General features: G+C 74.7%; 54 protein-coding genes. 25 read left to right on the top strand and 29 right to left on the bottom strand.

Annotation, left to right across the window (positions count from 1 at the left end):
• Positions 1 to 1,296: M28 family metallopeptidase (locus KSNIM_RS09825; RefSeq protein WP_263102843.1), on the top strand; the 1,296-nt coding region annotated here is incomplete at its 5' end.
• 49 nt (positions 1,297 to 1,345) lie between these two features.
• Here the strand turns inward: KSNIM_RS09825 and KSNIM_RS09820 are convergent.
• A complete protein-coding gene (locus KSNIM_RS09820; RefSeq protein WP_263102842.1) occupies positions 1,346 to 3,052 on the bottom strand; it encodes an acyl-CoA dehydrogenase family protein in 1,707 nt (568 codons plus the stop codon).
• The gene (locus tag KSNIM_RS09815; protein ID WP_263102841.1) at positions 3,052 to 3,618 is read right to left on the bottom strand and encodes a PadR family transcriptional regulator; all 567 of its coding nucleotides are present in this window, start codon (positions 3,616 to 3,618) and stop codon (positions 3,052 to 3,054) included. Before KSNIM_RS09815 ends, KSNIM_RS09820 begins: the two co-directional genes overlap by 1 nt.
• 95 nt (positions 3,619 to 3,713) lie before the next feature.
• Here KSNIM_RS09815 and KSNIM_RS09810 point away from each other — a divergent pair, with 95 nt between their 5' ends.
• Together KSNIM_RS09810 and KSNIM_RS09805 are read left to right on the top strand one after the other, a co-directional pair.
• On the top strand, positions 3,714 to 4,760 hold the full coding sequence (locus KSNIM_RS09810) for a winged helix DNA-binding domain-containing protein (RefSeq protein ID WP_263102840.1): 1,047 nt from the start codon (positions 3,714 to 3,716) through the stop codon (positions 4,758 to 4,760).
• 143 nt (positions 4,761 to 4,903) lie between these two features.
• Positions 4,904 to 5,323: an SPW repeat protein gene (locus KSNIM_RS09805; RefSeq protein ID WP_263102839.1), complete on the top strand. Its 420-nt coding sequence runs from the start codon at positions 4,904 to 4,906 to the stop codon at positions 5,321 to 5,323.
• 91 nt (positions 5,324 to 5,414) lie between these two features.
• Here KSNIM_RS09805 and KSNIM_RS09800 read toward each other — a convergent pair whose 3' ends face one another.
• Both KSNIM_RS09800 and KSNIM_RS09795 read right to left on the bottom strand, forming a co-directional pair.
• Positions 5,415 to 6,809 (bottom strand): class II fumarate hydratase, encoded by a 1,395-nt coding sequence (locus tag KSNIM_RS09800; RefSeq protein WP_263102838.1) that lies wholly within the window; start codon positions 6,807 to 6,809, stop codon positions 5,415 to 5,417.
• A 160-nt stretch (positions 6,810 to 6,969) separates the two neighbouring features.
• Positions 6,970 to 7,872: a carbon-nitrogen hydrolase family protein gene (locus KSNIM_RS09795; protein ID WP_263102837.1), complete on the bottom strand. Its 903-nt coding sequence runs from the start codon at positions 7,870 to 7,872 to the stop codon at positions 6,970 to 6,972.
• A gap of 121 nt (positions 7,873 to 7,993) precedes the next feature.
• Between KSNIM_RS09795 and KSNIM_RS09790 the strand changes: the two genes are divergently transcribed.
• Positions 7,994 to 8,317, top strand: coding sequence for a hypothetical protein (locus KSNIM_RS09790; protein WP_263102836.1), 324 nt, complete (start codon positions 7,994 to 7,996; stop codon positions 8,315 to 8,317).
• A gap of 28 nt (positions 8,318 to 8,345) precedes the next feature.
• Here the strand turns inward: KSNIM_RS09790 and KSNIM_RS09785 are convergent, their stop codons facing one another.
• The gene (locus KSNIM_RS09785; RefSeq protein WP_263102835.1) at positions 8,346 to 9,362 is read right to left on the bottom strand and encodes a chitinase; all 1,017 of its coding nucleotides are present in this window, start codon (positions 9,360 to 9,362) and stop codon (positions 8,346 to 8,348) included.
• A gap of 168 nt (positions 9,363 to 9,530) precedes the next feature.
• Here KSNIM_RS09785 and KSNIM_RS09780 point away from each other — a divergent pair, with 168 nt between their 5' ends.
• Positions 9,531 to 9,902: an ADP-ribosylation/crystallin J1 gene (locus tag KSNIM_RS09780; RefSeq protein WP_263102834.1), complete on the top strand. Its 372-nt coding sequence runs from the start codon at positions 9,531 to 9,533 to the stop codon at positions 9,900 to 9,902.
• A gap of 100 nt (positions 9,903 to 10,002) precedes the next feature.
• Positions 10,003 to 11,271: a multidrug effflux MFS transporter gene (locus KSNIM_RS09775; RefSeq protein WP_263102833.1), complete on the top strand. Its 1,269-nt coding sequence runs from the start codon at positions 10,003 to 10,005 to the stop codon at positions 11,269 to 11,271.
• Between the two features lie 119 nt (positions 11,272 to 11,390).
• Here the strand turns inward: KSNIM_RS09775 and KSNIM_RS09770 are convergent, their stop codons facing one another.
• From KSNIM_RS09770 to KSNIM_RS09715, 12 genes are all read right to left on the bottom strand, one after another.
• Positions 11,391 to 12,278: a hypothetical protein gene (locus tag KSNIM_RS09770; protein WP_263102832.1), complete on the bottom strand. Its 888-nt coding sequence runs from the start codon at positions 12,276 to 12,278 to the stop codon at positions 11,391 to 11,393.
• A gap of 42 nt (positions 12,279 to 12,320) precedes the next feature.
• Entirely contained in the window at positions 12,321 to 13,133 is an 813-nt protein-coding gene (locus tag KSNIM_RS09765; protein WP_263102831.1) for a class I SAM-dependent methyltransferase, read from the bottom strand.
• 59 nt (positions 13,134 to 13,192) lie between these two features.
• Entirely contained in the window at positions 13,193 to 14,101 is a 909-nt protein-coding gene (locus KSNIM_RS09760; RefSeq protein WP_263102830.1) for an ABC transporter substrate-binding protein, read from the bottom strand.
• Positions 14,098 to 14,799, bottom strand: a complete 702-nt coding sequence (locus tag KSNIM_RS09755) for an ABC transporter permease (RefSeq protein ID WP_263102829.1) — start codon at positions 14,797 to 14,799, stop codon at positions 14,098 to 14,100. The genes KSNIM_RS09760 and KSNIM_RS09755 overlap by 4 nt, the downstream gene beginning before the upstream one ends.
• Complete coding sequence (locus KSNIM_RS09750) at positions 14,796 to 15,455, bottom strand: ABC transporter permease (RefSeq protein WP_263102828.1); 660 nt, start codon at positions 15,453 to 15,455, stop codon at positions 14,796 to 14,798. The genes KSNIM_RS09755 and KSNIM_RS09750 overlap by 4 nt, the downstream gene beginning before the upstream one ends.
• Complete coding sequence (locus tag KSNIM_RS09745; protein WP_263102827.1) at positions 15,445 to 16,527, bottom strand: ABC transporter ATP-binding protein; 1,083 nt, start codon at positions 16,525 to 16,527, stop codon at positions 15,445 to 15,447. The genes KSNIM_RS09750 and KSNIM_RS09745 overlap by 11 nt, the downstream gene beginning before the upstream one ends.
• Before the next feature lie 100 nt (positions 16,528 to 16,627).
• Entirely contained in the window at positions 16,628 to 17,029 is a 402-nt protein-coding gene (locus KSNIM_RS09740) for a rhodanese-like domain-containing protein (RefSeq protein WP_263102826.1), read from the bottom strand.
• Positions 17,023 to 17,589 (bottom strand): cysteine dioxygenase, encoded by a 567-nt coding sequence (locus KSNIM_RS09735; protein WP_263102825.1) that lies wholly within the window; start codon positions 17,587 to 17,589, stop codon positions 17,023 to 17,025. The genes KSNIM_RS09740 and KSNIM_RS09735 overlap by 7 nt, the downstream gene beginning before the upstream one ends.
• Before the next feature lie 373 nt (positions 17,590 to 17,962).
• Entirely contained in the window at positions 17,963 to 18,169 is a 207-nt protein-coding gene (locus KSNIM_RS09730) for a hypothetical protein (protein WP_263102824.1), read from the bottom strand.
• Entirely contained in the window at positions 18,166 to 18,555 is a 390-nt protein-coding gene (locus KSNIM_RS09725) for a hypothetical protein (RefSeq protein ID WP_263102823.1), read from the bottom strand. The genes KSNIM_RS09730 and KSNIM_RS09725 overlap by 4 nt, the downstream gene beginning before the upstream one ends.
• A 113-nt stretch (positions 18,556 to 18,668) precedes the next feature.
• Positions 18,669 to 20,108 (bottom strand): sensor histidine kinase, encoded by a 1,440-nt coding sequence (locus KSNIM_RS09720; RefSeq protein ID WP_263102822.1) that lies wholly within the window; start codon positions 20,106 to 20,108, stop codon positions 18,669 to 18,671.
• A complete protein-coding gene (locus tag KSNIM_RS09715) occupies positions 20,105 to 20,815 on the bottom strand; it encodes a response regulator transcription factor (protein WP_263102821.1) in 711 nt (236 codons plus the stop codon). Before KSNIM_RS09715 ends, KSNIM_RS09720 begins: the two co-directional genes overlap by 4 nt.
• A 210-nt stretch (positions 20,816 to 21,025) precedes the next feature.
• Between KSNIM_RS09715 and KSNIM_RS09710 the strand changes: the two genes are divergently transcribed.
• Both KSNIM_RS09710 and KSNIM_RS39065 read left to right on the top strand, forming a co-directional pair.
• The gene (locus KSNIM_RS09710) at positions 21,026 to 21,292 is read left to right on the top strand and encodes a GlsB/YeaQ/YmgE family stress response membrane protein (protein ID WP_263102820.1); all 267 of its coding nucleotides are present in this window, start codon (positions 21,026 to 21,028) and stop codon (positions 21,290 to 21,292) included.
• A 249-nt stretch (positions 21,293 to 21,541) separates the two neighbouring features.
• Positions 21,542 to 22,996, top strand: a complete 1,455-nt coding sequence (locus KSNIM_RS39065) for a glycoside hydrolase family 6 protein (RefSeq protein ID WP_317634006.1) — start codon at positions 21,542 to 21,544, stop codon at positions 22,994 to 22,996.
• Positions 22,997 to 23,073: 77 nt separating this feature from the next.
• Here the strand turns inward: KSNIM_RS39065 and KSNIM_RS09695 are convergent, their stop codons facing one another.
• The 4 genes from KSNIM_RS09695 to KSNIM_RS09680 all read right to left on the bottom strand — a co-directional run bounded on the left by KSNIM_RS09695 (position 23,074) and on the right by KSNIM_RS09680 (position 26,543).
• Positions 23,074 to 23,592 (bottom strand): SMI1/KNR4 family protein, encoded by a 519-nt coding sequence (locus KSNIM_RS09695; protein WP_263102819.1) that lies wholly within the window; start codon positions 23,590 to 23,592, stop codon positions 23,074 to 23,076.
• 310 nt (positions 23,593 to 23,902) lie between these two features.
• Positions 23,903 to 24,811, bottom strand: coding sequence for an ADP-ribosylglycohydrolase family protein (locus KSNIM_RS09690; protein ID WP_263102818.1), 909 nt, complete (start codon positions 24,809 to 24,811; stop codon positions 23,903 to 23,905).
• Between the two features lie 87 nt (positions 24,812 to 24,898).
• Complete coding sequence (locus tag KSNIM_RS09685; RefSeq protein ID WP_263102817.1) at positions 24,899 to 25,486, bottom strand: TetR family transcriptional regulator; 588 nt, start codon at positions 25,484 to 25,486, stop codon at positions 24,899 to 24,901.
• 40 nt (positions 25,487 to 25,526) lie between these two features.
• The gene (locus tag KSNIM_RS09680; protein ID WP_263102816.1) at positions 25,527 to 26,543 is read right to left on the bottom strand and encodes an aldo/keto reductase; all 1,017 of its coding nucleotides are present in this window, start codon (positions 26,541 to 26,543) and stop codon (positions 25,527 to 25,529) included.
• 557 nt (positions 26,544 to 27,100) lie between these two features.
• On the opposite strand from KSNIM_RS09680, the gene KSNIM_RS09675 reads away from it, so the two are divergent.
• The 6 genes from KSNIM_RS09675 to paaE all read left to right on the top strand — a co-directional run bounded on the left by KSNIM_RS09675 (position 27,101) and on the right by paaE (position 32,382).
• Positions 27,101 to 28,435, top strand: a complete 1,335-nt coding sequence (locus KSNIM_RS09675) for a M20 family metallopeptidase (protein WP_263102815.1) — start codon at positions 27,101 to 27,103, stop codon at positions 28,433 to 28,435.
• Between the two features lie 228 nt (positions 28,436 to 28,663).
• Positions 28,664 to 29,620, top strand: a complete 957-nt coding sequence (gene paaA, locus KSNIM_RS09670) for a 1,2-phenylacetyl-CoA epoxidase subunit PaaA (RefSeq protein ID WP_411543686.1) — start codon at positions 28,664 to 28,666, stop codon at positions 29,618 to 29,620.
• On the top strand, positions 29,617 to 29,910 hold the full coding sequence (gene paaB / locus KSNIM_RS09665) for a 1,2-phenylacetyl-CoA epoxidase subunit PaaB (RefSeq protein ID WP_030265759.1): 294 nt from the start codon (positions 29,617 to 29,619) through the stop codon (positions 29,908 to 29,910). The genes paaA and paaB overlap by 4 nt, the downstream gene beginning before the upstream one ends.
• A 46-nt stretch (positions 29,911 to 29,956) precedes the next feature.
• Complete coding sequence (paaC, locus tag KSNIM_RS09660; protein ID WP_263102813.1) at positions 29,957 to 30,838, top strand: 1,2-phenylacetyl-CoA epoxidase subunit PaaC; 882 nt, start codon at positions 29,957 to 29,959, stop codon at positions 30,836 to 30,838.
• Complete coding sequence (paaD, locus tag KSNIM_RS09655; RefSeq protein WP_263102812.1) at positions 30,832 to 31,314, top strand: 1,2-phenylacetyl-CoA epoxidase subunit PaaD; 483 nt, start codon at positions 30,832 to 30,834, stop codon at positions 31,312 to 31,314. Before paaC ends, paaD begins: the two co-directional genes overlap by 7 nt.
• Positions 31,315 to 32,382: a 1,2-phenylacetyl-CoA epoxidase subunit PaaE gene (gene paaE / locus KSNIM_RS09650; protein ID WP_263102811.1), complete on the top strand. Its 1,068-nt coding sequence runs from the start codon at positions 31,315 to 31,317 to the stop codon at positions 32,380 to 32,382.
• Here the strand turns inward: paaE and KSNIM_RS09645 are convergent.
• Together KSNIM_RS09645 and KSNIM_RS09640 are read right to left on the bottom strand one after the other, a co-directional pair.
• Positions 32,360 to 33,499, bottom strand: coding sequence for an NAD(P)/FAD-dependent oxidoreductase (locus tag KSNIM_RS09645; protein ID WP_263102810.1), 1,140 nt, complete (start codon positions 33,497 to 33,499; stop codon positions 32,360 to 32,362). The two genes, paaE and KSNIM_RS09645, sit on opposite strands and share 23 nt — an antisense overlap.
• Positions 33,500 to 33,592: 93 nt before the next feature.
• Complete coding sequence (locus tag KSNIM_RS09640) at positions 33,593 to 33,964, bottom strand: YbjQ family protein (RefSeq protein WP_263102809.1); 372 nt, start codon at positions 33,962 to 33,964, stop codon at positions 33,593 to 33,595.
• Positions 33,965 to 34,062: 98 nt separating this feature from the next.
• On the opposite strand from KSNIM_RS09640, the gene KSNIM_RS09635 reads away from it, so the two are divergent.
• The 4 genes from KSNIM_RS09635 to KSNIM_RS39410 all read left to right on the top strand — a co-directional run bounded on the left by KSNIM_RS09635 (position 34,063) and on the right by KSNIM_RS39410 (position 37,088).
• Entirely contained in the window at positions 34,063 to 34,536 is a 474-nt protein-coding gene (locus KSNIM_RS09635) for a hypothetical protein (RefSeq protein WP_263102808.1), read from the top strand.
• A gap of 102 nt (positions 34,537 to 34,638) precedes the next feature.
• On the top strand, positions 34,639 to 35,559 hold the full coding sequence (locus KSNIM_RS09630; RefSeq protein WP_263102807.1) for a hypothetical protein: 921 nt from the start codon (positions 34,639 to 34,641) through the stop codon (positions 35,557 to 35,559).
• 30 nt (positions 35,560 to 35,589) lie between these two features.
• The gene (locus tag KSNIM_RS09625; protein ID WP_263102806.1) at positions 35,590 to 36,300 is read left to right on the top strand and encodes an aminoacyl-tRNA hydrolase; all 711 of its coding nucleotides are present in this window, start codon (positions 35,590 to 35,592) and stop codon (positions 36,298 to 36,300) included.
• A 323-nt stretch (positions 36,301 to 36,623) separates the two neighbouring features.
• Positions 36,624 to 37,088, top strand: coding sequence for a methyltransferase domain-containing protein (locus KSNIM_RS39410; RefSeq protein ID WP_411543852.1), 465 nt, complete (start codon positions 36,624 to 36,626; stop codon positions 37,086 to 37,088).
• On the opposite strand, the gene KSNIM_RS09615 is transcribed toward KSNIM_RS39410, so the two are convergent.
• From KSNIM_RS09615 to KSNIM_RS09605, 3 genes are all read right to left on the bottom strand, one after another.
• Entirely contained in the window at positions 36,988 to 37,992 is a 1,005-nt protein-coding gene (locus KSNIM_RS09615) for a DMT family transporter (RefSeq protein ID WP_263102805.1), read from the bottom strand. The genes KSNIM_RS39410 and KSNIM_RS09615 overlap by 101 nt on opposite strands.
• Before the next feature lie 197 nt (positions 37,993 to 38,189).
• Positions 38,190 to 38,927 carry a hypothetical protein gene (locus tag KSNIM_RS09610; protein WP_263102804.1) on the bottom strand — a complete coding sequence of 246 codons (738 nt, stop codon included), beginning with the start codon at positions 38,925 to 38,927 and terminating at the stop codon, positions 38,190 to 38,192.
• Positions 38,924 to 39,832: an ABC transporter ATP-binding protein gene (locus KSNIM_RS09605; protein WP_263102803.1), complete on the bottom strand. Its 909-nt coding sequence runs from the start codon at positions 39,830 to 39,832 to the stop codon at positions 38,924 to 38,926. The genes KSNIM_RS09610 and KSNIM_RS09605 overlap by 4 nt, the downstream gene beginning before the upstream one ends.
• 130 nt (positions 39,833 to 39,962) lie before the next feature.
• On the opposite strand from KSNIM_RS09605, the gene KSNIM_RS09600 reads away from it, so the two are divergent.
• The 3 genes from KSNIM_RS09600 (at position 39,963) to KSNIM_RS09590 (ending at position 42,727) form a co-directional block, all read left to right on the top strand.
• Complete coding sequence (locus KSNIM_RS09600; RefSeq protein ID WP_263102802.1) at positions 39,963 to 41,129, top strand: sensor histidine kinase; 1,167 nt, start codon at positions 39,963 to 39,965, stop codon at positions 41,127 to 41,129.
• Positions 41,126 to 41,773: a response regulator transcription factor gene (locus KSNIM_RS09595; protein ID WP_263102801.1), complete on the top strand. Its 648-nt coding sequence runs from the start codon at positions 41,126 to 41,128 to the stop codon at positions 41,771 to 41,773. Before KSNIM_RS09600 ends, KSNIM_RS09595 begins: the two co-directional genes overlap by 4 nt.
• A gap of 132 nt (positions 41,774 to 41,905) precedes the next feature.
• Positions 41,906 to 42,727 carry a hypothetical protein gene (locus KSNIM_RS09590; protein WP_263102800.1) on the top strand — a complete coding sequence of 274 codons (822 nt, stop codon included), beginning with the start codon at positions 41,906 to 41,908 and terminating at the stop codon, positions 42,725 to 42,727.
• Positions 42,728 to 42,729: 2 nt separating this feature from the next.
• Here the strand turns inward: KSNIM_RS09590 and KSNIM_RS09585 are convergent, their stop codons facing one another.
• Genes KSNIM_RS09585 through modA form a run of 3 tightly spaced genes read right to left on the bottom strand, consistent with a single transcriptional unit; the run spans position 42,730 to position 45,459 of the window.
• On the bottom strand, positions 42,730 to 43,791 hold the full coding sequence (locus KSNIM_RS09585; protein ID WP_263102799.1) for an ABC transporter ATP-binding protein: 1,062 nt from the start codon (positions 43,789 to 43,791) through the stop codon (positions 42,730 to 42,732).
• A gap of 19 nt (positions 43,792 to 43,810) precedes the next feature.
• Positions 43,811 to 44,635: a molybdate ABC transporter permease subunit gene (gene modB / locus KSNIM_RS09580; protein ID WP_411543685.1), complete on the bottom strand. Its 825-nt coding sequence runs from the start codon at positions 44,633 to 44,635 to the stop codon at positions 43,811 to 43,813.
• Positions 44,632 to 45,459 (bottom strand): molybdate ABC transporter substrate-binding protein, encoded by an 828-nt coding sequence (gene modA, locus KSNIM_RS09575; RefSeq protein WP_263102798.1) that lies wholly within the window; start codon positions 45,457 to 45,459, stop codon positions 44,632 to 44,634. The genes modB and modA overlap by 4 nt, the downstream gene beginning before the upstream one ends.
• Positions 45,460 to 45,682: 223 nt before the next feature.
• Here modA and KSNIM_RS09570 point away from each other — a divergent pair, with 223 nt between their 5' ends.
• The 4 genes from KSNIM_RS09570 to KSNIM_RS09555 form a co-directional block, all read left to right on the top strand.
• The gene (locus KSNIM_RS09570; protein ID WP_263102797.1) at positions 45,683 to 46,750 is read left to right on the top strand and encodes an RNA ligase (ATP); all 1,068 of its coding nucleotides are present in this window, start codon (positions 45,683 to 45,685) and stop codon (positions 46,748 to 46,750) included.
• Positions 46,751 to 46,865: 115 nt separating this feature from the next.
• Positions 46,866 to 48,212: a cytochrome P450 gene (locus tag KSNIM_RS09565; protein WP_263102796.1), complete on the top strand. Its 1,347-nt coding sequence runs from the start codon at positions 46,866 to 46,868 to the stop codon at positions 48,210 to 48,212.
• Between the two features lie 600 nt (positions 48,213 to 48,812).
• The gene (locus KSNIM_RS09560; RefSeq protein WP_263102795.1) at positions 48,813 to 49,610 is read left to right on the top strand and encodes an MHYT domain-containing protein; all 798 of its coding nucleotides are present in this window, start codon (positions 48,813 to 48,815) and stop codon (positions 49,608 to 49,610) included.
• Positions 49,611 to 49,671: 61 nt separating this feature from the next.
• Positions 49,672 to 51,987, top strand: a 2,316-nt coding sequence (locus tag KSNIM_RS09555) for an ATP-binding protein (RefSeq protein ID WP_263102794.1), incomplete at its 3' end; no start/stop codon positions are given.

Below are 51,987 nucleotides of genomic sequence, written 5' to 3'. Positions count from 1 at the left end.
CCCGCCGCCCTGGCCGTCGTCGCCGCCGCCACGCTCGCCGCGACGCTGCTCGCCCCCTCCGCGTCCGCCGGGCCCGCCCCCGCTGCCGCGCTCGCGGCGGCCCCCGACATCCCGGTCGCCAACGTCAAGGCGCACCTCGCCCAGCTGCAGTCCATAGCCACCGCGAACGGTGGCAACCGGGCGCACGGCCGGGCCGGGTACAAGGCCTCGGTCGACTACGTGAAGGCCAAGCTCGACGCGGCCGGCTACACCACCGCGCTGAAGACCTTCACGTACAACGGCGCCACCGGCTACAACCTGATCGCCGACTGGCCGGGCGGCGACGCCTCGCACACGGTGATGGCCGGCTCCCACCTGGACTCCGTCACCGGCGGGCCCGGGATCAACGACAACGGTTCCGGCTCGGCCGGCATCCTGGAGGTCGCGCTCGCCGTGTCGCGGGCCGGCCTGCAGCCCACCAAGCACCTGCGGTTCGGCTGGTGGGGCGCCGAGGAGTACGGCATGGTCGGCTCCAAGAACTACGTCAACAGCCTCTCCGGCAGCGATCGTTCGAGCATCGAGGCGTACCTCAACTTCGACATGATCGGCTCGCCGAACCCCGGCTACTTCGTCTACGACGACGACACCAAGCTGGACAACCTGTTCAAGACGTACTTCTCCGGGATCGGGGTCGCGACCGAGCCGGAGACCGAGGGCGACGGCCGCTCCGACCACGCGCCGTTCAAGAACGCCGGCATCCCGGTCGGCGGCCTGTTCAGCGGCGCCGACTACACCAAGACCAGCGCCCAGGCAGGCAAGTGGGGCGGCACCGCGGGCCAGGCCTTCGACCGCTGCTACCACTCGTCCTGCGACACCAGCGGCAACATCGACGACACCGCGCTGGACCGGATGAGCGACGCGATCGCGTACGCGATCTGGACGCTCGGCACCGAGAGCGCGCCGCCACCCGGCAAGGTCTTCGAGAACGCCGCCGACGTGGCGATCCCGGACGCGGGCGCCGCGGTGACCTCCTCGATCACCGTCTCCGGGGTGGCCGGCAACGCGCCCGCCGCGCTGCAGGTCGGCGTGGACATCAAGCACACCTGGCGCGGCGACCTGGTGATCGACCTGGTCGCACCGGACGGCAGCAGCTACCGGCTGAAGAACTCCAGCTCCAACGACTCGGCCGACAACGTGATCACCACCTACACCGTCAACGCCTCCAGCGAAGTGGCGAACGGCACCTGGAAGTTGAAGGTGCAGGACGTGGCCGCGCAGGACACCGGCACGATCGACAGCTGGAAACTGACCTTCTGACGGGAGGGCGGAGGGGGGTGCCGGAGAGGCGGCACCCCCCTCCTACGTACTACGGCTGCATCTCGTAGGCGCCGGACAGTGCCTCGACCTTCGCCCAGACGCGGTCGGCGCGCCCGGCGTCGGCCACCGGGCGGCGGACGTGCGCCACCGCCCAGGCGGCCTGCTCCTCGGTGGTGGAGGACTTGCCGTGAAGCTCGGTGGCGTGCGCGGAGAAGTCCCGCACCAGGGCGTCGAAGATCTGGTCCAGGACATCCGCGTCCAGGCCGGTCAGCTCGGCCTGCTCCAGCACCAGCTGGCCGTAGACGACCAGCGCGAAGAGCTGGCCGATCTCCAGCAGGAAGTCCAGGTCCTGCTGCTGCTCGGCGCTCGGCGCGTGGGACAGCAGCAGCGCGCACAGGCCGTCCGCCTGCTCGCGGAAGCGGGCCACGTTCGGCACGGCGGCGTGCTTGTCGTAGGCGGTGCGCCAGTCGTGGAAGCGGATCGCGCCGAGGCCGCGGGCCGGGCCCTGGCGGAACAGGAACGCGTCGTCCGCGGCGTCCACCCGGCTCGGCACCGGCGCGAACTCCGCCGGGTTGAACAGGTAGTTGCCCATGAACTTGAGGATCAGCGCCAGGTTGACGTGGACGGTGCCCTCCAGCTTCGGCAGGCCGCGGATGTCCTTGGCGGCCTTGTCGAAGTAGGTGTCCGCCTCGAAGCCCTTGGCCGCGATGACGTCCCACATCAGGTCGATGACCTTCTCGCCCTCGGTGGTGACCTTCATCTTGGTCATCGGGTTGAAGAGCAGGTAGCGGCGGTCCTCCGGCGAGGCGGTGCGGAAGTAGTCCACCGAGCGGGAGCTGAAGAGCTTCATCGCGACCAGGCGGGCGTACGCGTCCGTCAGCTCCCGCTTCACATGGGCGAACTCGGTGACCCGCTTGCCGTACAGCACCCGGTTGTGGGCGTGCGTCACGGCCTCGTACATCGCGTGCTCGCAGATGCCGACCGAGGCGGTGCACAGGTTGAACTTGCCGACGTTGACGGTGTTCAGCGCGGCGTCGAAGGCGGCCTTGCCGGTGTGCAGCACGTCCTCGGCGCGCACCGGGTACTCCTCCAGGCGGAACTCGCTGACGTACATCTGCGCGTTCACCACGTTCTTGACCAGGTGGTACGCCTCGTGCCGGCTGTCGGCGGCGAAGAAGACGTAGCCCTCCGGGCCGTCCACGTCGGAGCGGCGGCCGAAGACCGACACCAGGCCGGCCACGTTGCCGTTGCCGATGTAGTACTTGGAGCCGGTGGCGGTGAAGCCGCCCTCGCCGTCCGGGGTGAGCACCATGTCGGTGGAGTAGATGTCCGCGCCGTGGCTGCGCTCGGACAGGCCGAAGGCCATCACGTGGCCCTCGGAGAGCAGCTGCGCCGCGCGGGCGCGGACGGCCTCGTTCTCGCTCTGCCAGACCGGGCCGAGGCCGAGGATGGTGACCTGCCAGGTGTACCAGTAGCCGAGGCCGTAGAAGCCGAGGATCTCGTTGAGCTCGGCGATCCGGGCGGTGTCCCAGCGCTTCGCCGGGTCGGCCGAGGACGGCGTCAGGAACTCCGCGAACAGGCCCTCCTTGGCGGCGAACTCCAGGAAGTCCGCGTACCAGCTGCGGTCGATGTAGGTGTCGATCAGCGCCTTCTTGCCACGCGACTCGAACCAGTCGACGGTCGCGCGCAGCAGCCGGCGGGTGGTGTCGTCGAACTGCGCGGGGTCGTAGGTGCGCGGGTTGAACAGCTGCATCATCAGGTCCCAGGGGTCGAGGGTGGCGTGGCTTGCAGGCGGTGCAGGGTGGCGAGCACGTCGTCCAGCCAGGCGAGGATCATCCGCTCGTACTCGATGCCGCCGCGCAGCACCACGTGCTGGAGGCGCTGCTGGGCGTCGAGGGCGTCCGGGTCGGGGAAGTCCCGCTGCTCGCCGGACAGGTAGCGGGCGAGCAGCGCGGCGTGCTCGGTGCGGTGCCGCTCGACCTCGGGGACGAGCGCGGCCGGGTCGTCGAAGGCGGCGGCGCGGATCTTCACGGCGAGCTCGTGCCGGACGGTCTCCGGCTCGACCGGCTCGCGCAGCCAGCCGACCAGGACACCGCGGCCCGCCGCCGTCGCCGAGTACACCTTCTTGTCCGGACGCCCGTCCTGGGCGACCTCCTCCGCGGCGACCCAGCCGTCCGCCTCCATCCGCCGCAGCACCCGGTAGATCTGCTGGTGGGTGGCCGTCCAGAACCGTCCGATCGAGCGGTCGAAGCGCCGGGCCAGCTCGTAGCCCGACCCGGGCTGCTCCAGGAGGGAGACGAGGATCGCGTGCTCCAGTGCCATGCCCGCATCCTGCTATGCAACGAGTTGCATAGGCAATGCGGGCGCGCGGGGGTGAGACGCACCTCACGCGGGACGGCCCGCGGAAGAATGGCCGGATGGACGAGGCGGAGCTGCTGCGGCGGCGGATGCAGGCGCAGTTCGGGCGGGCGCGGGTGCGGGCGGCGGCGGCCGCCGGGGCGTCGGGGGGCGTGCAGGCGCAGGACGCCGGGGCGGCCCGGTTGGCGCTGCGGGCCCGCGGGGTGGCGGACCCGGGGGAGCCGGGGCGGGCGCTCGCCGCGGGGGAGACGGTGGTGCTCGCGCTGATGCGCGGCACGCTGCACCTGGTGCCGGCCGAGGACGCGCGCTGGATGCTCGGCCTGTTCGCCGACCGCAACCTGGCCGCCGGGGCCCGGCGCCGCCGCGAACTCGGCCTGACCGAGGCGGTCTGCGCCCGCGCCCGGGAGTTGCTGCCCGCGCTGCTGGAGGTGCCGCGCGGCCGGGCCGAACTCGTCCGGCTGCTGAACGAGGAGGGTCTCGGGATCGACCCGAAGGGCCAGGCCCCGGCCCACCTCATGGGCTGGGCCACGGCGCACGGGCTGCTCTGCCGGGGCGCCGACGTGGCCCCGCGCGAGCCCGGCTACGTGCCGCTGCCGCAGGGCCGCCCGGTGCCCGAGGACCCGGCCGCCGAGCTGGCCGGCCGCTACCTGGCGGCCTTCGGCCCGGCGGAGGCCGCCGACTTCGCCTCCTGGTCCGGCCTGCCGGTGCGCGAGGCCCGGCGGGCGGTGGCCGCGGCCGCACCGGAGGAGGTCGCGCCGGGGCTGTTCGCCGCGCCGGGCGGGGAGTCGCCGTCGGCCGGGCCGCCGGTGGTGCGGCTGCTCGGCGCCTTCGACAATTACCTGCTGGGCTACCGGAACAGGGACGCCGTACTGGCGCCGGAGTTCGCGAAGCGGATCAACGCGGGCGGCGGGATCGTCAAGCCGGCCCTGGTGGCGGACGGCCGGGTGGTCGGCGGCTGGCGGCGGGAGAAGGGCGCCCTGGTGGTCGAGCCCTTCCGGGTGCTGCCGGCGGCGGTGCGGCTGGCGCTGGCCGAGGAGGCCGCGGCGGTGGCGGCGTTCCTGCAGGTCGACGCCGGGCTGAGGGTCGAGCCGTCTGGCGAATGCTGACAATCAGGTGATAATCGGGTGTAAAGGTTAGATAAGGGACACAATGGGTACGGGGCAGTCGCCTGCCTTGTCACGGACCTTGGAGGTGGTTCCCGGTGTCGACCCAGCTTCCGGGTATGGAGCGCCATCCGGACATCCTTGCAATGCGTGAACACTACGAGCGCGTCACCTCGACGATGCTCGCGCAGGGCGTCGAAGCGCTCTGCATCGTCGCCGGACTCTTCCTGGCGATCTCCCCGTGGGTGGTCGGGTTCGCCCTCTTCCCCGCCGCGGGTGGCATCCAGGGCGTGACCCTGAGCAACCTGATCTGCGGTCTGGCCTTCGCCTTCCTGATGGGCGGCTACGCCACCGCTTTCGAGCGCACCCACGCACGCGCTTACGCCGGACTGGCGATCGGCGTCTGGACGATCATCGCCCCCTGGGCGACCGTCGGCGACCAGGCGTTCTACCGGACGATCTGGACCAACTGCGTGACCGGTGCCGTGATGGCCTGCCTGGCGGGCGCGGCCATCGCCATGACGCTGACCGGCATGTCCTCGAAGATGGGTAGGAGCCGCGGATGACGGAGACCGACACGGACAACCCCCCGACGGGTGCGGACCGCACGGTCCGCACCCGTCGACCGTCCTGCCGGTCGGAACCCGGGACGGGCCGTCAGGGCCGGGTCATCCGCAGCACGTCCAGCGCCTCGTCCAGCTGCGCCTCCGTCAGCAGGCCGCGCTCGACGTAGCCGCGCTCCAGCACCACCTGGCGGATCGTCTTGCGTTCGGCCAGCGACTGCTTGGCCACCTTCGCAGCCTCCTCGTAGCCGATGAAGCGATTCAACGGGGTGACCACGGAGGGCGAGGACTCGGCGTACTCCCGGGCCCGCTCGGCGTTCGCGGTCAGCCCGTCCACCGTGCGGTCGGCCAGCAGCCGGGCCGCGGACGCCAGCAGCCGCACCGACTCCAGCACGTTGCGGGCGATCACCGGCAGCATCACGTTCAGCTCGAAGTTCCCGCTCGCGCCGGCCACCGCGACGGTCGCGTCGTTCCCGATCACCTGGGCGGCCACCATCAGCACCACCTCGGGGATCACCGGGTTCACCTTGCCCGGCATGATCGACGAACCCGGCTGCAGGTCCGGCAGGTTGAGCTCGCCCAGGCCGGTGCGGGGGCCCGATCCCATCCACCGCAGATCGTTAGCGATCTTCGTGAAGCCGACCGCCACCGTGCGCAGCTGACCGCTCAGTTCGACCAGCCCGTCCCGGGCGCCCTGGGCCTCGAAGTGGTCGCGGGCCTCGGTCAGCGGCAGCCCGGTGGCCCGGGCGACCTCCGCGATCACCGCGGCGGAGAACCCCGGCGGGGTGTTGATGCCGGTGCCCACCGCCGTACCTCCCAGCGGCAGTTCGGCGACCCGGGGGAGCGCGGCGCGCAGCCGCTCCACGCCGTACCGCACCTGCGCCGCGTACCCGCCGAACTCCTGGCCGAGGGTGACGGGCGTGGCGTCCATCAGGTGCGTCCGGCCGGACTTGACCACCTCGGCGAACTCGCCGGCCTTCCGCTCCAGGGCGGCCGCCAGGTGCTCCAGCGCGGGCACCAGCGCGCCGGTGACGGCCCCGGTCGCCGCGATGTGGATCGACGAGGGGAACACGTCGTTGGACGACTGGCTCGCGTTCACCTGGTCGTTGGGGTGCACCGGCCGACCGAGCCGCTCCCCGGCCAGGGTGGCGATCACCTCGTTGGTGTTCATGTTGGACGAGGTGCCGGAGCCGGTCTGGAAGACGTCCACCGGGAACTGGTCGTCCCAGCGGCCCTCCGCCACCTCCTCGGCGGCGCTCACGATCGCCTCCGCCGTTTGCGCGTCCAGCACGCCCAGCTCCGCGTTGACCTTCGCCGCGGCGGCCTTGATCCGGGCCAGCGCCGCGATGTGCGCCCGCTCCAGCCGCTGGCCGGAGATCGGGAAGTTCTGCACCGCGCGCTGCGTCTGCGCCTGCCACTTGGCGGCCGCCGGCACCCGGACCTCGCCCATCGAGTCGTGCTCGATGCGGAACTGCTCCTCGTCACCCATGGTGGGACACCTCCTGCACAGCACAACGCGCGGCGTGCCGGGGTATTTCCTTCAGGGCATGCCACAGGGGCGCGTGGGGGCACCTCCCGGCCGGAGGCCGGGGGAGAACCGCGCAATTCGGATGCGGGCCGCCGTACAGTTCCCGGCACGGCCCGAACCGTTAGGACGGCCGCCCTCGGACTGCGCAGTTCTCCGCGCCCCCGGCGGTGCCGAGGAACGCAGTGGTCCGGGGCGGGGTGGTGGTGAGGCCGGGCTGGACGAGGACGGGGTCGTCCGTGCGGGCGCGGGCCAGGGCGGCCGGGTCGAGGACGACGGTCAGCAGCTCCGGTGCGTCCTCGGCGGCCTCGGCCAGCAGGTGCCCGTCCGGTCCCCAGGCGGCGCTGCGGCCGCAGCCGGTGTACGGGCCGGAGCGGCCGACGTGGTTGGCGAGCAGCACGTACAGGGTGTTGTCGAGGGCCCGTGCGGGGAACACCGTGCGGCGCTGGTGGGCGCCGGGTCCGGTGCCGAACAGGGCGCCCACCAGGTAGGCGTGGGCGCCGTCGAGGGCGGCCGCGCGGGCGTGCTCGGGGAAGCCGGAGTCCCAGCAGACACCGAGGCCGAGCCGCCAGCCGTCCAGCTCCAGGGTGCAGCCGCCGGTGCCGGGCGAGAAGCCGGCGGCGCGTTCGTTGGGGGTGGCGAACTGCTTGCGGTAGACGGCGGCCGTCCGGCCGGCCCCGTCCAGGGTGAGGGCCGCGATGTGCAGGGTGCCGGTCTCCGGGTCGCGGACGGGGGCGCCGACCACCACGGCGGTGCCGGTCCCGGCGCAGGCGGCCGCCAGCGGTGCGAGCCGGGGGTCGTCCGGGGCGACGGTCAGGCTGTCCGGGTCGGCGGCGATGCCGGTGGTCTCGTAGCCGGTCAGGAAGAGCTCGGAGAGCAGGAGCAGTCGGGCGCCCTGCGCGGCGGCCCGGCGGACCAGCCCGGCCGCGGTGGCGGTGTTCGCGGCGATGTCCAGGGGGACGAGCGGGGCCTGCGCCACGGCGACGCAGAGCGGGGAGGTGGGAAGCGTGTGTACAGGGATGCTCACGGGCCTCAATCCTTACATGCCGGGCCGTCCGCGCTCAAGGCCCTCGACGGGCCCCGACCGCCCCGGGCCGGTCCGCGTGGCGTGCGCCGCGCGGCCCCGGGCCCGGTGCCACCATGGCGCCATGACGGACCGATCGGACCCGGCCGCGCGGTACGCGGAGATCGCCGAGGAGCTCGCCCCGCGTGGCGCGACACAGTCGAAGATGTTCGGCATGCCCTGTCTGAAGGACACCACGGGCAAGGCCTTCGCCGGCCTGCACGAGGGCGAGTTGGTGTGCCGGCTGGGCCGGGACACGCCGGCCCTCGCCGAGGCGCTGCGACTGCCGGGCGCCCATCTGTTCGACCCGGTGGGCGGCCGGCCGATGAAGGACTGGGCCTGCATCCCGCTCGGCGCGGCCGCCCACTGGGACAACTTCGCCGAGGCCGCGCTGATCGCCCCGCGCTGACCGTCGACGCGTCCCGGCGTCGCCCGGCTCAGCCGTGGTAGCCGGCGACGATCTTCGTGAAGGCGTATGCCGACTGGGAGATCCCGCTGCAGGAGTCGCCCGCCTGGGTGCCGGAGGGGCAGGCCCGGTCCCGGTTGACCGCCCAGAAGGTGAACCGGGCCAGGTGGTGCGCCTTGGCGTAGTCCAGCATGGTGGTGAAGTCGCCGGTGGAGACGGTCTCGTCGGCCTCGTCGGTCTTCCCGTTCATCGAGGAGATGCCGATGTGCCGGTACGCGGTGGCGCTGTCGTAGCCGTACGCGCCGGCCACCGCCTTCTGCAGGCCGTCCGCGGCCTTGGTGGTGACGCTGCCCATCGAGCCGCTGTGGCTGCCGAAGTCGAACGGCATGATCGTCCAGCCGTCCAGGGCGAGTCCGGCGGCGGCGCCCTTCTTGACCAGGTCCAGGCCGTTGGCGTCGGGGCCGGTGGGCGTGGTGCCGAAGGTGAGGTAGGTCCGGATGCCCGGGTTCTTGCTCTCGACCGTCTTCAGGGCGGAGATCACCCGCTGCCGGGCGGCCGCGCTCGCCACCTCGGTGTTCTCGATGTCCACGTCGATCGCCTTCAGCTTGTAGGCGTCGATCACCTTCTGGTAGGCCGCGGCCAGTGCGCTCGCCGAGGTGCACTTCTCGCCGAGTTTGCTGCCGCTCCAGCCGCCGAAGGAGACCACCACGTCGCCGCCGGCCGCCCTGATCGCGTTGATCGCGCTCTGGTCACTGCCGCCGGTGAGCGGCCGGCTGCCGTCCCACTTGGGGTTGCAGCCGCCGTCGCTGAGCATGAAGGCGAGGGTGAACTGCTTGACCCCGGTCGCCGCCATCACGTCGGTCGGCTTCTGGGGGCTGCCCCAGCCGAGGTACTCGTAGGGGGCGTTGAGGCCCACCGGGTCGGCGGCCGCGGCGGTGGCGGCCTGCCCGGCCGGCGCCAGGGCGAAGGTGCCGGCGGCGAGTGCGGCCGCGCCGGCCAGGGCGAGCAGCGGGCGGACGCGCCGGTGCCGCAGGGCGTGCGAGGGCATGGTTCTCCGTTCGTCTGGGGTGTCGCGGGAACCGTCAGGAAAGTTTCCTAACTTCGTCTGCACAGCAAAGCAGCACCTTGTGTGCACATCAAGAGTGGGCGCCTTAAGGGAAGTTGAAGGCCGAAAATGCGTCGCCGGGCGGGTGTGGCGGCAGATACGGTCGAGTGTATGCAGACCACTACGCTCTGGCGACCGACCGGCCCGAAGGAGCTCGCGCTCGTCGAGGCCTCCGGCTGGCGTGCCTGGCCGCCCCGCCTGCCGGAGCAGCCGATCTTCTATCCGGTGCTCAACGAGGACTACGCGGTCCGGATCGCCCGGGACTGGAACGTCCCCGCGTCCGGCGCCGGCTACGTCACCCGGTTCGAGGTCGAGAGCGCCTACCTGGAGCGGTTCCCCGTCCGGCAGGCCGGCGGCGAGACCATCCTCGAACTCTGGGTGCCCGCCGAGGAGCTGGCGGAGTTCAACCGGCACATCGTCGGCGCCATCGAGGTCGTCCGCAGCTTCGGCGCGGCCGAACGGCCGGACGCTGCCCGAGCCTGAGCCCGGCACACCGGGTTACGGTACGAATTCCGGCACCCGCGGCCGGCCGCGCCGAGCAGGCCCGAGCTGGCCCGCCTCCGATCCGATCCCGAGGAGCTCCATGGCAGGCCCGACCGTCGACGCCGGCGGCGAGCGGACCACCCCCGCCGCCGGCGCCGCCACCGCCGCGCCGCCCGGCCGGGCCACCGTCGTCGCCCTCGGCGGCCTGGTCGCGCTCGGCCCGTTCACCACCGACCTCTACCTGCCGGCCCTGCCCTCGCTCGCCGCGGACCTGCACGCCACCGCACCGGCCGTCCAACTGACCTTCACCGCCCAGCTGTTCGGCATGGCCGCGGGCCAGCTGGTGTTCGGCCCGCTGAGCGACCGGCACGGCCGCCGCCGCCCGCTGCTCGCCGGCATCACGGCCTACTCCCTCGCCACCCTGGTGTGCGCGATCGCTCCCGGCCTCGGCGTGCTGGTCGTCGCCCGCTTCGTGCAGGGCGTCGCGGGCGCGGCCGGGCTGGTGATCGCCCGCGCGGTGGCCCGGGACTGCTACGAGGGCGTGGCGATGATCCGCTTCATGGCCTCACTGGCGATGATCTCCGGCCTCGCCCCGATCGTCGCCCCCGTGCTCGGCGCCCAACTGCTGCACGTGACCGACTGGCGCGGCACCTTCGCCGTCCTCGCCGCGCTCGGTGCCGTCCTCGCCCTGCTCGCCGCGGGCGCCCTGCACGAGTCGCTGCCGCCCGAACGCCGCCACCGCGGCGGCCTGACCACCACCCTGCAGGCCGTCGGCGGACTGATCCGCGAACGGCGCTTCCTCGGCTACGTCCTCACCAGCACCTTCGCCTTCGGCGCGCTCTTCGCGTACGTCAGCGGGTCCTCCACCGTCCTGCAGGAGGTCTACCGGGTCTCGCCGCAGACCTACAGCCTGCTCTTCGCGGTCAATTCGGTGGCCCTGATGGCCTCCACCCAGTTGAACGGGCGGGTGCTCGTCACCCGGGTGCGCCCCGCCTCGCTGATGCTGCTCGGCCTGGTGGCCGCCGGGGCGGCCGGGCTGGCGATCACCCTCTTCACCGGGGTGTGGGACCTCGGGCTGGCCGCGGTCTGCCCGGCGATGTGTCTGCTGATGGCGGCCATGGGCGTGGTCGGCCCGAACTCGGCGGCCCAGGCGCTCACCATGGCCCCGCACGCGGCGGGCTCCGCCTCGGCGCTGCTCGGCCTCGGCACCTTCCTCTGCGGCGCCGTGGTGGCTCCGCTCAGCAGCGCGGGAGGGCAGCCGTCCGCCGTCCTGCTGGGCGTGGTGGTGCTCGGCAGTGCGGTGCTGTCGCTGGTGGCCTTCCTGACGCTGTGCCGGCCGTGGCAGTCGGCTGGGGAGCACGGAACCTAGAGGTCCTCGAAGGTGCGCGGTGACCGATCCAGGGGCGCCCACGCGGCCCTACGCGGCAGCCGTGCGCCGTTGAGGACACGCCCCGGCCGGGTCCCGCCGGCCGGGTCCCGCGCCGCCGGTCAGCGGTGGCCGCGGGCGAGCAGGGCGGCGCGGGCGCGGGCTGCGAAGTCGGCCTGGGCGGCGGTGGCCACCGGGTCCTGGGCGGTGCCGCCGGGCTTCACCGTGCCGGCCACCGTGTAGTAGCCGTAGCGGCCCACCGCCGCGTGGGTGTTGGCGCAGCCGGGGCCGGTGCAGTACGAGGTGCTGCCGGCCGGCACCAGGCCCTGGACCTGGCCCTTGTGGCCGGCTGCGACGGCGTCCGCCTGGGTCTTGGAGTCCAGGACGGCGATGCCGACGGTCACCGCGCCGGAGCCGTCGGTGTAGGTGGCCCGGAGGATGCTGCGGCAGCCGTGGGCGGCGAGGACGTCGCCGAGGCCGCCCGTGGTGGCCTTCCAGCAGGGGTCGGTGGTGGCGGTGGTGAGCCGGGTCCAGGTGCGGCCGCCGGCGGTGGCGGAGGCCGGGAACAGTGCGGCCGGGTCGAGCGGCGCGGTGTCGGTCGCGGCGGAGGAGATGACCGTCAGCGGGTCCGCGGGCGCGGCGGAGGGGCGGGCGCCGCTCGGCGAGGTGCTCGGGCGCGCCGAGGGGCCGCCCGGGGCGCTGGGGGAGGACGACGCGGGGGCGGAGGTGCTCGGTGCGGCGCTCGCCACGACCCCGGTCGGCTCGGTGGCGGTGGGGCCGCCGCCGGCCGCCGCGGGGGCGCCGCCCGTGCGGTCGGAGCCGGACAGCCCGACCGCGGTGGCGGTGATCCCGCCGACGACCAGGGTGGCGGCGACCACGCCGCCGACGATCTGCAGCTGCCTGCGGCGTCTGACCTCGTGCTCGTGCCGGTCGGCCATCGCCGCCCAGTCCGGCTCGCCCGTTCCCGCCGGCCCGCCCCGGCCCTGCGCCGTGCCCCGCCCGTCAGTCATGCGCGCGATCCTACGATCTGACGGTCCTGTCGATGCAACCCGTCAGCTCGGGACGGCCGCCGCGGTCAGCAGGTGGCCGCTGACGCCGAGCAGCGAGGGCTCCGACTCGGTGGTGCGCAGCGCCGCCAGCACGGTGTCGCGCCGCTCCGGGTCGTCCAGCCACTCGTTGACCTCGCCCATCAGCCAGGCCGCACCCTCCAGCCCGTACTGCCGGGCCTCCGGCAGTCCGGCGGCGGCGAACTCGTCGAGGACGTCCGCCGGGTGGTGGAACCAGGCCGTGGTGAAGAGCGGGTTGTCGGCGGTGCCGCCGAGCAGACCGGTGGCCGCGCAGGCGTCGGTGGCCGCGCGCGGGCCGGGCTCGAAGTAGCGTCCGACCCGCAGCTGGTCGTGCAGTCCCGCGTACCGGTTGATGGTGGCCGCGACCACCGCACCGCCCGGCCGGCAGACCCGGCGGGCCTCGGCGAGAGCCCGCAGCCGGTCGGCGCGCTCGGTCAGGTGGTAGAGCGGCCCGAGCAGCAGCACCGCGTCGTAGGAGCCGTCGGCCGCCGCCAGGGCGCGGGCGTCGCCCAGTGCGGCCCGGACACCGGGCAGTGCGGCGGCCTGTTCGACGTGCAGCGGCACCGGGTCGACCAGGTCGACCTCGTGTCCGTCGGCGGCCAGCCATGCGGCGTGCGCGCCGGCGCCGCCGCCGACGTCCAGCACCCGCAGCGGGGCGGGGCCGAGCAGCCGGCGCAGCACGTCCTGGGTACGCCAGAACTCCAGCCGGTTGTGCTCGCGTTGCAGGCGGCCCTGTTCGGCCCCGCGGTTGTAGTAGTCGAGGATCTCCGGGCGGACGGTCACGGTGTCGTCGGTCATGCCAGCCATCATGATCGTCCGCCCGGAGCCCGGTCACCGGGTTTTCCGGCGGTCGTCGGTCAGCCCAGGCCGTTGGCCTTCAGCCAGTCGGCGGCGACGGCCGACGGGTCCTCCTTGTCGACGGCGACCCGCTTCATCAGGGCGGTGAGGCCGGCGGTGTCGAGCTTGGCGGAGACGGCGTTGAGCGCGGCCGTGGCGGTGGCGTCCACACCGGCCTTGTTCACCAGCGGGACGACGTTCTGCACGCTGAAGAGGTTCTTCGGGTCGGCCAGCGTGACCAGGCCGAGCTGGACGATCCGCGGGTCGGTGGTGAAGACGTTGCCGACCTGGACGGTGCCGTCCTTGAGCGCGTTGGCGGTGGTGTCGGCCGTGGGCTTCCACTCCTTGAAGGTCAGCCCGTACACGTCCTTGAACTGCTGCTCGCGGCGGGACTTGAACTCCGGCGGCCCGCCGATCACCAGCTCGCCGGCCTTGCCCGCGAGGTCCGCCACGGACGTGAGCTTCAGCCGGTCGGCGGTCTCCTTGCTGACCGTCAGGGAGTCCTTGTCCTCGGCGGAGGCCGGGTCCAGGACACCGAGCTCGGCCGGCAGCCTGCGCTGCAGCTCGGCGTCGACGGCCTCGGTGCCGGCCGCGGTGGTCTTGGGGTCGAGGTAGGCGAGCAGCGCGCCGTTGTACTCGGGCAGCACGGTCAGGCTGCCGCTCTTCAGCTGCCCGTACAGCACTTCGCGGCTGCCGATGTTGAACTTCTCCTCGACCTTGACGCCCTTGGCCTTCAGTGCCCGGGAGTAGATCGAGGCGAGCAGCACGTTCTCCGGGAAGTTCGCGGAGCCGACGACGACGGTCTTCCCGTCGGCGGGCTTCGCGGATCCGCCGTCGGCGGCCAGCGGGTCGCCGGACGAGGAGGAGCAGGCCGCCGCGCCCAGCGCGAGTGCGGCGGCGGTGAGCGTTCGGACGAATCGGGCGGTCATCGGGGTTCCTTCGTTCGGCGAGTACGGGTACGGCGGGTGAGCCGGGCCTGCGGCGGCGAGGCGCGGCGGATCAGCGGGGCGAAGAGCAGTTGCGCGGCGACGGCCAGCAGGACGACCAGCAGGGCGCCGCCGACGGTGGCCGGGTAGTCCTTGGTGGCGAGGCCGTCGACGACGTAGCGGCCGAGGCCGCCGAGGCCGACGTAGGCCGCGACCGTGGCGGTCGCGATCGTCTGCACGGTGGCGGTGCGCAGCCCGGCGAGCAGCACCGGCGCGGCAGCGGGCAGGCAGACCCGCGCGAGCACCTGGCGGTGGGTCAGCCCGATGCCGAGCGCGGCGTCCCGGACGACCGGGTCCGTTCCGCGGACGCCCTCGGCGGCGGCGACCAGCAGCGGCGGCGCGGCCAGCGCCACCAGCGGGACGAGGACGGCGGTGTCGCCGACCCCGGCCAGCAGCACGGCGAGGGTGACCAGGCCGAGCGTGGGCAGGGCCCGCGCGGCACCGGTCAGCGCGGTCACGACGAAGGCGCCGCGGCCGGTGTAGCCGATCAGCACGCCGAGCGGGACGGCGAGCACCACGGCCCACAGCAGGGCCTCGCCGCAGAACACCAGGTGTTCGGCGATCCGGTGGGCGATCGCGTCGGGCCCGCTCTGCCGGGCCGGGGCGGTGAAGAAGGTGGTCAGCCAGCCGAGCCAGTTCACCGGGCACCTCCGGACGCCCAGGGGGCGAGCAGCCGGCGGGCGAGCACCAGCAGCAGGTCGGTGGCGAGGGCGAGCAGCACGACCAGTGCGATCCCGGCGACGATCGGGGTCGGGAAGGTCCGCTGGAAGCCGTCGACGAAGAGGTATCCGAGGCCGCCGCGGCCGACCAGGGCGCCCACCGCGGCGAGCGAGATCGAGGAGACCGCGGCCACCCGCACCCCGGCGACCAGGTACGGCACGGAGGCCGGGAGTTCGACCGCGGCGAGGCGGTGCCAGGGCCCGTAGCCGAGTGCGGTGGCCGCCTGCCGGACGTCCTCCGGTACGGCACGCAGCCCGTCCACGGTCGCCGGCAGCAGCACGGCGAGCGCGTAACAGGTGAGCGGCACCATCACGGTGGCCCGGGTGGCCAGGCCGGTGTACGGGATGAGCACCACGAAGACGGCGATGGCGGGCAGCGCGTACACCACGTTGAAGACCGCGGCGAGCGGCTGGTAGAGCCTGGGCAGCCGGGCGCAGAGGAGGCCGAGCGGGACGGCGGCGAGCAGTGCGATCAGCACCGGGACGAGCGAGATCACCGCGTGGTCCAGCGCGAGGTCGCGCAGGTAGCCGAGGTGGTCGCCGATCCAGTGCCAGCGGACGAGCGGTTCACCGTCCACCGGCGGGCTCCCCGGCGGTGGGTTCCGTGGCGGGCCGCTCGGCGGCGGGCTCCTCGACGGAGGGGCCGAGTGCGGCGAGGACGGCGGCCCGGGTGGCCAGGCCGGTCGCCCGGCCGGTCCCGTCCACGGCGACCGCGGCGCCGGCGGGGGAGAGCACCGCGGCGTCCAGTGCCGACCGCAGGCTGTCGGCGGCGGGGGCGAAGACGGGGGCGGGCCGGCGTTCGCCGCCCCGCTCCCAGCCCTCGGGGCGGCCGTTCGCGTCCACGGCGAGCCGCCAGCCGTGCAGTTCGGTGCCGGTGGGCAGCAGCCCGACCGTGCTGGCCGGGCGCAGGCCGAGCCCGCGCAGGCCCCGGTCGCGGCCGAGGAAGGCGGCCACGTCGTTGTTCGCGGGCGCGGTGAGCAGGGTGTGCGGGTCGGCGCACTGGGCGATCCGGCCGTGCTCGCGGAGCACCACCACCTGGTCGCCGAGCCGTACGGCCTCCTCGATGTCGTGCGTCACGAACAGCACGGTCTTGTTCAACTCGGACTGCAGCCGCAGCAGTTCCTCCTGCAGGCCGGCCCGGACGACCGGGTCGACCGCACTGAACGGCTCGTCCATCAGCAGCACCGGCGGATCGGCGGCCAGCGCGCGGGCCACGCCGACCCGCTGCTGCTGCCCGCCGGAGAGCTGGAAGGGGTAGCGGCGGGCGGTCTCCGGCGGCAGGCCCACCAACTCCAGCAGTTCGGCGGCGCGGGCCCGGGCCGTCCGGCGGTCCTGGCCGAGCAGCCGCGGCACGGTCGCCACGTTGTCCAGCACTCGCCGGTGCGGGAACAGCCCGGCCTGCTGGATGACGTAGCCGATGCCCCGGCGCAGCCGGGCGGCGGGCAGGGAGGCGACGTCCTCGCCGTTCAGCAGGACCCGGCCGGAGGTCGGTTCGACCATGCGGTTGACCATCCGCAGCAGGGTGGTCTTGCCGCAGCCGGACGGGCCCACGAGCACGGTTATTCGGCCGGCCGGGCCGTCGAGGTCCAGGCCCTCGACGGCCACGGTGCCGTCCGGGTGGCGCTTGGCGGCGCCCTCGAAAGTGATCACGTGTGGTTCCAGAGTGCTCTGCTGTTCTGATGCGACATGAGATGGGTACGCATGAGGCGGATGTGACAAACAAACACCTGATCGAATCCCCGGGGGTCCGTCAGGCCAAACCCCCGTCGGCCGAAAGGGTGGGCAGGCCGGCCGCCGCCCAGGCGACGTGGCCGCCGTCCGGATCGGCCGCCCGGTGCGGTCCGAGCTCCCGCAGGCTCGCCGCGGCCAGGCCGGACGCGTGGCCCTCGGAGCAGACCGCGATCCAGTGCACCCCGTGATCCGGCGCCTCCGGGATCCGGTGGCTGCCCGCCGGGTCGAGCCGCCGCTCCAGAACGTTCCGCTCGATCACCGGCGCGCCCGGGATGCCGCGCTCGCGGGCCCGCTGCGCCACCGGCCGGATGTCCACCAGCAGCGCCGCCCCCTCGGCCACCGCCGCGAACGCCTCCCCCGGGCCCGGCCGGTGCACCCCGGCCCGGGCCCCCGCCACCGGCTCGTCCACCGTCGTCACCACTGCTCCGGTCCTTCCTCCGCGGTGCGGACCAGGCCCCCGGCCCGCAGGTCGTAGCGCGTCATCCCGCTCAGCGGCGGCGAGTACGCGTGGATCGTCACGGCCGGCCCCGCCGAGGTGTTGCGCACGTCGTGCAGGTACGCGGCGCCGAACGCCCGCACCGCCCCCGGCGCCACCCGCCGCACCAGCAGCCCGTCCTCCGGCCCGCCCAGTGACAGCTCCTCCAGCTCGCCCAGCGCCACCGCGAAGGCGCCGCGCGAACCACCGTGGTCGTGGAAACCGGTGGACTGCCCCGGCAGCCAGCTGATCAGCCACACCTCGTGGTCCTCGGCGCTCACCAGCCGTTCGTACCAGCGCTCCTCGGTGGCCAGCCGGACCCGGTGGATCCAGCGGTCGGGCTGCTCGGCGAGGTCGCGGACGATCGCCCGCAGGGCGTTCGGCGACAGCGGGCGGGCGGTGCCGCCGGTGTCCGCGACGGCGCCGGGGTCGGCGGTGTCGGCACGGCCGGGACCTTGGCCGGCGGTGTCGGGCTGGGAAACGGGTAGGGCGAAGTCCAGGCTCATGGCGTGTCCTCGGATGGCCGGAGGGGCGGCGGGCGCACACGGGCACAGCGGTGCGCCGACCGGGGAAGGGGGGAGCTTCAGGAGCGGACGGTCCCGGACGGAGCCCGACGGGTCAGGCGCCGGCCCCGGAGAACGGCACGGGGCGAGGAGGAACCGTCAGCGGGCACACATGTCGCTCGCCTGGCGTCGCAGATCGACGTGCAGGCGGCAGACCAGAGCGGTGCCGGGCTTCATGCGCCGATCGTTCACGACGAGGGAGGGCCGCGTCAAGCCGCGTCCACCGGGCGGAAGACACACCCGTCCGCCCGGGGCACCGGAACGGCGCAGCGGCCCGCCCCGGATCGTCCGGGACGGGCCGCTCGTGGGCGGTGCGTCAGTTGTTCTGTGTGGCGTCGCCGTCCGCCTGCGCGGCGGCGCTCTCCGCCGCGTCCAGCTTCTGCTGCATCTGCTGGGTCTGGCCGTCGTCCTGCTGCGACTGGGCGGCCTTGTCGCCACCGCCCTGGTGCGGACCGCAGCCCGTCAGCAGCAGCGCGGCGGCCGCGGCGAGGGCCGCCACCGCGGCACCGGCCCGGCGGCTCACTTGGACCCCGCCGAGGGCGAGCCCTGCTTGCCGCACCAGTCGGCGACGGCCTTCACGTCCTTCTGCCGGAGCACCAGCGTCGGCACCAGGCTCTTGCGGAAGTCCAGCCGGTCGTTCAGGTAGGTGTACACCTCGGTGTGCCCGGCGGACTTCGCCTCGGCCACCCGCTTCTCCAGGCGGGCCACCGAACCGACCACCGTGGCATCGCCGTTCAGCCGCGTCAGGGCCTTGTCGAGGCGCGCCTGGGTGGCCGGCACGCGCTTGCAGATCGCCTTGGCGCCGTCGCCCTTCGGGGTCTCGGCGGCCTGGGCCGGGGCCGCACCGGCGAGCACGGACCCCGCCAGGGCGAGTGCGCCGATCGCGGCGGCCTTGCGGTTCATGGGCATGGCGGTCTCTCCTCCGGATACCTGTTTGATCGGACGCCGGGGAGCGTAGGGCGGCTTCTTGTGGAAATCCTGTGACCGCCCGAGGGCGTGACCGGCGGGCAGGCCGGGCGGGCTCAGCGGGTGATCCAGTCCCGACGGGCCGGCAGCACCAAAGTCGGCTCCTCGGGACGCAGCAGCGGCAGCCGTACCTCGAACCGGCAGCCCGTGCCGTCCGGCCCCTCCGTGACCGCCACCGTGCCGCGGTGCAGCGCCGCCTGCTGCGCCACCAGGGTGAGCCCCAGGCCCGACCCCGGGCTGTCCCGCCGCCGGTGGAAGCGGGCGAAGACCGCCGCCCGCTCCTGCGGCGGCACCCCCGGCCCGCGGTCGTCCACCGTCAGCACCGCCGAGCCGCTGCGCCCCGCCCGCAGCCGGACGGAGATCCGGGCCGGGCCGCCGTCGAGGCGGCCGTGCACCGCGGCGTTCCCGATCAGGTTGGCCAGCAGGATGCGCAGCCCCGCCTCCCAGCCGAACACCCGCACCCCGGCTGCCGCCTCGACCTCCAGGCGGGCCTTCGGGTGCCGCCGACCGGCCTCCGCCGCGGCCGCCTCCACCAGCTCGCCCAGGTCCAGCGCGGCGAACGCCGACAGGTCCACCAGGTCGCCGCCGGCCAGCGTCCGCAGCGCGTTCAGCAGCTCCTCCAACCGGCCGTGGTCCTCGGCGAGTTCGCCGACGATCTCGGCCCGCTCGGCGGCCGGCAGGTCCGGATGGGCGCCCAGGACGTCCAGGTTGGTCCGCATCGCCGTCAGCGGGGTGCGCAGCTCGTGCGCCGCCGCGGACGAGAACGATCGAGCGGTCTCCAGCGCCTGCGCCGTTCGGCCCGCCTGCTCGTCGTAGCGGGCCAGCAGCAGCGAGAGCGCGGCGGCGAGTTCGTCGACCTCGGTGACACCGCTGCGCCGGTGGTCGAGCGCGCCCGCGCCGGTGCGCGGGTCGAGTGCGGCCGCCCGGCCGCTCAGCGTCCGCAGCGAGGCGGTCGCCCGGCCCGCCAGGCCGAAGGCCAGGAGACCGGCCACCGGGGCGGCCAGCACCGCCACCAGGAACACCCGTCGGCGGACGGTCTTCACCTGCGGATCGACCGCCGTGGACGGCTGCACCAGCCAGAGCGTGCCCGGTGCCGCGCCGTCCACCGGCACGGCCAGCACCCGCCAGGCCCGCCCGCCGTCCCGCACGGTCACCGGGCCGGACCCGGCGGCCGGCAGCACCACCGACTCGGTCGGCTGCGGGCCCACCGCCAGCCGTACCGTGCCGTCCGCGGCCGCCAGCCGGACCCCGGAGTCCAGCGCACCGTCCAGCACCTTGCGCTGCTGGTTCTGCTCCGCCTTCGGCCGGTTGCCGGCGCTCGCGGCGAGCAGCGTCCGGGCGTTGGGCAGCACCGCGGCCGACCGGGCCCGCAGCACCTCGTCCTGCTGGCGCAGCAGGTCCCGGTGGACCAGGCCGAGCAGCAGCAGCCCGGCGGCCAGCACCAGCAGCGGCACCAGCACCGTGACCGACAGCGCGATCCGGGTGGAGAGCTTCACCGGGCACCCCCGTCGGCGGGCACCCGCAGCACGAAGCCCACACCGCGTACGGTGTGGATCAGCCGCGGCCGGCCGCCGTCCTCCAGCTTGCGGCGCAGGTAGCTGATGAAGGTGTCCACCGCGTCACTGCGCACGTCGAAGTCGTAGCCCCACACCCGGTCCAGCAGTTGGTCCCGGGTGAGCACCAGCCCGGTGTTCCGGACGAGCTGCGAGAGCAGCTCGAACTCGCGCCGGGTGAGGTGGAGTTCGGCGCCCTCCCAGTGCACCTGGCGGGTGGCCGGGTCGACGGTGAGCGGGCCCGCCCGCAGGAGCTCGGACGGGGGCGCCGGACGGCGTCGGAGCAGCGCGTGCAGCCGCAGCACCAGCTCCTCCAGGGCGAACGGCTTCACCAGGTAGTCGTCGGCGCCGGCCTGCAGCCCGGCGACCCGGTCGGCGAGCTCGTCCAGCGCGGAGAGCATCAGCACGGGGGTGTCGTCGCCACGGGCCCGCAGTGCCCGGCAGACCTCGGTGCCGCTGAGGCCGGGCATCGACACGTCCAGCACCAGCACGTCGGGGGCGTCGGCGGCGGCCCGGGCGAGCGCCGCCTCGCCGTCCGCGGCCACGCCGACGGTGAAGCCGCTGAGGCGCAGCCCGCGCTCCAGCGAGCGGCGGATCGCGGCGTCGTCGTCCACCACCAGCACCCGGCCGGCCTGTGTGCCCGCGGTCATCGGCGCCTCCTCGTGTCGGGCCCCTCCGGCCCGGGGCCGCCGACTCTCCCACACGCGGGCGGCGCCGGTCACGGCGGGGAGCGGGCGCATCGGGGTGCGCCGTGGCTGCGGTCGCGGCTCGGGCGGGTGTTCGGGAACCGGCGGCCGGCGCCGGGCGTCCTTCGGGACACCGCGGTTCGGCGTTGGACCCCGGAGGGCAAGGAGACAGGTATGGGTTTCATCAGCTGGATCGTCCTCGGCCTGATAGCCGGGGCCATCGCCAAGTTCCTGCTGCCCGGGCGCGACCCGGGCGGCCTCATCGTGACCACGCTCATCGGCATCGCCGGCTCGTTCGTCGGCGGCTGGATCTCCTCGTCCGTGCTGCACCGGCCGGTGGCCAAGGAGTTCTTCGACCTGGCGACCTGGGTCTCCGCCATCGGCGGCGCCCTGGTACTGCTGATCGCCTACCGCCTGCTCTTCGGCAACTCCCGGGACTGACCGCGCGCCCCGGCGGGCCCCACTGCGGGCCCGCCGGCGGCGGATTTCTTTGCTCCGCTGCGGGAGCGCTCCCACCAAGGCGGATTCGACCCCAGGGTCAGGCCGTCGAACATCGTCGAAACTTCCTTCTGTGCAAGGGATTACGTCCGGAGCCTGGCGGGGCTAGCATCGGCCCCGGCCGTGCGGGAGCGCTCCCACATCCGGCGGCCGTCCCATCCTCTCCCACCCGAGAGCACGCGGAGGACCCCTGTGAGCACTCCCGACGGCGTCCGACGGGCCGCCCCGGCACCCGGTCGCCCCACCCCGGACCGCCCCCGGCACGCCGCCCGCCGAGGCCGCGCCGCAGCCCTGGCGCTCGCCGCCGGCGCGGTGGCCGTCTCGATGCTGGCCGGCACCCAGACCGGCGCCGGCGCCGCCGTCCAGGGCAGCCTGCCCGCGGACACCCGGTTCTGGAAGGACCCGGCCTCCCAGGTCGTCAAGTGGGTCGCGGCCAACCCCAGCGACTCCCGCACACCGGTGATCTCCCAACGGATCGCCAGCCAACCGCAGGGCGTCTGGTTCGCGAACTACAGGCCGGACACCGTGACCTCGGACGTCCGGGCGATCACCGCCGCGGCCGCCGCGGCCGGCCAGGTGCCCGTCCTGGTGGTGTACGAGATCCCCAACCGGGACTGCGGGGGCGCCTCCGCGGGCGGCGCCCCCGACCTCGCCGCCTACGACGCCTGGGTCACCAAGTTCGCCGCAGGCCTGGGCAGCGGACGCTCGGTGGTCGTTCTGGAGCCCGACTCCATCGCCCTCACCACCTGCCTCTCCGCCCAGCAGCAGGCCGACCGCTTCGCCTCGCTCTCCCGGGCCGGCGCGGCCGTCCACGCGGCCGCTCCCAACGCCAAGGTCTACCTGGACGGCGGCCACTCCACCTGGAACAGCGCCTCCGAGCAGGCCAACCGGCTGCGCAGTGCGGGCATCCTCAGCAACGCGGACGGCTTCTTCACCAACGTCTCCAACTTCAACACCACCTCGGGCGAGGTCGGGTACGCCAAGTCCGTGCTCTCCGCCCTCGGCAACCCGGCCAACCTGCACGCCGTGATCGACACCAGCCGCAACGGCAACGGCCCGGCGGGCAGCGCCTGGTGCGACCCGACCGGCCGGAAGATCGGCAACTACCCGACCGCGGCCACCGGCGATGCCGCGATCGACGCCTTCCTGTGGGTGAAGCCGCCGGGCGAGGCCGACGGCTGCGCGGGCGCCGCCGGCACCTTCGTCCCGGACATCGCCTACCAGCTGGCCCAGAACGCCGCCGACCCGAGCACCCCGCCGACCAGCCAGCCCCCGACGTCCCAGCCGCCGACGTCGCAGCCGCCGACGTCGCAGCCGCCGACCGGCAGCGCGGCCTGCTCGGTCGGCTACAAGGCCAACTCCTGGACGGGCGGCTTCACCGCCGAGGTGACCGTCAGGAACACCGGCACCGCCACGATCAGCGGCTGGACACTGAAGTGGAGCTTCGGCGGCGACCAGAAGGTCACCAGCGCCTGGAACGCGAAGGTCAGCCAGTCCGGCACCACGGTCACCGCCGCCGACCTCGGCTACAACGGGGCACTGGCCGCCGGCGCCTCCACCGGCTTCGGCTTCCAGGCCACGTACGGCTCCGCCAACCCGGCCCCGACAGCCTTCACCCTGAACGGCTCCGCCTGCACCGTCGCCTGACGCTGCGGCGGACCGCGCAGAACGGCCGCCGACCGCCTCCCCACAGCGGTCGGCGGCTTCCGCCCGTCCGGTGGCGCTCAGCGGCAGAGCTCGAAGACCATGTCCTCGAAGTCAGGGTGCCGCCGGCCGGCCTCCGCGACCACCTCGGCGGCCGGACGGCGGGCGCCCGGCGCCCAGCGCTCCGCGACGGCGGCCAACTCCGCGTTCGGGCGGGCCGCCAGCCCCAGGTACTCGACCGCCTCGCGCGGGCCGGACCCGTCCGCCAGCAGCCACAGGTACGAGGCCAGGTCGCAGGCGACCACCCCGGTCTCGCCCTCCGACCCGAGGAACACCACCGGCTGCTCGGCCAGCGGCCGGCCGGGGTGCGCCAGCCAGATCGCCCCGTAGCCCCCGGTGCCGTCCTGCCCGAACACCCGGAAGGCGTCCCCGTCCAGCTCCGGGTTGCCCGTCCAGGCGCGCAGCCAGTCCGTGGTCTCCTCGGCGCTGAGGAAGGCGTCGTAGGGCTCAAAATCCACCCCTTGGCCCTCGTCGAAGTCGAAGCCGATGCCGGCCACCTCGGCGAGGGCGGCGGGGAGGATGCGGTCGTCGTCTGCCATACCCGCAGGCTAGGCCGCCTCCTGCCCGGGGCGCGGCCGGGGGTCGGTGCCGGCCTGCAAGGGCCGGTGGCAAAGACTTGGCAAACTCGCGGGCCGATCGGCTCGTGCCGCCCTCTCTCCTGTCAACAGCCCAGCGAGGGACGGGGAAGTCCGGCGGCGACCCTGGTCGGCGTCGCCGACTCCCCCCGGCCCTCGCGGCTGCCGCGCCGGCCGGGCGCCCCCAGCAGCCCGGCCGGCGCCTGCCGTCCGCTTTGCCCGCCCGGCCCGGGTCGTGCCCCGACGGCCGCGTCGTGCCCCGACGGCCGCGTCGTCAGGGCTGCGGGGTCGCCCAGGCGGGGAGGTCCTCGCGGGCGGTGAGCCAGGAGTCGGGTACGTCGGTGAGGCCGGTGCGGGCGGCGGTGACGCCGCCGGCGATGGCGCAGGTGGTGTCCATGTCGCCCCAGCCGCCGAGGGTCTCCCAGAGGGTGTCGGTGAGGGAGTCCAGGGCGCCGGCGGCCGACCACAGGGCGAACGGGACGGTGTCCCGGGCGGAGAGCCCGGCGCCGGAGCCGAGCACGACGGCCGCGTGCCGGACGGTGGTGCCCGAGGGGAAGCGGGCGGCCGTGCGCAGGCCGGACCGGACGTCGCTCTCCGGCAGGTGCCCGGCGACCTCCATCAGGAACTCCGACCGGCCGGGTGCGGCGGAGCCGCGGCTGCGGACGGCGAGGGCGGCGGCGACCGCCACCGCGACCGCCCCGGCGGCGGCCTCCGGATGGTGGTGGGTGGTCCGGGCGGAGAGCCCGGCCTGCTCGGCGACGGCGGCGAGGTCCGCGGCGAACCAGGCGCCGAGCGGGGCGACCCGCATGGCCGCGCCGTTCCCGTGCGAGCCCTGGCCGCCGAACACCGCGGAGGTGACGGTGCGCCAGTCCGCGCCCCCGTGGACGGCCCGCATCACCTGGTGCATCGACGGCCCGTACTTGCGGTGCGGTGCAGCGGTGTAGGCGGCGGCGAACTCGCGGGCGAGGTCGTCCTGCCGGACCTCGCCGAAGCGGCCGAGATGCCGGAGGACGACCAGCGCCATGGCGGTGTCGTCGGTCCACTTCCACGGCCCGGGCCGCGGGATCCGGGCCGCCTGCTCGGCGGCGGCCTCGTCGACGCGCGGGGAGAACCAGCGGTCGCCGAAGGCGTCCCCCAGGGCGAGGCCCTGCAGGCTGTCGAGTGCCGCGGTCGGCGCGTGCATGTTGTCCTCCGGGTGAGAATGACCGAGGGCGGCATTCTCGCGGCGGCGGGGCGGCCGGGCCAGCGGATTTCCCGTGTGTGCGGGGCGTCAGCGGCCGCGCAGGCCCTCCAGCAGGAGCGACCAGAGCGCCTCGAAGTCGTCCTGGGCGGCCGGGCGGGACCACTCGGCGGCGTGGGCCGGGTCGTGGAAGTGCGCGGTGGCGAGGAAGACCGAGCGGGCCACCGGGCCGGCCGCGGTGTCGCGGAACTCCCCGCGGCGGACGCCGTCCTCGACGATCTCCCGGATCTGCGCGACCAGCGTGTCGACGTGCTCCTCCACCGTCCCGCTGACCTCGCCGACCAGGACCATGTAGGTGGCGAACAGTTCCGGGTCCTCCAGCGCCTTCTGCCGCTTGGCGGCGAACAGCGTCGCCAGCCAGCGGTGCATCCGCTCGGCGGCCGGGCCCGGTTCGGCGGCGATCGCCGCGAGTTCGTCGTGGGCCCGGTCCAGCCAGCGCTGGGTGACGGCCTCACGCAGCGCCGCCTTGCTGGGGAAGTGCCGGTAGACGCTGCCGTGGCTGACGCCGAGGGCGCGGGCGATGTCGACCACGGTGGCCTTCGCCGGGCCGAACCTCCGCAGGACGTCCTCCGCCGTGCTCAGGATCTGCTCGGCGGTGAGTGCGTTGTCCGTGGCCACGGGGAGGTCGTCCTTCGGTGTCGGTACGGCGGGCGGCTGCTCAGCGCTCGCTGTCCAGCATCGCCATCTGTGCCGCAGCGTACCGGTCGCCCGCGGCCGATCCCTCCGGTACGGCGGCCTCGATCGCGGCCAGGTCGACGGGGGTGAGGCGGACGTCCAGCGAGCCGAGTGCCTCGGCGAGCCGGTCGCGGCGGCGGGCGCCGACCAGCGGCACGATGTCCGGGCCGCGCGAGGCGACCCAGGCGATCGCGGCCTGGGCGACGGTCGCTCCCTTCGCCGCGGCCACCGAGCGCAGTGCCTCGACCAGGGCCAGGTTGCGGGTCAGGTTCTCGCCCTGGAAGCGCGGGCTGTGGCCGCGGAAGTCGCTCGCGCCGATCTCCCGGGCGGCGTTCCAGTGGCCGCTGAGCAGGCCGCGCGAGAGCACCCCGTACGCGGTGATGCCGATGCCGAGTTCGCGGGCGACGGGCAGCACCTCGGCCTCCAGCGAGCGGGAGAGCAGCGAGTACTCGATCTGGAGGTCGCTGATCGGGTGGACGGCCGCGGCCCGGCGCAGGGTCTCGGCGCCGACCTCGGAGAGGCCGATGTGCCGGACGTGGCCGGCCTTCACCAGCTCGGCGATCGCGCCGACGGTCTCCTCGATCGGCACGTTCGGGTCGAGCCGGGCCGGTCGGTAGACGTCGACGTGGTCGGTGCGCAGCCGGCGCAGCGTGTAGGCCAGTGCGGTCTTGGTGGCGGGCGGGCTCGCGTCGTAGCCGAGCCAGCTGGTGTCCGGGCCGCGCTGGGCGCCGAACTTCACGCTGATCTGCACCGCGTCGCGGTCACGGCCGCGGAGTGCCTCGTACAGCAGCAGCTCGTTGTGGCCCATGCCGTAGAAGTCGCCGGTGTCCAGCAGGGTGACCCCGGCGTCCAGTGCGGCGTGGATCGTCGCGATCGACTCGGCCTCGTCGGCCGGGGCGTAGAGATCGGACATGCCCATCAGGCCGAGGCCGAGGGCGGAGGTCTCCGGGCCGGTGGTGCCGAGGGCGGTGCGGGGCGTGGTGCGGGGAGTGGTGGGCATCGGGGCTCCCGGGATCGAGGGCGGACGGCGGTGGTGATTCGACTATGACATGTCGAATGACAGATTTCAATATCTGTCATTCGATGGCTGGCGAGGGGGAGAGGAGGGGGAGGGCGAGGGTGACCGATATCAAAGGCTGATCGGCCGTCACCCGTCGGACGTGGATCCGCCGCCCGCGGGCGGTTCGGACTGCCGAAGCGACACCGCAGGTCCATCGTGGGTAACGGGACGCGCGCACCCGGCGCCGCACGGGGCGCGGAGCACCGGGCCACCTCGCACGGAGGCGAACGGGTCTTCTAGGCTCACTTCCCGAGCCTCCCCGGCCGCCGGCGCCCGGCCGCACCGCGCATCGGCCGCACCGCGCACCGGGGGCGCCGTCCACGGGCCCCGGACGCCGGGGTCGCCGGAGCGAGCGAGGAGGACGACGTGTCACCCAGTCCGAGGTTGCACCATCGACCGCTGCCCGACCGGACACCGGTCCCGGCCGCCACCCGCCCGCCACGACCGCCACAACCCCGGCCGGCCGCCCCGACCGCCCCGGGTTGTGGAGGTGCGAGGTGAGCCCGCATACGGTCCTCCCGGCCGAGCCGGGAACGGCGCCGGCCGCAGCCGGCCAACCCGCGGCCGAACGGGCCGCCGACGGCGAACCCGCGAATACCGCGGCGGCGCCCGCCCCGACCCGGACCACCGACCCGGCGGCCGCCGCAGCCGCCCCCGGACTGCCCGCCCTGCCGGGACTCCCGCAGGCGCTCACCACCCGGGCCCGCACCCTCGCCGGCGCCGTGCGCCGCCGCTGCGCCGCCCTCGCCGCCCTGGAGTCGCCCAGCGGTGACGCCCCCCGGCTCGACGCCCTCGCCGAAGAACTCTCGGCCGGCTTCCGCGCCACCGGTGCGCGGGCCCGCCGCGAGAAGGGCCCGGCCGGCGACCACCTGGTCCTGGAGTGGCCCGGCCGCGAGGAGTCCCTGCCGCACCTGCTGGTGGTCGGCCACCACGACACGGTCTGGCCCGCCGGCACCCTCGCCGACTGGCCGGTCGAGGAGCAGGACGGCCGGCTCAGCGGCCCCGGCGTGCTCGACATGAAGGCCGGACTGGCCCTGCTGGAGGGCGCCTTCGCCCTGCTGGCCGATCTCGGCCAGCGTCCGCACCGCACCGTCCGTCTGGTCGTGGTCGCCGACGAGGAGATCGGCAGCCCGGACGGGCGGCGCGTCGTCGAACGCCAACTCCCGGGCGCTGCAGCCGTGCTGGGCCTGGAGCCGCCGCACCCCGACGGCCGGCTCAAGACCGCGAGGCGCGGCTCAACCCGGGTCCTGCTCAGCGTCACCGGGCGGGAGGCGCACGCCGGCAACAACGCCGCCGAGGGCGTCTCCGCCGTCGACGAGCTGGTCGACCAACTGGTCGCCGTCCGGGGGCTCGGCCGGATGCCCGGAACCGAGCTCAACACCGGCCGGATCGCCGGCGGCACCCGCGCCAACGTGATCGCCGGCAAGGCGGAGGCCGAACTCGGCCTGCGCTTCGCCACCGCCGAGGCGCAGCGCCGCGCCCTCGACACCCTCTCCCACCTCACCGCCCTGCGGCCCGGCGCCAAGGTCCGCACCGAAGTGCTGTCCAGCCGTCCGACCTGGCCCGAGCGGACCGTCAACCCGCTGCTGCGGCACGTCCGTTCGCTGGCCGCGGCGCTCGGCCAGCAACTGGACGGCGCCCCGGCCGGCGGGGCCGGAGACACCAACCTCGCCGGCGCCCGCGGACTGCCCACCCTGGACGGCCTCGGAGCCGTCGGCCGCGGTCCGCACGCCCGGCACGAGCACGTGCTGGTCGACCAGTTCGCCCCGCGGATCGCCCTGCTGGCGGCGCTCCTCGCCGTACCGCTGCCCCGGCTGCGCGACCGCGCCTGACACCGCGGCCCGGTCCGGGCGGCGACCCCGCCCGGACCGCCCGCCCGGGTCCGCCGGGCCGTCCGTGTACGGATGCCTCCGGGCCGCCCCGGATCGCGCCCGTCCGGCCCCTCGCGGCCGCCGCCGCGGCGCCCCGCTCTCCCGCCCTCCGCGCCCTGCGCGGACCGTGCCTTGTCAGGCCGGGGTCCGGCCGTACAGAATGGGACCGACCGAACGGTCAGTCGGGAGGTGGGTGGAGTGACGGCGACGGAGCTGAGCGAGGCGACCCTGGAGGGGCGCTTCGACGCTGTGGTGGCTGCCGAGCAGCGGATCGAACCGCGCGACTGGATGCCGGACGCCTACCGGGCGACCCTGGTGCGCCAGATCGCGCAGCACGCGCACTCGGAGATCATCGGCATGCAGCCGGAGGGCAACTGGCTCACCCGGGCCCCCTCCCTGCGCCGCAAGGCGATCCTGCTCGCCAAGGCGCAGGACGAGGCCGGCCACGGCCTGTACCTGTACGCGGCGGCGGAGACCCTCGGCGTCGACCGGGCCGAGCTCACCGAGAAGCTGATCAGCGGCCGGCAGAAGTACTCCTCGATCTTCAACTACCCGACGCTGACCTTCGCCGACGTCGGCGTGATCGGCTGGCTGGTGGACGGCGCCGCGATCTGCAACCAGGTGCCGCTGTGCCGCTGCAGCTACGGCCCGTACGCCCGGGCGATGGTCCGCATCTGCAAGGAGGAGTCCTTCCACCAGCGGCAGGGCTACGAGCTGCTGATGACCCTGATGCGGGGCACCGACTCCCAGCGCCGGATGGTGCAGGACGCGGTGGACCGCTGGTGGTGGCCGTCGCTGATGATGTTCGGACCGCCGGACGACGACTCGCCGAACAGCGCCCGGTCGATGGCCTGGCGGATCAAGCGGCACTCCAACGACGACCTGCGCCAGCGCTTCGTCGACATGACCGTGCCGCAGGCCGAGCACCTGGGCGTCACCCTCCCCGACCCGGCCCTGCGCTGGAACGAGGAGCGCGACAGCTGGGACTTCGGCGAGCCCGACTGGTCGGAGCTCAAGAAGGTGATCACCGGGCAGGGCCCCTGCAACGCGCAGCGCGTCGAGCGCCGCCGGGCCGCCCACGAGGACGGTGCCTGGGTCCGCGAAGCGGCCCTGGCGTATGCGGAGAAGAAGCGGAGCGCACAGTGAACGCGAACCGGGCCGGCTGGCCGCTCTACGAGGTGTTCGTCCGGCCGCGGCGCGGCCTGAACCACGTCCACGTGGGCTCGCTGCACGCCGCCGACGACCGGATGGCGCTGCTCGCCGCCCGCGACCTCTACACCCGCCGCAACGAGGGCGTCAGCCTCTGGGTGGTGCCCTCCGCGGCGATCACCGCCTCCACCCCGGACGAGCAGGACCCGTTCTTCGCACCCAGCGGCGACAAGGTCTACCGCCACCCGACCTTCTACGACATCCCCGAGGATGTCCCGCACATCTGAGCCCGCTCCGTTCCGAGCCCGCTCCGTCCGACCAGGGGATGCCGACATGACCGACGACCACGTGTACCTGACGCTCAGCGAGGCCGGGCCCGAGCCCGAGGGCGAGGCCCGCTGGGCGTACGGCACCGGCTTCGCCGACCCGCTGCTGGGCGTCGACACCGCGCTGCCGGACGGCGTCGAGGGCGCCGACCTCGCCGCGTACTGCCAGATGCTCGGCGACGACGCCCTGGTGCTCTCCCAGCGGCTCATCGAGTGGTGCACCCGGGCGCCCGAGCTGGAGGAGGAGGTCGCCCTCGCCAACCTCGGCCTCGACCTGCTCGGCCAGGCCCGCCGGCTGCTCACCCGGGCCGGCCAGGCCGACGGCTCCGGCCGCACCGAGGACGACTTCGCCTACTGGCGCGAGGACCACGAGTTCCGCAACGTCCGGCTGGTCGAGGCGCCCAACGGCGACTTCGCACACACCGTCGCCCGGATCCTGGCCTTCGCCACCGCCCGGCAGGCCCTGTACCAGCGGCTCGTCCAGCACGCCGACCCGGTGCTCGCCGCGGTCGCCGCCGCCGGCGTCAAGGAGCTCGCCTACCACCGCGAATGGGCGCAGGAATGGCTGCTGCGCCTCGGCGACGGCACCCCGTACTCGCACGAGCGGATGCAGGCCGGCCTCGACGCCGTCTGGCCGCTGCTCGACGAACTCTTCACCCCGCACCCCGTCGAGCTGCGGCTCGGCACCGACCCGGCCGCCCTGCGCGAACCGGTGCTGGCGCTGCTCTCCGACGACATCGCGGAGGCCACCCTGACCGTGCCGGACGCCGCCCCGCTGGCGTACGTCGGCGGCCGGGCCGGCCGCGACGGCGTGCACACCGAGGCCCTCGGCCCGCTGCTCGCCGAGCTGCAGGTCGTCGCCCGCGCCCACCCGGGGGCGACATGGTGACCACGACCACCCGCGCCTGGGAGGCGGCCGCCGCCGTCACCGACCCCGAGCTGCCCATGCTCACCCTCGCCGACCTCGGCGTGCTCGCCGGCGTCGAGGAGAGCGGCGGCGCCGTCACCGCCTGGCTCACCCCCACCTACTCGGGCTGCCCGGCCGTCGCCGAGATGGCCGCCGACGTCGACGCCCGGCTGCGCGCCGCCGGCTACACCGACGTCACCGTACGGCTGCGGCTCGACCCGCCGTGGTCCACCGACCTGATCAGTGCCGAGGGCCGCCGCAAGCTCGCCGAGGCGGGCATCGCCCCGCCCACCGCCGGCGGACTGCTCCAGCTCGGCCCGACCCGCCGGGTGGTGTCCTGCCCGCAGTGCGGCTCCACCGACACCGAGGAGCTCTCCCGCTTCGGCTCCACCGCCTGCAAGGCGTTGTGGCGCTGCCGCAGCTGCCGCGAGCCGTTCGACCGGATCAAGGAGATCTAGATGGCCGTCCGCCGCCCGACCTTCCACGAGCTGCGCATCGCGGCACTGGAACCGCTCTGCGAGGACGCCGTCGCCGTCACCTTCGAGGTGCCGGACGCCCTCGCCGAGGACTTCGCCTTCCGGCCCGGCCAGACGCTCACCCTGCGCCGGATCGTCGACGGCGCCGACGAGCGCCGCTCGTACTCGCTCTGCTCACCGGTCGGCGGGTCCCTGCGGATCGCCGTACGCGAGGTACCGGGCGGACTCTTCTCCCGCTGGCTGGTCCGGGACGCCCGGATCGGCGAACCGGTCGAGGTGATGCCCCCGACCGGCCTGTTCACCCCCGAACTCGGCGAGCCCGCCGAACACGTGCTGATCGCCGCAGGCTCCGGCATCACCCCGATGCTCTCCATCGCCGGCTCGGTGCTCGACGCCCACCCCGGCTCCCGGGTCACCCTGCTCTACGGCAACCGCCGCAGCGACACCGTGATGTTCTCCGACGAACTCGCCGACCTGAAGGACCGCCACCTCGACCGCTTCCAGCTCGTCCACGTGCTCTCCCGGGAGAGCCGCGACGCCGAACTGCTCAGCGGCCGGCTCGACCCGGACCGGATGAAGGCCCTGATCGGCGCCCTCCTCGACGCCTCCGAGGTGGACCACTGGTGGCTCTGCGGCCCCTACGGCATGGTCGTCGGCGCCAAGCACCTGCTCGGCGAGCTCGGCGTGCCCGCCGACCGCGTCCACCAGGAGCTCTTCCACGCCGAGGACGAGCCCGAGTACGAGCGCGGCGAGGAGCAGCCCGTCTCCGGCGACCTCAGCGAGGTCACCGTCGTCCTCGACGGCCGGTCCAGCGTGCTCGCACTGCCCCGCGACCGCTCGGTGCTGGACGGTGCCCAGCGCTCCCGCCCCGACCTGCCGTTCGCCTGCAAGGGCGGCGTCTGCGGCACCTGCCGCGCGCTGGTCTGCGAGGGCGAGGTCGAGATGCGGCGCAACTTCGCACTGGAGGAGAAGGAGGTCGCGGCCGGCTACGTCCTCACCTGCCAGGCCCGCCCGGTCACCGACAAGGTCACCATCGACTTCGACCGGTAAGTTCCCCGCGCCCCTGGGTGGCTACCTCCCGTGCCCCTGTGTAGCGGTCCCCGAGCAGCCTGACGATGGCATTGACCGCCGTGCGGCCGGCTCGGTTGGCGCCGACGGTGCTGGCCGAGGGGCCGTAGCCGACCAGGTGGATCCGTGGGTCGGCGGCGGCGCGGGTGCCCTCCATCCGGATGCCGCCGCCCGGCCCGCGCAGGCCCAGCGGAGCCAGGTGCGTCACCTCGGGCCGGAAACCGGTCGCCCAGACGATCGCGTCCACCTGCTCCTCGACGCCGTCCCAGACCGCGCCGTGCGCGGTCAGCCGGTCGAACATCGGCCGGCGCTCCAGCACACCCAGTTCCTCGGCCCGCCGGTACGCCACCGACGGGCCGAGCCCGGTCACGCTCACCACGCTCCGCACCGGCAGCCCCTCCCGGACCCGCTGCTCCACCAGCGCCACCGCGGCCCGTCCGGACTCGGCGGTGAAGGGGCCGTCCCGGTAGACCGGTGGCCGGCGGGTGACCCAGACCGTGTCCGCCACCGCGCCGACCTCCGACAGCACCTGGATCGCCGAGGCGCCGCCGCCGACCACCAGCACGCGCTGCCCGGCGAACTCCTCCGGCCCGCGGTAGTCCGCGTAGTGCAGTTGCCGGCCCTCGAACCGGCCCGGGTAGTGCGGCAGGAAGGGCCTGGTCCAGGTGCCGGTGGCGTTCACGAGCGCCCGTGCCGTCCAGTCGCCGCGGTCCGTCTCCACCCGCAGCCGGCCGTCCGGCAGCGACCGGACCGCCCGGACCCGCACCGGCCGCAGCACCGGCAGCGCGTGCTTCGCCTCGTACGCGGCGAAGTAGCCCGGCACGACGGTGTTCGCCGGGGCCTGCGGGTCGACGGCGGGCAGCTCGAAGTCCGGCAGGTCGTGGAAGCCGTGGACGGTGGCCATCCGCAGCGAGGGGGAGCGGTGCGCCCAGGCGCCGCCGGGGGCCGCGTCCGCGTCCAGCACCACGAAGCCGCGGTACGGCTCGAATCCGCGCCGCCGCAGGTGGTAGGCGGCGGACAGGCCGGCCTGCCCGGCGCCGATCACCACGACGTCCACCTCGCGCGGCACGCCCCAGGTCGTTTCGCCTTCAACGGTCATGCCCATGGAACATTGCTGGAGCCGCACATGTTCCGCCGGGCGAGCCGGCGGCCCGGCCCCTCCGGGCGGGAGGCGGGCCGGGCCGGGGGAGTGTCAGCCGAGGGGGACGATGCGGGCGGCGGTGCCGTAGGCGCAGACCTCGGTGCCGACGTCGGCGGCCTCACTGACGTCGAAGCGGAACATCAGCACCGCGTTGCCGCCGCGGGCCTTCGTCTGCTCGATCAGCCGGTCCATCGCCTGGTTGCGGCTCTCCACCAGAGTCTTCGTCAGGCCGCGCAGCTCACCGCCGACCAGCGACTTCAGCCCCGCGCCGATCTGCGAGCCGATGTGCCGGCTGCGCACCGTCAGGCCGAACACCTCGCCGATGACGTGCTCGACCCGGTGCCCCGGCACGTCGTTGGTGGTCACCACCAGCACCTCGGCGTCCGGGCGCTGCCCGCCGCCGTACTCGTCGATGTTTCCCATGCCCCCACCATCGGTGACGGGCCGTGGGAAGCCGGCCCGGCTCGCCGGTGGGCGCCCGATCCTCGTCCGATAGGGTCCCCCGCCATGGGAACCCCACCGTGCTGACGGCCGTCCTGCGGGGCATCGGCCTCGGGCTGCTGGTGATCGTCGTGGTGGTCGGCGGCACGGTGGCCTGGCTGCTGCGGCCCGGCGCCGACGAGTACCCCTCGCGCACCGCCGACGCCCGGCTCGCCCGGCTCGCCGAGGACCCCCTGCTCGACGCGCTCGCCGCGGCCCTCGGCAGCACCGCCGCCCCGCAGACGTGGCCCTGCCGGGACACCCCGCACGGCCGGATGCCGCCCGAACTGGTGGCCGACTACACCGGCCCGCGCGCGGAACTCACCCCGCAGCGGCTCCGCGACCTCGCCGCGGAGACCGGCTGGCGGCACGAGACCACCACCGGCGGCGGCTCGTGGACCTCCTACGCCCTCACCAAGTCCTTCGACGGCTGGCGCAGCAGGGCCACCGTCACCGTCGAGGCCTCCGCCGTGCAGGTCGTGCTCGACGCCTCCGAGGACGACCGGTGCCCCTGACAGCGACCGCCCGGGCGGCGCCCCGGCGCGCGCCGCCCACCACACGGAAGAAGGTGGCGGACACCGGTGATTCCCGGGCCGCCCTGGCCGTACTGTAGGCGCATGGGCGAGCGAAGCGATCATCCGCAGGGGCCGGGCGCGGCGGAGGACTCCGGCGCGCAGGAGATCGAGGCGACGGTGGTGCTCGGGATCCGCATCACCGACTGGCCGGCACTGCGCGCCGCCGCGCTGGCGGCCGTCGACGAGTTGGACTTCGACGGGGCCGACCCCGTCGGGCAGCGCAGCGAACTGCTCCGGGAGGTCGCCGACGACCCGAACGCGGCGCTCGGCGTGCTGCTCCACCCGGACCGGCTGGTGGCCGCCGTCCCCGGCATCGAGGCGCTCGGCGGCACCCTGGAGATCAGCGTCACCGACGACTTCGCCCCCGACTTCGCCGAGCTCTTCCCGCTGGACGGGGAGGACGGCGAGGGCGGCGACTGGACGCTGACCCCCCGGACGGCCTGCCTGCTCCACACCCAGCTGATCGGCCTCGCCGACGCCGCCTACGACGACCTGGAGGAGCACGAGGACGAGCCCGTCACCGAGGGCGACGAGCCCGACTGGACGGTGTACGCCCGGCTGCCCCGCCGCACCTGGTCGATGCACCGCACCTGGCGCCGGGCCCTCGCCCGCACCTTCGACGACCTCGCCGAGGACCTCTCGCTCGGCGAGTGGCCGCTGCCCCGCTGCCTCGCCGAGGAGGTGGCGCTGCGGATGGCCCTCGCCGACGCCCGCAGCCTGCTCGGTGCCCAGCCCGAGTCGGTCGCCGACATGATGGGCGACCTGCCCGCCGACCTCTACGACTACGACTGGGACGGTTGCGCCGACGAACTCTTCGGCGTCTACGGGCCCGACGAGGGCGACCCGGACCTGGACACCGCCGACCGGATCGACCAGCTGCTGGCCGCCACCCACCCCGAGGGCTGGTTCCTCGGCTACGAGGACGCCGAGGAGCGCGACCCCCAGCGCGGATACCGGCGCTGACGCCGCAGCGGCTGCTGGCATCCTGGTGGGGTGAGCTCTCCCTTCGTTGCCCCGAGCACCCCCGACGAGCCCGTCGACCGTGACAGCAAGGAGCAGTACGTGCTGCCCCTGGTCGTCCGGATCGAGCGGGCCGACCCGCCCGCCCGCACCGACGCGCTGGAGACCTCCGCGCGTGCGGTGCTGACCCTGCTCGCCGATCCGCGGGTCACCGACGGGGACGGCGAGTGGGCCGAGCGGGTCGCCGCCTGGGAGGACGCCCGGATCCGCAAGGTCGTCCGGCGGGCCCGCGGCGGCGAGTGGCGCAAAGCCGGCGAACTTCCCGGCATCACCGTCACCGGCGCCACCGCCGAGGTCCGGGTCTTCCCGCCCGTCCCGCTGGACGGCTGGCCCAAGGAGCTCGCCAAACTGCAGGTCTCCGGCACCGACCTGGACGACCCCGGCGCGCCCGCCGCCCCGGCCGAGGGACGGCCGGTGCTGTGGCTCAACCCCGCCCTGGAGATGAGCGCCGGCAAGACCATGGCGCAGACCGGCCACGCCGCCCAGCTCGCCTGGTGGCGGCTGGACGACACCCGCAGAAAGGAGTGGGCCGAGAGCGGCTTCGCCCTCGCCGTCCGCACCGCCGCCCCCGAGGCGTGGACCGCGCTCACCGAGAGCGGCCTGCCGCTCGTCCGGGACGCCGGATTCACCGAGATCGCCCCCGGCAGCTGCACCGTCGTCGCCGACCACCCGGCCCTGCGGTAGGAGTCGTCTTCGAAGGGTGCCCAGTGGTCGGTTCAGGTGCCCCACGGGCCCCCTACGAGGCACCCGTACTCCTTTGAAGACACGCTGTGCCCGGCCGTGCTCGAGTACGACGGCGCGGCCGTGACCTCGGCGCGACCCGCGGTGGCGAGGAGCGCGCCGAGGCCGCGGCGGCGGCGGTCGAACGGCTGCTGCCGGCCGCGCCGGTCTGCTGCTGGACGTCGCCTGCGGCACCGGTATCGTCACCGCCCGGCTGCGCCGTCCCGGCCGGGCCGTGCTCGGCGTCGACCGTTCCGCGTGGCGTGGCCGCCGTCGCCGCCGACCGGATGCCGGGCCACGTGGTGCGGGGCGACGCCGCCCGGCTTCCGCTCGCACCCGGCCGGGCGGACGCCGTCGTCCTGGTCCGGCTGCTCCACCTGCTGCCGGACGCCGAACCGGTGCTCGCCGAGGCCGCCCGGGTGCTGCGGCCCGGCGGCGTGGTGCACGGACTGGCGACGGGTCATCGAGGCCGGTCGCATCCCCGGGCCACCGCCGAAGGCCCGGACCGCGCTGCCGCGCTCTGCCGGGACCTCGCCGCCCTCCCCACCCGGGAACCCCCCGTCCGCAGCCCCGCTACCGCCTGCCGGCCCTCGAACGCGGCTGGCCCCCGACGACCCTGTGTGGGGGAGAGCCGCCGGGGGCGTACGGCTTCTACCTCGCGGCTGCGCCGGAGGGCTGCCGGTCCTCCGCGACCGTCCCGGCTGCGGCCGTCCGGCCGAGCGGGCGCGCCTCGGCGACGGCGAGGCCGGTGACGGAGGCGAGCAGGACGGCCGTTCCGGCGACGGTCGCCGCCGTCAGGTGCTCGCCGAGCAGCAGGACGGCGATCCCCGTCGCGCTCACCGGCTCGATCAGGGCGATCACCGAGGCCGTGGTGGCCCGGACGACCGCCGCGCCCGCGAAGTACAGCGCGTACGCGAGCGCCGTCGGCACCGAGGCCAGGTAGACCAGCAGCAGCACCGTCCGGCCGAGACCCGCGGACTGCGGCAGCACCCCCTCGGCGAGGGCGAACGGCAGCAGGCAGACCGCGCACACCGCGAACGACCGGAGCGTGGTCGCCGACGGGCTCTGCGTCTCGCCGGCCCGGCCGAGCCGGCGGGTGTACAGGGTGATGCAGCCGTACCCGGACGCCGACACCAGCGCCCAGAGCACCCCGGCGGGCCGGACCTCGCCGCTGCCGCCGTCCCCGAGGACGAGGACGGCCAGGCCGGCCAGCGCGCCGGACACGGCCACGACGCCCGCGCCGCCGAGGCGCTCACCCATGGTCAGCCGGGCGCCGACCGCGACGAGCACCGGTGCCGACCCGAGGGTCACCACGGTGGCCACGGCCAGGCCGGTCTGCTGGACGGCGACGAAGTACGCCGCCTGGAAGACCGTCAGCCCGAGGCCGTTGACCGCGATCCGGACGACCCGGCGGCGCAGCGGCAGCACCGCACCCGCCGGACGCCGCCGGTCACCGCGCCGGCGCCCGGTGCCGGCCCGGACGGCCAGCAGCAGGACGACGCCGCCGACCGACCGCCAGAACGTGAGGGCGAGCGGGCCGAGCCCGCTGCCGTCGTACAGCAGGGCGGCGGCGGCACCGGCGGTGCCCCAGGCCGTCGCGGAGAAGGTGATGTAGAGCAGGCCCCGGCCGACGGGCAGGGCGGAGGGGGTGGACATGGATGTTCTCCCACAGAAGAGGTCGGTCGCGTGGTCCCGTCCGCGGGCAGCGCCGACCGCCCCGGGGCCTCACCCCGGAGTCACGGTCTTCCGTGGCCTCGCCGCCCGCTCAGGCGGCGGGAGGCGGCAGAACAGCCAGATGCATGGCGGTCACCCTACCCGCCGGCCCGGCCGTCCCCGCCGCGGGCCCGCCGTGGTCAGGCGTCGTGCCGCTGCAGCGAGACCAGCCCGCCCCACGCGGCCGCCGCCGCCCAGAGCGCCATCACCAGCAGACCCGTCCAGTGCCCGTAGGGAACGGCCGGGTCGGCGCGGTAGTTCATCGCGTACAGGCCGGCCCGGTCCGGCAGGAAGTACGCCGCCTCGCGGACCCCGGGCAGCGCGGTGAGGAAGGTCGTGCCGAGGAAGACCGCGGGCGTCAGCAGTCCCATCGCGGCGGTGAGGTTGCGCAGCATCGCGGTGGCGCCGAGGCAGATCACCAGCAGCAGCGGGTGGTACAGCACACCGGCGACGACGCTGCGCCCCGCACCGGGCTGCCCGAGGTCGAGGCCCACGGTCGCGGCGGTCGCCAGGTGCGTGCCGGCCACCGAGAGGAGCCCGACGACCAGTCCGACCCCGGTGCCGAGCAGCAGCTTTCCGGCGTAGAACCGGCCGCGCCGCGGGACGGCCGCCAGCGAGGCGCGAACCGTGCCGGAGGCGTACTCCTGGCCGACCAGCAGGACGCCGCTGCAGACGACCGCGACGTGGCCGAACAGCAGGCCGTAGTAGATGCCGCCGGCCGGGTCGTCCTCCAGCGAGGTGTCGACGCGGCCGTACGCGGCCTGAACGGCGGCGGTGATGCCGGTGGTGAGCAGCACCGCGAGCAGCGGGGTGATCCACTGGGAGCGCAGCGTGGTGAACTTGGCCCACTCCGCGCGCAGGGCGAGCGCCGCGCTCATGCCGCCACCGCCCGGTACTCCACCGCGTCCGCGGTCATCCTCATGAAAGCCTCCTCCAACGAGTCCTGCAGCAACGACAGTTCGTACAAGGCGACACCGTGCCGGGCGGCCAGCGCGCCGATCTCCTCCGGGGCGGCGCCGGAGACCTCCCAGGCGCCGCCCTCCACCGGTCGGGCCGCCGTGCCCGAGGTCCGCAGCAGGTCGGCCAGCTTCAGCGGGTCGACGGCGCGCACCCGGACCCTCGCCCGCCCGTGCTGCGCCAGGAAGGCCTCGGTGGACAGGTCGGCCAGCAGCCGGCCCCGGCCGACCACCACCAGGTGGTCCGCGGTGAGCGCCATCTCGGCCATCAGGTGGGAGGAGACCAGCACCGCCCGGCCCTCACCGGCGAGGCCGCGCAGCAGGGTGCGGATCCACCGGATGCCCTCCGGGTCGAGGCCGTTCACCGGCTCGTCCAGCAGCAGCACCGGCGGGTCGCCGAGCAGCGCGGCGGCGACCCCGAGCCGCTGCCGCATGCCGAGCGAGAAGCCCCTGATGCGGCGGTCGGCGGCCTCGGCCAGCCCGACCTGCTCCAGCACCTCCTCGATCCGGCGCCGTGGCAGGCCGTTGCTCGCCGCGAGCCAGCGCAGGTGGCCGCGGGCCGTCCGGCCGCCGTGCACCGCGTGGGCGTCCAGCAGGGCGCCCACCCTGCGCAGCGGCGCCTCCAGTGCGGCGTACGGGCGGCCGTGCACCAGCGCCTCGCCCGCGGTCGGCCGGTCCAGGCCGAGCACCATCCGCAGCGTGGTGGACTTCCCGGCCCCGTTCGGGCCGAGGAAGCCCGTCACCCGGCCCGGCTCCACCCGGAAGTCCAGCCCGGCCACGGCCGTGGTCGCGCCGTACCGCTTGGTCAGGTTCCTGACCTCGATCACCGTCGTACCTCCCCTGGTCGATGCCTCCAGCCAACCGGGCCCGGGCCGCCGGGACATCCCGCCCGGGAGTGGACCGCCTCCCTCCCGGGAGGGAGGCCGTGCACGGCGCCCACCTGGGAGGATGGCCGTCGTGCCCCCGTTCCTCGCCCCGCTGCTGCAGGCCGCCACCTATGCGCGCTGGCTGCACCTGCTGACCGGCACGGTGTTCGTCACCGCCGTGCTGCTGGTGTATCCCGGTACCGAGTCCGGCCGGCCGCTCTGGTGGGCGGTGGCGGTGAGCGCAGGCCTGGACACCGCCCTGCTGGGTCTGGCGGCGCTGCTGCCCGCCACCCGGCGGGCCGAGGGGGTGCTCGCCGGGCTGCTGCTGGCACCCGGCCGGGCGGAGTCCATCGGGGCCTCCCCGTCGGCGAGCTGGAGCGACCGCGGCCGGACGGCCGGGTGGCTGGTCGCCCGGGTGGGTCTCGGCTTCGTGGCCGGGCTGGTCACCGTCCGCGGGCTGATGCTCGCCGTCGACCTGCTGACCGCCCCGCCCTGGGGGCCGCTGCTGCTCCCGCCGTTCTGCCTCGCCCTGCTCTGGCTGATCGTGCTCGCCGGAAGGCTCCAACTTGCCCTGGCCGTAAGGCTGCTGGGCCCATCGGCGGCGGACCGGCTGGCCGCCGCGGAGCTGCGCGCCGAACGCCTGCTGGAACGCAACCGGCTCGCCCGGGAGCTGCACGACTCGATCGGCCACGCGCTCACCGTCACCGTGCTGCAGGCCGGAGCCGCCCGCGAGGTCACCGACCCGGCCTTTCGGGAGAAGGCCCTGGAGGCGATCGAGACCACCGGCCGGCAGGCCATGGAGGACCTGGAGCGGATGCTCGTCCTGCTCCGCGAGACCCCGGACGGCGCAGCCGCCGAGCGGCCCGGACTCGACCGGGTGCCCACGCTGTTCGAGGCCGCCCGGGCCGCCGGCAGTCCCGTCGAGGCGTCGGTCGACCCGGCGCTCGCCGCCAGACTGCCCGGCGTGGTCTCCCGCGAGGCCTACCGGATCGTCCAGGAGGGCGTCACCAACGCCCTCAAGCACGCGCCCGGCACGCCGATCCGGGTCCGCGCCGCGATCGACGCCGGCCGGCTCGGCCTGCGCTGCGCCACCGCGCTGCCGGCCGGTCCGCCGCGCGGCGGGAGGGCCGCCCGGGGCGGCCGGGGGCTGCGCGGTGTCCGGGAGCGGGCCGTGCTGCTCGGCGGCGAGGCCGAGGCCGGCCGCATCGACGGCGACTGGGTGCTGTCCGTCAGTCTGCCGATACGGTTGGCCGAATGATCGACATCCTGCTGGTGGACGACGAGGAACTCGTCCGGACGGGCCTGCGGGCCGTCCTGGAGGCCCAGGGCGACCTGCGCGTCGTCGGGGAGGCGGCGGACGGCGCCGAGGCGCTCGGCCTGGTGCGCTCGCTGCGGCCGCACGTCGTCCTGATGGACGTCCGGATGCCCGAGGTGGACGGCCTCACCGCCACCCGCGCGATCCTCCGCGACACCGAGGACCCACCGCGGATCCTCGTCCTCACCACCTTCGAGAACGACGACTACGTGCACGAGGCGCTGCGGGCCGGCGCCGCCGGATTCCTGCTCAAGCGGGCCCGCCCGGCCGAGATCGTGCACGCCGTCCGGCTGGCCGAGGCCGGCGATTCGCTGCTCCTCCCCGCCGCCGTCCGCCGACTGGCGGCCGGCCGCGGCGACACCGGGGCCGCCCATGCCCTGGCCCGCGCGGCGCTGACGGCCCGCGAGGCCGAGGTGCTGCGGCTGATGGCCCGCGGCCTGTCCAACGCGGAGATCGCCGAAGAGCTGGTGCTCGGCGTGCAGACCGTCAAGACCCACGTCAGCGCCGTCCTCGGCAAGCTCGGCGCCCGTGACCGCACCCAGGCCGTGGTCACCGCGTACGAATCGGGCTTCGTCCGCCCGGCCTGAAGCTCCGCCGGTACACGACGCCGTGCCACCGCGGTTGGAAAGGGCTGGTCAAACGGGCGGCCCCGGCGAATGGCGTGTCACCCCCCGGTCCCATACTGATTCCCGCTCGTGTTCCGTCGAAGAGGGATCCCCATGCTTTCCAAGCGTTCCGTCGCCGCGTCCGTCCTGTGCGCCCTGCTGGCCACCGGTGCCACGGCGTGCAACGGCGACAAGGGCGGCCCGGCAGCCGCGTCCGCGCCCGCGTCGGCCAGGCCGTCCGCCAGCCCCGTCCCCACGCTGGCCGTGGACACCCTGACCGCGGACCAGATCTCCGAGCAGGCGCACGCGGCCATGGCGGCCCTCGCCTCGGTGAAGGTCGACGGCGAACTCACCATGGACGGCAGCAAGCTGGCCGTCCACCTGACCTCCGACAAGCAGGGGAACTGCAGCGGCACCGTCGCGTCCCCCGAGGTGGGCCAGTTCGAGCTCCGCCACTCGGGCAGCAAGACCTGGCTGAGGGCGGACGAGACCACCTGGAAGAAGGCCGTCGCGAAGGAGCCGGGCGCCACCGCGCAGGACGCCGCGATCGCCGCCGAACTCTTCAAGGGCCGCTTCATCACCGGCGGCGACACCCGGGCGGAGCTGGCGGAGGCCGCCATGATGTGCAACCTGATCAAGGGCCTGTTCGCCGACGACAGCGACAAGGGCAAGGAGAAGATCGCCAAGGGCAGCGCCGGCACCACCAACGGTGTGAAGACCTTCGGCCTGACCGTCACCACCGGGGACGGCGAGAACCTCACCCTCCACGTCGCCACCGAGGGCAAGCCGTACCTGATCCGGATGGAGCAGACCCAGGGGTCGGAGCCCGCCGCCTTCGACTTCAGCGAGTTCGACAAGCCGTTCACCGTGCAGGAGCCGGCGGCCGACCAGGTCGTGGACTTCTCCGTCTTCGAGAAGAAGGTGAAGAAGGCCTGACCTCAGGCCGGGTAGGCGTGGGTCTGGGCGGCCTTGACGGTGGCCCAGACCTCCCGGCCGGGGGCCAGGTCGAGTTCGGCGGCGGCGCCGTGCGTGAGGTCGGCGGCGAGCGGCAGCGGGCCGGTCAGGTCGACCCGGATCCGGTCGCCGTGCAGGTCGAGACCGGCGACGGTGAGCGGCCAGGCGTTGCGGGCGCTGGAGTCGGGGCGTCCGCGGTGCAGGGTGACGGCGTCCGGGGGGAAGGCCACGAAGGCAGGGCCGGTGAGCCGCTCGGTGGTGGCGAGGGCCGTGCCGTCCGGCAGGGTGACGGTGTGCCCGTCGGCGGTGCCCCGGTACAGGTTGAGGCCGACCAGGCGGGCGATGTAGTCGGTGCGCGGGTGCCGGGCGATCTCGGCGGGCGTGCCGGACTGCACCTCGCGGCCGTCCTCGATCACCACCAGCCGGTCGGCGAGCACCATGGCGTCCAGCGGGTCGTGCGTGACGAGCACCGCGACCGCCTCGAACTCGGCGAGGTGCCGCCGCAGTTGCGCCCGGACGTCGAGCCGCGTCCGGGCGTCCAGGGCGGCGAGCGGCTCGTCGAGCAGCAGCAGCCGCGGCCGGACGGCGAGCGCCCGGGCCAGCGCCACCCGCTGCGCCTGGCCGCCGGAGAGACTGCGCGGCCGGCTGGCCGCGTGCCCGGCGAGGCCCATCCGCTCCAGCCAGGGCCGGGCGGCCTCCCGGGCGGCGGCCTTGCGCAGGCCCCGGCAGCGCAGACCGAAGGCGATGTTGTCGAGCGCGCCGAGGTGCGGGAAGAGCAGGTAGTCCTGGAAGACCACGCCGACCGGGCGCTCCTCGGCGGGGGTGTGCAGGCCGGCCGCCGGGTCCTCCAGCACCGTGCCGTCCAGGGCGAGCCGGCCGTCGGTGAGCGGCAGCAGCCCGGCGAGCGCCCGCAGCGCGGTGGACTTGCCGGCGCCGTTCGGCCCGAGCAGGGCGAGCACCTCGCCGGGGGCGGCGGTGAGCGCGAGGTCGAGCGAGAACGCGGCACGGTCGACCCGCAGCCGGGCGTCCAGGGCGGGCGGGGTCATCGGGAGCTCCGGGGGTGGGTCACGGCGTCGACATCCAGCGTTCCCGCAGGCCCGCGAGGACGGCGATCGAGACCGCGAGCAGGACGAGGCTGAGCGCGATCGCCGCCTCCGGCTCGGACTCCATCGCCAGGTAGACGGCGAGCGGCATGGTCTGGGTGCGGCCCGGGAAGTTGCCGGCGAAGGTGATCGTGGCGCCGAACTCGCCGAGCGCCCGCGCCCAGGCGAGCACCGCGCCCGCCCCGATGCCGGGGGCGATCAGCGGCAGGGTGACCCGGCGGAAGGCGGTGAGCCGGGAGGCGCCCAGGGTGGCGGCGGCCTCCTCGTAGCGGGGATCGGCGGCGCGCAGCGCGCCCTCCACGCTGATCACCAGGAAGGGCATCGCGACGAAGGCCTCGGCGAGCACCACGCCGGGGGTGGTGAACGGCAGGGTGAGGCCGAAGGCCGAGTCCAGCCAGCGGCCGACGATGCCGTTGCGGCCGAGGACGAGCAGCAGTGCGACGCCGCCGACCACCGGCGGCAGCACCAGGGGCAGGGTGACCAGGGCCCGCACCAGCCGCCGGCCGGGCAGCTCGGTGCGGGCGAGCAGCCAGGCCAGCGGCACTCCGAGCACCAGCGACACCCCCGTGGCCGCCGTTGCGCAGATCAGCGAGAGTCTGAGCGCCTGCCACACCTCGGGGCTGGAGAGCTGCTCGGGCAGCGCGCTCCACGGCGCGCGCACCAGCAGTCCGACCAGCGGCAGGACGAGGAAGGCCAGGCCCAGCAGGGCCGGCAGGAGCAGGGCGTACGGCACCCGCCCGCCGCCGCGCCGGGCGCGGCGGCGGGTCGAGGCTGGAACGGGCGTCACGGGGCCTGGAAGCCCGCGGCGGTGAGGGCCTGGGCGGCCTCGGCGGACCGGATGTACGCGACGAAGGCGACGGCGGCCGGGGCGTTGGGCGCCTTGGCCAGCGCGGCGATCGGGTAGTCGTTCACGGCCTTGGCGGCCTCGGGGAACTCCACACCGTCGATCTTCGCAGCATCCGCGTTCACATCGGTCCTGTACACGAGCGAGGCGTCGACCTCGCCGAGCTCGACCTTGGTGAGGGCGCCCTTGACGTCCTGCTCCAGGGTGACGGGGGTGATGTTCACCCCGCCCGCCTGCAGGGCCTTCACGGCGGCGGCGCCGCAGGGCACCTCCTTGGCGCACAGCGCGACCTTGACGCCGGAGAGGTCCTTGAGGCCGGTGATGTGCTTCGGGTTGCCCTTGGGGACGGCGATCTCCAGGGTGTTCTTCACGAAGACCGCGGGCTCACCCTCGGCCGCCTCGGCGTCGGTGACGGTCTTCATGGTGGCCGGGCTGGCGGCGGCGAAGACGTCCGCGGGGGCGCCGGAGACGATGCTCCGGGCGAGCGCCGAGCTGCCGCCGAAGTTGAAGGTGACCTTCACACCGGGGTGGGCGGCCTCGAACGTCTTGCCGAGCGCGGTAAACGTCTCCTTCAGCGAGGCGGCGGCGAAGACGGTCAGGCTGCCGGAGACCTTGGCGGCCGAGGACGGGGCCCCGGCGGGGGCGGCGGAGGACGCCGGCGCGGCGTTGCCGCTCGGGGTGCCGCTGCTGCCGCAGGCGGTGAGACCGGCGGCGAGGGCGATTGCGGCAAGGGCGGCGACGGCGGAACGGCGTCCTGGGGTGCTCATGGGGGTTCCCCTTCTGCCGCGCCGCTGGGAGGCGCGGAGGTGCGGTGACAACGGCGATCATACTGTCGTAGATGCGGGCCCCACGTCCCCTGTTTCATCGCACAGGCCAGCATGCGGACGCCACTGCTCTCGCATGTGCGATGCCCCCGGCCGAAAATCCCTGGCCCCGCCGCCGAGCCGCCGCCAGAGTGGTCCCCGTCGTATCGAACGGGGAGGGACACCGATGTCCACACTGCGCGTCACCGCGGAACACCTGACCATCCTGGAGCACCCGAACGCCGACGCCCTGGAGCTGGCGCAGATCGGCCTCTACCGGGCGGTGGTCGCCAAGGGCGCGTACCGCACCGGCGAGACCGCCGTGTACATCCCCGAGCAGGCCGTGCTGCCGGCCGCGCTGATCGAGGAGCTCGGGCTGACCGGGCGGCTCGCCGGCTCCGGCGCCGACCGGGTCAAGGCCGTCCGGCTGCGCGGCGAGCTGTCGCAGGGCATCGTCTGCCGCCCGCGCGAGCTGGCGGACGTCGACCTGGCCGCGGCCGCCGAGAGCGGCGAGGACTTCGCGGAGCGCCTCGGCATCACCAAGTGGCGACCGCCGATCCCCACCCACATGAACGGCGACGTCGAGGCCGCCCCCGACCTGCTGCCCTGGGTGGACATCGAGAACCTCAAGCGCTTCCCGACCGTCTTCGAGCCGGGCGAGCCCGTCGTCGTCACCGAGAAGGTGCACGGCAGCTGCTGCCTGGTCACCTACCACGCCGAGTCGGGCGAGGTGCAGGTCTCCTCCAAGGGCATCGGCGCCCAGGGCCTGGCCCTCAAGGAGGACGGCGGCAACCTGTACTGGCGGGCTGTACGGGCGCACGGCGTCCCCGAGGTGGCGGCCGCCCTCGCCGAGCGGATCGGCGCCAGCCGGGTCGGCGTCTTCGGCGAGGTCTTCGGCGCCGGCGTGCAGGACCTCACCTACGGTGCCTCCGGCCGCACCGAGCTGCCCGGCTACGCGGTGTTCGACGTGTCGGCCGTCGTCGACGGGCAGCTGCGCTGGCTGGACGCCGCCGAGATGCTCGGCGGCGAGCTGCCGGTGGTGCCCGAGCTGTGGCGCGGCCCCTACGACCAGGCCGTGGTCCTGGAGCTCGCCGAGGGCAGGGAGACCCTCTCCGGCAAGGAACTGCACATCCGCGAGGGCGTGGTCGTCCGGACGCAGACCGAGCGCCACAGCCCCGTCACCGGCGGCCGGGCCATCGCCAAGGCGGTCGGCGGCGCCTACCTCACCCGCAAGGGCGGCACCGAGTACGAGTGACCCCGGGTCGGGCGTGTGTGCGGACCGTCAGGGACGGTCCGCACACACGCCCTACTCTCCTGACGACCACTCAGTTAGTTTGGGCTCAGGAGAGATCCAACCCGAGGGGGAGACTGTGCAGGCCACCACCCGGACACCCGGCCCGACGGGGCTGCCGCTGATCGGCTCGATGCTCGACCTGACCCGCGACCCGCTCGCCGCCTACCTCGCCGCGCACCGCGAGCACGGCGACGTGGTCCGCTTCACCGCGGGCCCGCCGGGCCTGCGCGTCGAGTTCTACATGGTGTTCTCGCCGGAGGGCGCCCAGCAGGTGCTGGCCACCCGCGCCGCGGACTTCCGCAAGGACAACACCCTGTACGAGGAGGTCCGGCTCAGCCTCGGCAACGGCCTCCTCACCGCCCAGGACGCCGACTACCAGCGCCAGCGCCGGCTCGTCCAGCCGCTGTTCACCAAGCGGCGGGTCGACACCTATGCGGACGCCGTCGCCCTGGAGTCCGCCGCCCTGATCGAGCGCTGGGCGGCCGTGCCCGACGGCGTGGTCGACGCGGCCGAGGAGATGTCCCGGTTCGCGCTGAGGGCCGTCGCCCGGATCCTGTTCGGCACCGACGTCGAGGAGGCGATCGGCGCCGTCCGCCGCTCCTTCCCGGTGCTCGGCGCGTACGTCCGCGACCGCGGCTTCGCCCCCGTCCGCATCCCCCGGCAGTGGCCCACCCCCGGCAACCGCGAGGCCCAGGCCGCCGAGCGCGAGCTGTACGCCGTCTGCGACGCCATCATCGCCCGCCGCGCCGGACAGGACTCCGACGACCTGCTCGGACTGCTGGCCGCCGCCCGCGGCGAGGACGGCGAACGGCTCGACCCGTCCGAACTCCGCGACCAGGTCCTGATCTTCCTGCTTGCCGGCCACGAGACCACCGCCACCTCGCTCGCCTTCGCGCTGCACCTGCTCGGCAAGAACCCGGCGGAGCAGAAGCGCGCCCGCGAGGAGGCGCTCACCGTGCTCGGCGACCGGCCGCCGCAGGCCGACGACCTCGCGGACCTGCCGTACACCACGGCCGTGCTGAAGGAGGCCATGCGGCTGTACCCGGCCGCCGCGGTGATCGGGCGACGCGCGGTGGCGGACAGCGAGATCGGCGGAGTGCGGATCCCCGCCGGCGCGGACGTCCTGGTCTCCCCGTACGTGACGCACCGCCACCCCGGCCACTGGGAGGAGCCCGAGCGGTTCGACCCGGAGCGGTTCACCCCGGAGCGGGAGGCGGGCCGGCACCGCTACGCCTGGTTCCCGTTCGGCGGCGGGCCGCGGGCCTGCATCGGCCAGCACTTCTCGATGCTGGAGTCGGTGCTGGCGCTCGCCTCCGTCCTGCGGGAGTTCGAGGTGGAGACGGTGGACGCCGCGGTCCCGCTCGGCCAGGCCATCACCCTGGAGGCCCGCGGCCCGGTCCGGGTACGGCTGACCCGGAGGTAAGGACGCGCCCCTGATGGGTCGTCCCGGCCTGAGGGGTGTGCCGCCAGGGGCACGGGGAACTGCGCGGTGTGGGGGTGGGTGTCCGGACAGACGGGGTCAAGCCGTGATCTGTTCGGTGGCCCGCATCCGAATTGCGCGGTCCTCCCCCAGCCTGCGGCCGGGAGGTGCCCCCACGCGCCCCTGGCCGCGCGCTTCCCTGAGGTGTCAGACGCTATTTGACGGTGCAGGGGGTGTGGCTGACGGTGAAGGTGGTGGGCTGGGAGGGCCACCACGGTCGACGCGACCGTGGGGAGGGGGTGCCCCCGGCGCAACGGGTGGGGCGCGTCGTGCGGGCCGTCGAGGCGTGACCACGACCGCGCCGGTGCGCGGGCAGAAGGGCGGCGCACGAGCCCTGTCCACAACCGGGCATAACAGCTCATCAGCGATTGCGGCACACGGAGCCCGCCCATTCGAGCACAACCGACGGTCTCGGCGGGCAGCTTTTCACATCTTCCGGTGACCATTTGCGGACGCTGGGTAGCGTCCTCCGCATCCGAGAAGCCCTTCGCACATGCGAGCGGCATATGACCGACCGTCCGGTCACGTCCTTCGGAGGCCCTGATGGGAACCATGAACCACGTCAGCTTCGGCTGGCCGACCCCGGCCCTGTCGTACCTGATGGCCTGCGTCGGTGCCGCGCTCGGGCTGCGGTGCACCCTCCGGGCGCTGTCCGCGACCGGGCCGTCCCGCCGCAACTGGCTGCTCACCGCCGCCGCCGCGATCGGCTCCGGGATCTGGACCATGCACTTCGTCGCGATGTTCGGCTTCACCGTCGAGGGCACCGAGCTGCGCTACGACGTCCCGCTGACCGTGCTCAGCCTGCTCGTCGCCGTGGTGGTCGTCGGCATCGGCGTCTTCACCGTCGGCTACGGCCGGCACCGCAACCGCAGCATCCTGCTCGGTGGCCTCACCACCGGCGTCGGCGTCGCCGCCATGCACTACCTCGGCATGGCCGCGCTGCGGCTGCACGGCACGGTCGAGTACACCCCGGCCACCGTCGTGCTGTCCGTCGCCATCGCCGTGGGCGCCGCCACCGCGGCCCTCTGGGCGGCCGTCGCCATCCGCACCCTGGTGGCCGCCGGCGGCGCCGCCCTGATCATGGGCGTCGCGGTCAGCTGCATGCACTACACCGGCATGGCCGCCGTCCACGTCCACCTGGACCCGGCCCGGACCGACCTCGGCGGCGCCACCCCGATGCAGTTCGTCTTCCCGTTGGCGGTCGGCCTCGGCTCCTTCCTCTTCCTCACCTCCGCGTTCGTCGCACTGTCCCCCACCGCCCAGGAGCGCGCCGCCTACCGCGAGGCCGGCGAACTCGCCATCGAGGACCTCGGCGCCGCCGACCTCGACCGCGCGGCCTAGCAGTCGTCTTCCAAGGCGTACGGGCGCCCCTGACTTCACCGCTCGAAAGGACCAGCCCGCCATGCGAGTTCGCCGCGGCATCCCGCGCAGCGCACCGGCCGCCGGACCGAGCCCCGCCGGACGCAGCCCCGGCCGCACCGGACCCGCCGGCCGCCACCGCGGCCCGCAGGCCCGCGAGGAGACCGCCGACGCCACCGGCCACCCCGTACCGTCCGCGCCCCCGCCGCGCGGCGGGCTGCGGCTGCGGCCCCGGACCGTCCGTGCCAGGATCGTCGCCCTGCTGATGGTGCCGGTCGTCTCCGTCCTGGCCCTGTGGTCGTTCGCCACCGTCACCACCGCCCGCGGCGTCTGGGACACCCTGCACCTCAAGGCCGTCGGGCGGACGGTGCTCGACCCGGTCGCCGCCACCGTCACCGGCCTGCAGGCCGAACGCACCGCCGCCGGTCAGCTGCTCGCCGGCGGCCCGCCCGGCCGGGAGAACGCGCTGCGCGAGGCCGCCGCCGCAACCGACCGGGCCGCCGCCCCGCTGCACCTCGCCGACGGCTACAACCGGGCCGACGCCGAGGGTCTCGGCGACGAGACCGCCGGCCGGGTCGACGAACTCACCGCCGCCGTCGCCGCGCTGCCCGCGCTGCGCGCCAAGGTCCTCCAGCACCAGGCCGGCTGGCCCGAGACGTACGCCGCCTACACGGCCGCGGTCGACCGCGCCCTGGAGGTCACCGGCTCGGTCACCGCCCTGCAGGACCACCGGGTCGCCTCCGACGCCCGGGTGCTCCTGGAGTTCGCCCGCGCCCGCGAACTGCTCGCGCGGGAGGACGCCCTGCTGCGGGCCGGCCAGGCCGCCGGCCGCCTCGAGGAGCCCCAGCACCGCGACTTCGGCGCCGCCGTCTACGCCCGGCGGCTCTTCGAGCAGACCGCCTCCCGGGACTTGCGCCCCGCCGACCGCTCCGCCCTGCAGGCCGTCACTGGCGGCGCGGACTACCGCGAACTCGCCCGCCTCGAGGACGCCGTCCGGGACGCCCCCGACGGCCGGGCCGCCCTGCAGGCCGCCCCCGCCGACCGCTGGGCCGACCTCGCCGACACCACCGCCCGCGGCCTGGCCGCCGTCGAGCGGGCCGCCGGCAGTGCCGCCGCCGAACGCTCCGACCCGTACGCGCTCGGCCTGTTCACCCCGGCCGGGCTCGCCGTGCTGCTCGGTCTCGCCGCCGTGCTCGCCTCGCTGCTGATCTCCGTCCAGATCGGCCGCGGCCTGGTCACCGAACTCGTCCGGCTGCGCAATTCGGCCCTCGAACTCGCCGGCCGGACCCTGCCCGCCACCATGCGGCGGCTGCGTGCCGGCGAGGAGATCGACATCGCCGCCGAGGCGCCACTGACGCCGCACGGCGGTGACGAGATCGGCCAGGTGCACGGTGCCCTCGGACGGGTGCAGCGGGCCGCGGTCACCGCGGCGGTGGAGCGTGCCGAGGTGCTGTCCGGCGTCTCCGGCGTCTTCGTCAACCTCGCCCGGCGCAGCCAGGTGCTGGTGCACCGCCAGCTCACCCTGCTGGACGCGATGGAGCGCCGCACCGAGGACCCGGCCGAGCTGGCCGACCTCTTCCGTCTGGACCACCTCACCACCCGGATGCGCCGGCACGCCGAGGGTCTGATCATCCTCTCCGGGGCCGCCCCCGGCCGGGCCTGGCGCAAGCCCGTCCCGCTGATGGACGTGGTACGGGCCGCCGTCGCCGAGGTCGAGGAGTACGCCCGGGTCGAGGTGCACCGGCTGCCGTACGCGGCGGTCTCCGGGCAGGCCGTGGCCGACCTCACCCACCTGGTCGCCGAACTCGTCGAGAACGCCACCGGCTTCTCACCGCCGCACACCAAGGTGCACATCCGCGGTGAGCAGGTCGGCAACGGCTACGCCGTGGAGATCGAGGACCGCGGGCTCGGCATGGGCCCGGAGGCCCTCGCCGACGCCAACCGGCGGATCGAGGCCGCCGAGCAGGTCGACCTCTTCGACAGCGACCGGCTCGGCCTGTTCGTGGTCAGCCGCCTCGCCCGCCGGCACGGCGTCAGGGTGGCACTGCGGCCCTCCGCGTACGGCGGCACCACCGCGGTGGTGCTGCTGCCGACCGCCCTGCTGGAGACCGCGGCGCCGGCCGACGTGGAACCGGCTCCGGAGGTGGAGGCGGCCGCCCCCGCGGAGCCGGCCGTCGATGCGCGACCGGAGACGCCGGCACCCGCCCCCGCCCCGGCGGCCGCGCCCTTGCCCGAGCGGCAGGCACCGCCGGCCGTCCGCCCGCTGCCGACGGCCGCGCCCTTCGGCGCCCTCGGGGACGACCCGGGCGTCCTGCGGCCGACGCCGTTCCGCGCCGACGGCACCCGGCCCGCAGTGGGC

The sequence above is a fragment of the Kitasatospora sp. DSM 101779 genome (assembly GCF_025655475.1).
Classification (GTDB): Bacteria; Actinomycetota; Actinomycetes; order Streptomycetales; family Streptomycetaceae; genus Kitasatospora.
This window is presented reverse-complemented; position numbering and strand designations above follow the sequence as displayed.

What these genes read in the sequence shown, in the direction of transcription:
- KSNIM_RS09820 (WP_263102842.1), bottom strand. Translation starts at nt 3,052, where the DNA reads ATGATGCAGCTGTTCAACCCGCGCACCTACGACCCCGCGCAGTTCGAC.
- KSNIM_RS09815 (WP_263102841.1), bottom strand. Translation starts at nt 3,618, where the DNA reads ATGGCACTGGAGCACGCGATCCTCGTCTCCCTCCTGGAGCAGCCCGGG.
- KSNIM_RS09810 (WP_263102840.1), top strand. Translation starts at nt 3,714, where the DNA reads ATGGACGAGGCGGAGCTGCTGCGGCGGCGGATGCAGGCGCAGTTCGGG.
- KSNIM_RS09805 (WP_263102839.1), top strand. Translation starts at nt 4,904, where the DNA reads ATGCGTGAACACTACGAGCGCGTCACCTCGACGATGCTCGCGCAGGGC.
- KSNIM_RS09800 (WP_263102838.1), bottom strand. Translation starts at nt 6,809, where the DNA reads ATGGGTGACGAGGAGCAGTTCCGCATCGAGCACGACTCGATGGGCGAG.
- KSNIM_RS09790 (WP_263102836.1), top strand. Translation starts at nt 7,994, where the DNA reads ATGACGGACCGATCGGACCCGGCCGCGCGGTACGCGGAGATCGCCGAG.
- KSNIM_RS09785 (WP_263102835.1), bottom strand. Translation starts at nt 9,362, where the DNA reads ATGCCCTCGCACGCCCTGCGGCACCGGCGCGTCCGCCCGCTGCTCGCC.
- KSNIM_RS09780 (WP_263102834.1), top strand. Translation starts at nt 9,531, where the DNA reads ATGCAGACCACTACGCTCTGGCGACCGACCGGCCCGAAGGAGCTCGCG.
- KSNIM_RS09775 (WP_263102833.1), top strand. Translation starts at nt 10,003, where the DNA reads ATGGCAGGCCCGACCGTCGACGCCGGCGGCGAGCGGACCACCCCCGCC.
- KSNIM_RS09770 (WP_263102832.1), bottom strand. Translation starts at nt 12,278, where the DNA reads ATGACTGACGGGCGGGGCACGGCGCAGGGCCGGGGCGGGCCGGCGGGA.
- KSNIM_RS09765 (WP_263102831.1), bottom strand. Translation starts at nt 13,133, where the DNA reads ATGACCGACGACACCGTGACCGTCCGCCCGGAGATCCTCGACTACTAC.
- KSNIM_RS09760 (WP_263102830.1), bottom strand. Translation starts at nt 14,101, where the DNA reads ATGACCGCCCGATTCGTCCGAACGCTCACCGCCGCCGCACTCGCGCTG.
- KSNIM_RS09735 (WP_263102825.1), bottom strand. Translation starts at nt 17,589, where the DNA reads ATGAGCCTGGACTTCGCCCTACCCGTTTCCCAGCCCGACACCGCCGGC.
- KSNIM_RS09725 (WP_263102823.1), bottom strand. Translation starts at nt 18,555, where the DNA reads ATGCCCATGAACCGCAAGGCCGCCGCGATCGGCGCACTCGCCCTGGCG.
- KSNIM_RS09715 (WP_263102821.1), bottom strand. Translation starts at nt 20,815, where the DNA reads ATGACCGCGGGCACACAGGCCGGCCGGGTGCTGGTGGTGGACGACGAC.
- KSNIM_RS09710 (WP_263102820.1), top strand. Translation starts at nt 21,026, where the DNA reads ATGGGTTTCATCAGCTGGATCGTCCTCGGCCTGATAGCCGGGGCCATC.
- KSNIM_RS09695 (WP_263102819.1), bottom strand. Translation starts at nt 23,592, where the DNA reads ATGGCAGACGACGACCGCATCCTCCCCGCCGCCCTCGCCGAGGTGGCC.
- KSNIM_RS09690 (WP_263102818.1), bottom strand. Translation starts at nt 24,811, where the DNA reads ATGCACGCGCCGACCGCGGCACTCGACAGCCTGCAGGGCCTCGCCCTG.
- KSNIM_RS09680 (WP_263102816.1), bottom strand. Translation starts at nt 26,543, where the DNA reads ATGCCCACCACTCCCCGCACCACGCCCCGCACCGCCCTCGGCACCACC.
- paaC (WP_263102813.1), top strand. Translation starts at nt 29,957, where the DNA reads ATGACCGACGACCACGTGTACCTGACGCTCAGCGAGGCCGGGCCCGAG.
- paaD (WP_263102812.1), top strand. Translation starts at nt 30,832, where the DNA reads ATGGTGACCACGACCACCCGCGCCTGGGAGGCGGCCGCCGCCGTCACC.
- paaE (WP_263102811.1), top strand. Translation starts at nt 31,315, where the DNA reads ATGGCCGTCCGCCGCCCGACCTTCCACGAGCTGCGCATCGCGGCACTG.
- KSNIM_RS09645 (WP_263102810.1), bottom strand. Translation starts at nt 33,499, where the DNA reads ATGACCGTTGAAGGCGAAACGACCTGGGGCGTGCCGCGCGAGGTGGAC.
- KSNIM_RS09640 (WP_263102809.1), bottom strand. Translation starts at nt 33,964, where the DNA reads ATGGGAAACATCGACGAGTACGGCGGCGGGCAGCGCCCGGACGCCGAG.
- KSNIM_RS09630 (WP_263102807.1), top strand. Translation starts at nt 34,639, where the DNA reads ATGGGCGAGCGAAGCGATCATCCGCAGGGGCCGGGCGCGGCGGAGGAC.
- KSNIM_RS39410 (WP_411543852.1), top strand. Translation starts at nt 36,624, where the DNA reads ATGCCGGGCCACGTGGTGCGGGGCGACGCCGCCCGGCTTCCGCTCGCA.
- KSNIM_RS09615 (WP_263102805.1), bottom strand. Translation starts at nt 37,992, where the DNA reads ATGTCCACCCCCTCCGCCCTGCCCGTCGGCCGGGGCCTGCTCTACATC.
- KSNIM_RS09610 (WP_263102804.1), bottom strand. Translation starts at nt 38,927, where the DNA reads ATGAGCGCGGCGCTCGCCCTGCGCGCGGAGTGGGCCAAGTTCACCACG.
- KSNIM_RS09595 (WP_263102801.1), top strand. Translation starts at nt 41,126, where the DNA reads ATGATCGACATCCTGCTGGTGGACGACGAGGAACTCGTCCGGACGGGC.
- KSNIM_RS09590 (WP_263102800.1), top strand. Translation starts at nt 41,906, where the DNA reads ATGCTTTCCAAGCGTTCCGTCGCCGCGTCCGTCCTGTGCGCCCTGCTG.
- KSNIM_RS09585 (WP_263102799.1), bottom strand. Translation starts at nt 43,791, where the DNA reads ATGACCCCGCCCGCCCTGGACGCCCGGCTGCGGGTCGACCGTGCCGCG.
- modA (WP_263102798.1), bottom strand. Translation starts at nt 45,459, where the DNA reads ATGAGCACCCCAGGACGCCGTTCCGCCGTCGCCGCCCTTGCCGCAATC.
- KSNIM_RS09570 (WP_263102797.1), top strand. Translation starts at nt 45,683, where the DNA reads ATGTCCACACTGCGCGTCACCGCGGAACACCTGACCATCCTGGAGCAC.
- KSNIM_RS09560 (WP_263102795.1), top strand. Translation starts at nt 48,813, where the DNA reads ATGGGAACCATGAACCACGTCAGCTTCGGCTGGCCGACCCCGGCCCTG.